General features: G+C 67.5%; 47 protein-coding genes and 2 pseudogenes. 18 read left to right on the top strand and 31 right to left on the bottom strand.

The features are described from left to right. Positions 1 to 72 precede the first annotated feature (72 nt). Together ACWCPF_RS34975 and ACWCPF_RS34970 are read left to right on the top strand one after the other, a co-directional pair. Positions 73 to 210 carry a hypothetical protein gene (locus ACWCPF_RS34975; RefSeq protein ID WP_451049129.1) on the top strand — a complete coding sequence of 46 codons (138 nt, stop codon included), beginning with the start codon at positions 73 to 75 and terminating at the stop codon, positions 208 to 210. 135 nt (positions 211 to 345) lie between these two features. Then, positions 346 to 471, top strand: coding sequence for a hypothetical protein (locus tag ACWCPF_RS34970; RefSeq protein ID WP_451049128.1), 126 nt, complete (start codon positions 346 to 348; stop codon positions 469 to 471). 8 nt (positions 472 to 479) lie between these two features. Here the strand turns inward: ACWCPF_RS34970 and ACWCPF_RS34965 are convergent, their stop codons facing one another. Beyond that, positions 480 to 1,046, bottom strand: coding sequence for a hypothetical protein (locus ACWCPF_RS34965; protein WP_451049127.1), 567 nt, complete (start codon positions 1,044 to 1,046; stop codon positions 480 to 482). A 207-nt stretch (positions 1,047 to 1,253) separates the two neighbouring features. Between ACWCPF_RS34965 and ACWCPF_RS34960 the strand changes: the two genes are divergently transcribed. Further along, positions 1,254 to 1,967 carry a hypothetical protein gene (locus ACWCPF_RS34960; protein WP_451049126.1) on the top strand — a complete coding sequence of 238 codons (714 nt, stop codon included), beginning with the start codon at positions 1,254 to 1,256 and terminating at the stop codon, positions 1,965 to 1,967. 26 nt (positions 1,968 to 1,993) lie between these two features. Here the strand turns inward: ACWCPF_RS34960 and ACWCPF_RS34955 are convergent, their stop codons facing one another. Both ACWCPF_RS34955 and ACWCPF_RS34950 read right to left on the bottom strand, forming a co-directional pair. Then, entirely contained in the window at positions 1,994 to 2,134 is a 141-nt protein-coding gene (locus tag ACWCPF_RS34955) for a hypothetical protein (RefSeq protein ID WP_451049125.1), read from the bottom strand. 239 nt (positions 2,135 to 2,373) lie between these two features. After that, positions 2,374 to 2,583, bottom strand: a complete 210-nt coding sequence (locus ACWCPF_RS34950; protein ID WP_451049124.1) for a hypothetical protein — start codon at positions 2,581 to 2,583, stop codon at positions 2,374 to 2,376. Between the two features lie 218 nt (positions 2,584 to 2,801). Here ACWCPF_RS34950 and ACWCPF_RS34945 point away from each other — a divergent pair, with 218 nt between their 5' ends. Beyond that, on the top strand, positions 2,802 to 3,611 hold the full coding sequence (locus ACWCPF_RS34945) for a hypothetical protein (protein ID WP_451049123.1): 810 nt from the start codon (positions 2,802 to 2,804) through the stop codon (positions 3,609 to 3,611). A gap of 241 nt (positions 3,612 to 3,852) precedes the next feature. On the opposite strand, the gene ACWCPF_RS34940 is transcribed toward ACWCPF_RS34945, so the two are convergent. Genes ACWCPF_RS34940 through ACWCPF_RS34930 form a run of 3 tightly spaced genes read right to left on the bottom strand, consistent with a single transcriptional unit; the run spans position 3,853 to position 6,526 of the window. Further along, the gene (locus ACWCPF_RS34940) at positions 3,853 to 4,587 is read right to left on the bottom strand and encodes a maleylpyruvate isomerase family mycothiol-dependent enzyme (protein ID WP_451049122.1); all 735 of its coding nucleotides are present in this window, start codon (positions 4,585 to 4,587) and stop codon (positions 3,853 to 3,855) included. Further along, entirely contained in the window at positions 4,584 to 5,414 is an 831-nt protein-coding gene (locus tag ACWCPF_RS34935; RefSeq protein ID WP_451049121.1) for a fumarylacetoacetate hydrolase family protein, read from the bottom strand. The genes ACWCPF_RS34940 and ACWCPF_RS34935 overlap by 4 nt, the downstream gene beginning before the upstream one ends. After that, the gene (locus tag ACWCPF_RS34930; protein WP_451049120.1) at positions 5,411 to 6,526 is read right to left on the bottom strand and encodes a cupin domain-containing protein; all 1,116 of its coding nucleotides are present in this window, start codon (positions 6,524 to 6,526) and stop codon (positions 5,411 to 5,413) included. Before ACWCPF_RS34930 ends, ACWCPF_RS34935 begins: the two co-directional genes overlap by 4 nt. A 210-nt stretch (positions 6,527 to 6,736) precedes the next feature. On the opposite strand from ACWCPF_RS34930, the gene ACWCPF_RS34925 reads away from it, so the two are divergent. Continuing rightward, positions 6,737 to 7,468, top strand: coding sequence for an IclR family transcriptional regulator (locus ACWCPF_RS34925; protein WP_451049119.1), 732 nt, complete (start codon positions 6,737 to 6,739; stop codon positions 7,466 to 7,468). Between the two features lie 206 nt (positions 7,469 to 7,674). On the opposite strand, the gene ACWCPF_RS34920 is transcribed toward ACWCPF_RS34925, so the two are convergent. Together ACWCPF_RS34920 and ACWCPF_RS34915 are read right to left on the bottom strand one after the other, a co-directional pair. After that, positions 7,675 to 8,298 (bottom strand): histidine phosphatase family protein, encoded by a 624-nt coding sequence (locus ACWCPF_RS34920; protein ID WP_451049118.1) that lies wholly within the window; start codon positions 8,296 to 8,298, stop codon positions 7,675 to 7,677. A gap of 614 nt (positions 8,299 to 8,912) precedes the next feature. Then, complete coding sequence (locus ACWCPF_RS34915) at positions 8,913 to 9,677, bottom strand: alpha/beta fold hydrolase (protein WP_451049131.1); 765 nt, start codon at positions 9,675 to 9,677, stop codon at positions 8,913 to 8,915. Positions 9,678 to 9,894: 217 nt separating this feature from the next. On the opposite strand from ACWCPF_RS34915, the pseudogene ACWCPF_RS34910 reads away from it, so the two are divergent. Next, positions 9,895 to 11,014, top strand: a pseudogene (locus ACWCPF_RS34910) (IS630 family transposase). Positions 11,015 to 11,032: 18 nt separating this feature from the next. Here the strand turns inward: ACWCPF_RS34910 and ACWCPF_RS34905 are convergent. Next, positions 11,033 to 11,431, bottom strand: a complete 399-nt coding sequence (locus ACWCPF_RS34905; protein WP_451049117.1) for a hypothetical protein — start codon at positions 11,429 to 11,431, stop codon at positions 11,033 to 11,035. A gap of 203 nt (positions 11,432 to 11,634) precedes the next feature. On the opposite strand from ACWCPF_RS34905, the gene ACWCPF_RS34900 reads away from it, so the two are divergent. Beyond that, positions 11,635 to 12,009: a hypothetical protein gene (locus ACWCPF_RS34900; RefSeq protein WP_451049116.1), complete on the top strand. Its 375-nt coding sequence runs from the start codon at positions 11,635 to 11,637 to the stop codon at positions 12,007 to 12,009. A 719-nt stretch (positions 12,010 to 12,728) separates the two neighbouring features. Beyond that, positions 12,729 to 13,214, top strand: a complete 486-nt coding sequence (locus tag ACWCPF_RS34895; RefSeq protein WP_451049115.1) for a hypothetical protein — start codon at positions 12,729 to 12,731, stop codon at positions 13,212 to 13,214. A gap of 217 nt (positions 13,215 to 13,431) precedes the next feature. Here ACWCPF_RS34895 and ACWCPF_RS34890 read toward each other — a convergent pair. Then, a pseudogene (locus ACWCPF_RS34890) lies at positions 13,432 to 13,804 on the bottom strand (transposase); the annotation flags it as partial. A 73-nt stretch (positions 13,805 to 13,877) separates the two neighbouring features. Further along, complete coding sequence (locus ACWCPF_RS34885) at positions 13,878 to 14,300, bottom strand: hypothetical protein (protein WP_451049114.1); 423 nt, start codon at positions 14,298 to 14,300, stop codon at positions 13,878 to 13,880. Positions 14,301 to 14,561: 261 nt separating this feature from the next. Between ACWCPF_RS34885 and ACWCPF_RS34880 the strand changes: the two genes are divergently transcribed. Then, a complete protein-coding gene (locus ACWCPF_RS34880) occupies positions 14,562 to 15,605 on the top strand; it encodes a tyrosine-type recombinase/integrase (protein ID WP_451049113.1) in 1,044 nt (347 codons plus the stop codon). Further along, the gene (locus ACWCPF_RS34875) at positions 15,602 to 17,776 is read left to right on the top strand and encodes a tyrosine-type recombinase/integrase (RefSeq protein ID WP_451049112.1); all 2,175 of its coding nucleotides are present in this window, start codon (positions 15,602 to 15,604) and stop codon (positions 17,774 to 17,776) included. Before ACWCPF_RS34880 ends, ACWCPF_RS34875 begins: the two co-directional genes overlap by 4 nt. 76 nt (positions 17,777 to 17,852) lie before the next feature. Here ACWCPF_RS34875 and ACWCPF_RS34870 read toward each other — a convergent pair whose 3' ends face one another. From ACWCPF_RS34870 to ACWCPF_RS34860, 3 genes are all read right to left on the bottom strand, one after another. Then, the gene (locus ACWCPF_RS34870; RefSeq protein WP_451049111.1) at positions 17,853 to 18,338 is read right to left on the bottom strand and encodes an NUDIX hydrolase; all 486 of its coding nucleotides are present in this window, start codon (positions 18,336 to 18,338) and stop codon (positions 17,853 to 17,855) included. A gap of 107 nt (positions 18,339 to 18,445) precedes the next feature. Next, positions 18,446 to 18,793 carry a DUF6262 family protein gene (locus tag ACWCPF_RS34865; RefSeq protein WP_451049110.1) on the bottom strand — a complete coding sequence of 116 codons (348 nt, stop codon included), beginning with the start codon at positions 18,791 to 18,793 and terminating at the stop codon, positions 18,446 to 18,448. Between the two features lie 257 nt (positions 18,794 to 19,050). Beyond that, a complete protein-coding gene (locus ACWCPF_RS34860; protein WP_451049109.1) occupies positions 19,051 to 19,527 on the bottom strand; it encodes a hypothetical protein in 477 nt (158 codons plus the stop codon). Positions 19,528 to 19,741: 214 nt separating this feature from the next. Between ACWCPF_RS34860 and ACWCPF_RS34855 the strand changes: the two genes are divergently transcribed. Continuing rightward, positions 19,742 to 20,638, top strand: coding sequence for an aminoglycoside phosphotransferase family protein (locus tag ACWCPF_RS34855; RefSeq protein ID WP_451049108.1), 897 nt, complete (start codon positions 19,742 to 19,744; stop codon positions 20,636 to 20,638). An 11-nt stretch (positions 20,639 to 20,649) separates the two neighbouring features. Here ACWCPF_RS34855 and ACWCPF_RS34850 read toward each other — a convergent pair whose 3' ends face one another. Further along, positions 20,650 to 20,883 carry a hypothetical protein gene (locus tag ACWCPF_RS34850; RefSeq protein ID WP_451049107.1) on the bottom strand — a complete coding sequence of 78 codons (234 nt, stop codon included), beginning with the start codon at positions 20,881 to 20,883 and terminating at the stop codon, positions 20,650 to 20,652. Positions 20,884 to 21,122: 239 nt separating this feature from the next. On the opposite strand from ACWCPF_RS34850, the gene ACWCPF_RS34845 reads away from it, so the two are divergent. Next, positions 21,123 to 21,707 (top strand): hypothetical protein, encoded by a 585-nt coding sequence (locus tag ACWCPF_RS34845; RefSeq protein WP_451049106.1) that lies wholly within the window; start codon positions 21,123 to 21,125, stop codon positions 21,705 to 21,707. Positions 21,708 to 21,869: 162 nt separating this feature from the next. Here the strand turns inward: ACWCPF_RS34845 and ACWCPF_RS34840 are convergent, their stop codons facing one another. Continuing rightward, positions 21,870 to 22,214 (bottom strand): hypothetical protein, encoded by a 345-nt coding sequence (locus tag ACWCPF_RS34840; protein WP_451049105.1) that lies wholly within the window; start codon positions 22,212 to 22,214, stop codon positions 21,870 to 21,872. 149 nt (positions 22,215 to 22,363) lie between these two features. On the opposite strand from ACWCPF_RS34840, the gene ACWCPF_RS34835 reads away from it, so the two are divergent. After that, a complete protein-coding gene (locus ACWCPF_RS34835; protein WP_451049104.1) occupies positions 22,364 to 22,774 on the top strand; it encodes a hypothetical protein in 411 nt (136 codons plus the stop codon). Positions 22,775 to 23,176: 402 nt separating this feature from the next. Here the strand turns inward: ACWCPF_RS34835 and ACWCPF_RS34830 are convergent, their stop codons facing one another. The 4 genes from ACWCPF_RS34830 to ACWCPF_RS34815 all read right to left on the bottom strand — a co-directional run bounded on the left by ACWCPF_RS34830 (position 23,177) and on the right by ACWCPF_RS34815 (position 25,269). Next, positions 23,177 to 23,434, bottom strand: a complete 258-nt coding sequence (locus tag ACWCPF_RS34830) for a hypothetical protein (RefSeq protein WP_451049103.1) — start codon at positions 23,432 to 23,434, stop codon at positions 23,177 to 23,179. Between the two features lie 36 nt (positions 23,435 to 23,470). Continuing rightward, entirely contained in the window at positions 23,471 to 23,602 is a 132-nt protein-coding gene (locus tag ACWCPF_RS34825; protein WP_451049102.1) for a hypothetical protein, read from the bottom strand. A 459-nt stretch (positions 23,603 to 24,061) separates the two neighbouring features. Beyond that, positions 24,062 to 24,547: a hypothetical protein gene (locus ACWCPF_RS34820; RefSeq protein WP_451049101.1), complete on the bottom strand. Its 486-nt coding sequence runs from the start codon at positions 24,545 to 24,547 to the stop codon at positions 24,062 to 24,064. A gap of 176 nt (positions 24,548 to 24,723) precedes the next feature. Further along, a complete protein-coding gene (locus tag ACWCPF_RS34815; RefSeq protein ID WP_451049100.1) occupies positions 24,724 to 25,269 on the bottom strand; it encodes a hypothetical protein in 546 nt (181 codons plus the stop codon). A gap of 120 nt (positions 25,270 to 25,389) precedes the next feature. Here ACWCPF_RS34815 and ACWCPF_RS34810 point away from each other — a divergent pair, with 120 nt between their 5' ends. After that, on the top strand, positions 25,390 to 25,557 hold the full coding sequence (locus ACWCPF_RS34810; RefSeq protein ID WP_451049099.1) for a hypothetical protein: 168 nt from the start codon (positions 25,390 to 25,392) through the stop codon (positions 25,555 to 25,557). A 925-nt stretch (positions 25,558 to 26,482) separates the two neighbouring features. On the opposite strand, the gene ACWCPF_RS34805 is transcribed toward ACWCPF_RS34810, so the two are convergent. The 3 genes from ACWCPF_RS34805 to ACWCPF_RS34795 all read right to left on the bottom strand — a co-directional run bounded on the left by ACWCPF_RS34805 (position 26,483) and on the right by ACWCPF_RS34795 (position 27,923). Beyond that, positions 26,483 to 26,905: a DUF6924 domain-containing protein gene (locus ACWCPF_RS34805; protein WP_451049098.1), complete on the bottom strand. Its 423-nt coding sequence runs from the start codon at positions 26,903 to 26,905 to the stop codon at positions 26,483 to 26,485. Between the two features lie 34 nt (positions 26,906 to 26,939). Then, positions 26,940 to 27,323: a DUF6193 family natural product biosynthesis protein gene (locus ACWCPF_RS34800; RefSeq protein WP_451049097.1), complete on the bottom strand. Its 384-nt coding sequence runs from the start codon at positions 27,321 to 27,323 to the stop codon at positions 26,940 to 26,942. Between the two features lie 342 nt (positions 27,324 to 27,665). Next, positions 27,666 to 27,923, bottom strand: coding sequence for a DUF6192 family protein (locus ACWCPF_RS34795; RefSeq protein WP_451049096.1), 258 nt, complete (start codon positions 27,921 to 27,923; stop codon positions 27,666 to 27,668). Positions 27,924 to 28,772: 849 nt separating this feature from the next. On the opposite strand from ACWCPF_RS34795, the gene ACWCPF_RS34790 reads away from it, so the two are divergent. Then, positions 28,773 to 30,134 carry a hypothetical protein gene (locus ACWCPF_RS34790; protein WP_451049095.1) on the top strand — a complete coding sequence of 454 codons (1,362 nt, stop codon included), beginning with the start codon at positions 28,773 to 28,775 and terminating at the stop codon, positions 30,132 to 30,134. A 638-nt stretch (positions 30,135 to 30,772) separates the two neighbouring features. On the opposite strand, the gene ACWCPF_RS34785 is transcribed toward ACWCPF_RS34790, so the two are convergent. Further along, a complete protein-coding gene (locus ACWCPF_RS34785; protein WP_451049094.1) occupies positions 30,773 to 31,513 on the bottom strand; it encodes a vWA domain-containing protein in 741 nt (246 codons plus the stop codon). Positions 31,514 to 31,745: 232 nt separating this feature from the next. Between ACWCPF_RS34785 and ACWCPF_RS34780 the strand changes: the two genes are divergently transcribed. Further along, a complete protein-coding gene (locus ACWCPF_RS34780; protein WP_451049093.1) occupies positions 31,746 to 31,910 on the top strand; it encodes a hypothetical protein in 165 nt (54 codons plus the stop codon). 591 nt (positions 31,911 to 32,501) lie between these two features. After that, positions 32,502 to 33,146 carry a GAP family protein gene (locus ACWCPF_RS34775; protein WP_451049092.1) on the top strand — a complete coding sequence of 215 codons (645 nt, stop codon included), beginning with the start codon at positions 32,502 to 32,504 and terminating at the stop codon, positions 33,144 to 33,146. A 255-nt stretch (positions 33,147 to 33,401) separates the two neighbouring features. On the opposite strand, the gene ACWCPF_RS34770 is transcribed toward ACWCPF_RS34775, so the two are convergent. The 7 genes from ACWCPF_RS34770 to ACWCPF_RS34740 form a co-directional block, all read right to left on the bottom strand. Next, positions 33,402 to 34,766 carry a glutamate decarboxylase gene (locus tag ACWCPF_RS34770; RefSeq protein WP_451049091.1) on the bottom strand — a complete coding sequence of 455 codons (1,365 nt, stop codon included), beginning with the start codon at positions 34,764 to 34,766 and terminating at the stop codon, positions 33,402 to 33,404. A gap of 154 nt (positions 34,767 to 34,920) precedes the next feature. Continuing rightward, positions 34,921 to 35,181 (bottom strand): hypothetical protein, encoded by a 261-nt coding sequence (locus ACWCPF_RS34765; RefSeq protein WP_451049090.1) that lies wholly within the window; start codon positions 35,179 to 35,181, stop codon positions 34,921 to 34,923. 68 nt (positions 35,182 to 35,249) lie between these two features. Further along, positions 35,250 to 37,226 carry a M28 family metallopeptidase gene (locus ACWCPF_RS34760; protein WP_451049089.1) on the bottom strand — a complete coding sequence of 659 codons (1,977 nt, stop codon included), beginning with the start codon at positions 37,224 to 37,226 and terminating at the stop codon, positions 35,250 to 35,252. Positions 37,227 to 37,599: 373 nt separating this feature from the next. Next, positions 37,600 to 38,244, bottom strand: coding sequence for a peptidoglycan-binding protein (locus ACWCPF_RS34755; RefSeq protein ID WP_451049088.1), 645 nt, complete (start codon positions 38,242 to 38,244; stop codon positions 37,600 to 37,602). A gap of 12 nt (positions 38,245 to 38,256) precedes the next feature. After that, positions 38,257 to 38,949 (bottom strand): transglycosylase SLT domain-containing protein, encoded by a 693-nt coding sequence (locus ACWCPF_RS34750; RefSeq protein ID WP_451049087.1) that lies wholly within the window; start codon positions 38,947 to 38,949, stop codon positions 38,257 to 38,259. A 624-nt stretch (positions 38,950 to 39,573) separates the two neighbouring features. Continuing rightward, positions 39,574 to 41,352 (bottom strand): matrixin family metalloprotease, encoded by a 1,779-nt coding sequence (locus ACWCPF_RS34745; RefSeq protein ID WP_451049086.1) that lies wholly within the window; start codon positions 41,350 to 41,352, stop codon positions 39,574 to 39,576. A gap of 1 nt (position 41,353) precedes the next feature. Next, positions 41,354 to 41,776 carry a hypothetical protein gene (locus ACWCPF_RS34740; protein WP_451049085.1) on the bottom strand — a complete coding sequence of 141 codons (423 nt, stop codon included), beginning with the start codon at positions 41,774 to 41,776 and terminating at the stop codon, positions 41,354 to 41,356. A gap of 561 nt (positions 41,777 to 42,337) precedes the next feature. Here ACWCPF_RS34740 and ACWCPF_RS34735 point away from each other — a divergent pair. Beyond that, positions 42,338 to 43,333 carry a LacI family DNA-binding transcriptional regulator gene (locus ACWCPF_RS34735; RefSeq protein WP_451049084.1) on the top strand — a complete coding sequence of 332 codons (996 nt, stop codon included), beginning with the start codon at positions 42,338 to 42,340 and terminating at the stop codon, positions 43,331 to 43,333. The last annotated feature ends 74 nt before the right edge of the window (positions 43,334 to 43,407 follow it).

Raw genomic sequence — 43,407 nt, 5'->3', positions numbered from 1 at the left:
CCGTTCCCACTCGGCATCCGTCAGATCACCCCGCCCCATGCCACAGGAACGACTCGGGCAAGAAGCAGTCACATGATCGGCCGGACAAGTCCTAGCCGCCGCCCGCAGCCGCTGTGGCGCGAAGCCTGCCGCCGCGTCGTCCTCGGCCTCGCCAGCTCCACGGGAGCCGTCCTCCTCGCCATCCTCGAATGGTGGCTGCGCACCCGCTGACCCGCCGTGTCTCCGCACCAGTGTGTCAGTGCGGAGACACCTGGCCGTCTTCTACGGCCGCCTGCCGGCGTTCTGCGCCGGCGAACTCTCGTTGCCGAACTGCGCCTGCAAGAAACGCTGGCGGGTGATTCGCCGATGGCACGTCGAAGCGACTTCCAGGCCGTCACGAACCGCGTCGACACCGCGGAGAGCGGCAAATTCACCACGCGGGTCGACGAGGTCAAGTACCTCGACAGCTGCCTGCCGGCGGGCACGGGCTAGAGCCGGTGTCAGGACATATACGCGAGGAGCCCGATCTCCGGTGCCAGCGCGCCAGGTTGGGCCAGCGACCGGAAGTCGGCTTCGACCGCCGCCAGGTCGAGGGCGCCGGCGCGTACAGCGCGGTACCGGACGATCGACCAGACGAAGACGTCGAGGTTGTCGTACTGCGTGTCGGCTTCGATGACCTGCTCTTCGTGAAACCAGACCGCGATCCGACCGCTGGTGAGGACGACGTAGTAGTTGCCGCCGCCGTCGGCGCCGAGCGACCACACATCGTCGCTGGAGAGTTTCGTCGCATAGTCGGAATCAAGGATGTCGCAGTCGTTGGCCTCGAAGTCAAAGCCGTAGGACCAGTCATCTATGTCCGTGAAGTCCGCCATGGTTCCCGATCGGACCCTTCGGTCGAAAGCGGCCAACGCGGTCGCGGCGTGCTGCGGGAGCTTCGCGAGGAACGGTTCGACCGGGCGTACGGACGCCGAGATCTCAGCCCGCGGCTCGTCGGGGAACCAGCGCGCCAGATCGGCGTCCAGATCACGATCCACGTACCCGGCCAGTTGATCAACAGTGAGTGACATGCGGTGAGACTAGCCGGGGGGAGAAGGCGACCGAAGACTCCCGCCTCACCAGTTCGGTACGCCGCTACTTGGTTTCGCCTGCGACACGCAATCGGCTATCTAGAGGGCCTGGTGAGGGTGTCGGGGCGGGGCGGTGTGTCAGTGGGGGCTGGTTGGATGCGGGCATGCGCTGTTGACCGGCCCGTCGTTCGAAGCAAGGAGAATCCGATGTCCGAGCATGAGATCGAGGACCTGGTCGCGGACTCGGTCATCGTCCTGGACCGCCACGCCCAGTCGCACGACTCGCGCGTCCGCGACTGGTTCGCGGCCCTGTACGACTTCCAGAGCGGCTACGACTGCTCGTTCACTCACTTCCGCGTGATGGACGTCCTTCTGCGTCGCGGCTACACATACCGGTTTCCGGTCGAGCGTCACCCCGACCACGCCGAAAGGTCCGCGTACTTCGACGCGCTGACAGAGTTCACCGGGCTGCGCACGTTCGACGAGGACTCCCCCGATTTCGACGGCTACGAGTCCTGGCTCGAGGACGGCTATGTCGACCCCCCGTTCCTCTACTGCGACGCGGGCACCGAGCTGTGGCGGCGCATGGCCGCCGCCGGTGAGCTCCACGGTCCCGACGCCGCCCCACCCCTCCGGACCCCGCTGATCGAAGTGGTCCGCGAGGTCGCCGTCGCCGCGGAGAAGGAACAGGACCACGAACTCATCGGCATGTGGTACGCATTGGGCTGCGACACTCTCCTCCGCGGCCCTGCCGGCTGCCCCTTCGACGTCACCGAGCTCGCCGAAATGCCTGCCGTGCAGGAGCTGCGCGCCGTGGTCCGCCGCACCGATGCCCTGCCCCTCGCGCAACGGTCGCCCTACGCCGTCCCCGTGGAGTTCGCCGATCAGCACGATCTCGAAGCCTGGTGGTGGCGGCTGTAGGCCACGGGCCGCGGGCCGCGGGCCGCTCAGTTCACCCCGCCGATCACGGCCCGTCCCTCAGCGGTGGCGGCCGCGAAGAACGGGCCCAGGTCCTCGAGCCCGTGGTCCTCGCTCTCCTCGACCCAGTCGGCCGCCGTGGCGCCGATGGCCCAGCCCTCGGCGACCAACCCCTCGGCGATCTGACGGACTTCGTCCTGGGCGAGGACGAAAGCGGGCCCGTAGCCGAACTCGTACTCCTCGACGACATCGCAGCCGCGCCCGGTCGCTCCGGCCAGCGCCGGGTAGACCTCCGTCCAGTCTTCCGCGCCTTCCTCACCTCCGCACGGCCTTCGGCGACGACGGTTCGATCTTCGCGAGGGTCGGCCTCATGGACATGGGTCTCTCGTTTCCTTTCGGCGTGACCGAATCAATTGAACCGGCGGTGCCACCGGCCGCCGGCGAGCTCGAATTCCTCGTCGAAGACGATGCCCGACTGTAGGTCGACCATGTCGGGACCCTCGGGGCCGTCGGGGTCGGCGATCCGGGTCCAGCTGTCGCCGTCGACCTCCTGGACGACGACGATGTCCCCGACGAAACCGTTCAGACAATCGGCAGTGGCATCGCTCGTATCGCACATCGGAGTCGCTTCCTTGGTCGCCCAGAACTGCTCGCGCCTGGGGGGTGGACCGGTGAGCGGGGACAGGTGAAAGGGGGAGGTGACCGGCAACGGGTCTCGGGAGTGCGCGGAGGCATCCGGCGTACGGTGAGTCAGGCCCCGTGAAAGCACCGGCGCATCGGGGGAACCACATAATCGCGGTACGTACTGCCGGCCGGTCGTGAGGGTGGGGAACCGACATGAGTGTGCGCCTCTATCTGAACAGTGCCCGGCAGCCCCGTACGCCGGACGGGTCGGCGGGTGAACGGGGCGATTTCTTCGACGGGTCGATGGAACTGGAGGCCAAGAACTGGCCGCCGCTGCTGTGGTGGGCGATGTTCGGCCCCAAAGACCTCGTGGAGGCGAGGATCGCCGACACCGAGGACGCCGGCACCGATGAGCACGCGGAGTTGCTGAGCCAGTGGGGCGAGGCCACCTACCCGTACCTGGTGGTCGACCGGCCGACGGCGCTGTCGCGACTGCGCGCCCGGCGGCAGGGACTGACCAGTCGGCTCGGCGCGCGGTTCTCGCCTCTCTACGATGAGTTCGCCGCGCTCATCGACACCCAGTTCGGGCCCTACGTGCTACTGCGGACCGAGGCGCTGGCCGATGGCGGTGAAGGCTGCGTCCGCCTACGGTTCGAGGAGACCCTCGCCGACTTTGAGCGCCTCGACGTCGGTCACGCCACAGCGGTCGACGGGCCGGTGGACAGGTTGATCACGGATTTTCAGCGGTGGCAGCACACGGATCCGGTCTGGCTACTGTCAGGTGTTGGCGACGGATGGCCGAGCGTCGCGCTGCGGGAGCGCTTCGCGGCCACAGGCGTCAGGCGGTCGTCCGGCCGGAGCGGCGGGCGGTCCGCCGCGGTGGGCCGGGTGTGGGGTGTCCTCGTCGTGGTCTGCGGCTTCGGTGCGTACTGGCTCACCGGGAGTGTCCGGCCGATCGTCGTCGTCGCGGTCGGCGTGGTCCTGGCCCTGGTGGTGGCGGGGTTCCTCCGGCAGCGGAAATAGGCCGCCCGCAACCGCGCTCTCGTCGAGAGCCACGCGGCCGAAGTGTTCATTCTCCTCACTTCCCTGAGCCAGACCGTCCGGACGACCGGCGACAGCCACTCCGGCCTGTGGTACCGCTGCCTGCGGCTCTCCTTGGACGGCCTCAGCAGCCGCACCACCGAACCACTGCCCGAGCCCGCGCGCCCACCCGGCGCTACGCCCCTTCGAGCACTCCCGGTCGGTCCCCGAGTGGCCAGTCGGCCTACAGCCAGCGAGGCAGCTCCGGCAGGGGCACGGCCTTGAACGCTCGGAGCCGCGGCGCCGCCTTTCCCCTGGTGAGCCACTGTGCGAGGTCTGCGGCAGGGCCTTCCACTCGGTCGCCTTCACCTTCGCCCTCACCTGTGAGTAACGGCCGATCCGTGGCCAGGACTTCGAGGTCGATCGACTGCGCGGTGCGGCGGCGCTCCAGCGCGTCCTCGATCAGGGCGTCGGTGAAGGAGTCCGGGAAGTCTGCGAAGTCACCGCCCGAGGGGAGGTCGCAGGCGTGGATCCACACTTCGCGGCTGCGCAGCCAGGGGATCGTGCTCGCCGGTACCGTACGGCCCTGCGCGGTGACGACGGGTGCCTGCCATCGGTCGTCGGCGATCCGGTCGAGCGCGTCGGTGAGCCGGTCCTGCTCCTGAACGACGAAGTCACGCAGCCGTGCTGTGGGCCACGCGGCGCCGGTCTCGATCTCCTCGGCGCGGGCGGAGGGGCTGGGGTACATGGGGGTCGGCTGGCCGGTCGCCGCCCAGTGCGCCAGGCGCGCGAGCGCACGTGCGTTGTGGCCGACGTGGGACAGCAGATGCCGTCCGGTCCAGTCCGGCAGCCGGCTGGGCCCCTCGAGTTCCAGGTCGGGGACCGTCTTGAGGCAGGACAGGAAGTACTGGTGTCCCTCGGTCATCCACCGCAGGTACTTCGAGGTCGTGCCACCCGTCATGACGTCGTCATCTGTCATGACGTCGCCATCCGCCTTACGGGGGTGACCAGTTCGCCGATGCCTTCGACGCGGGTCACGACGGTCTCGCCGTCCTTGAGGTAGCGCGCGGGCTTGCGCGCGTGGCCCACTCCCCCGGTGGTGCCGGTGGCGATCAGGTCGCCGGGGTTGAGGGTGATCATGGTCGACACGTAGCTGACCAGGTCGGCCGCGTCGAACAGCAGGTCGGAGATCGTGGACTTCTGAACGATCTCGTCGTCGATCGTGCAGCTGATCTCGGCGTCGGCCGGCAGCTCGTCCGGGGTCACCAGGCATGGGCCGAGGGGCGTGGTGGCCTCCCAGGTCTTGCCCTGGAGCCACTCGCGGGTACGGAACTGCCAGTCGCGCAGGCTGACGTCGTTGAGGATGGTGTATCCGGCGATCGCCGCCTCGGCGGTGGCCCGGTCGGCGCGCCGGACGCTGCGGCCGACGACCACGACGAGTTCGGCTTCCCAGTCCACCGAGTCCGACTCGGGCGGCAGCGTCAGCGGGTCGTTGGGGCCGATCAGCGCTTCGGGGTACTTGGCGAACAGGGTGGGGTAATCCGGCAGGTCGCGGCCCATCTCCGTGATGTGGGTGCGGTAGTTCAGCCCCACACAGACGATCTTTCCGGGGTGCGGCACGACCGGGGCGAGCCGGGACGGTTCAAGCTGGAAGACCGGGCCGTCCGCCGCCGCGGCCACCTCCCGCCAGTCTTCCTGTGCGAGCAGTCGGCCGACGTCCCCTGGGCCGATGTCGACGTACCCGCCGTCTTCGACGCGGACCGCGCGGAGTCCGTCGTCCTCGGTGCGTACGGTCGCAAGCTTCATGCCTGGTTGCCTTCCTGGTGGGAGCGGTGGAGTCCGAGTCGTTCGAAGATCGGTGCGTCGGAGAAGCGGAACAGGTCCATGCCGGCCTCGGTCGCGAAGGAGAGCGGCTGCCAGGAGGGAACGACGAAGAGGTCTCCTCGTTCGACGGTCCAGCTCGATGCGCCGACGGTCACCTGGCCGGAGCCGTCGAAGACCTGGAAGACCGAGGATCCGACCTCCTGGCCGACGGCCGTCTCGGTGTCCGGGGCGAGCCGGTGGAACTCGGTGCGCAGCGTCGGCATGACGTCGCCGCCCGTGGTCGGGTTGGTGTACCGGACGGCGGCGTGGCCCGGCTCCACCGTCACGGCGTGGCCCTCGGCTTCGAGCGCCAGCTGTTCGGACAGCGCGTGGTCGGTGTACTCCCAGCGGTAGGCCAGCAGCGGGGTCGCCGGGGTCGGCTGGAGATGGGTCAGCGGGCGTAGGCCCGGATGGGCCCACAGCCGCTCCGAGCGCGAGCGTTGCGGCGCGTCACGGGTCTCCACCTCGTCCGGCCCGAACTCGAAGAACGTCGCGTCCGTGTAGTGCTGGAAGGGGATGTCGAGTCCGTCGAGCCACGCCATCGGGCGGTCGCTGCGGTTGTGGTGCCCGTGCCAGTTCCAGCCGGCCTGCGGCAGGAAGTCACCGCGCCGCATGGCCACCGGGTCGCCGCCGACGACCGTCCACACGCCTTCGCCCTCGACCACGAAGCGGAAGGCGTTCTGGGTGTGCCGGTGGACCGGGGCGTCCTCGTTGGGGTTGAGGTACTGGATCGCCGCCCAGAGCGTCGGGGTGGCGAAGGGCCGGCCGCCCAGTCCGGGGTTGGCCAGGGCGATGGCCCGGCGTTCGCCGCCGCGGCCCACCGGGACCAGTTCCCCCGCCCGCGCCGCCGTGGGCAGCAGTTCCTTCCAGCGCCACAGATGCGGCAGCGCGCTGGAGGTCGGTTGAGCCGGCATCAGGGAACCTATCTCGGTCCACAGCGGGATGAGCCGTTGCTCCTCGAAGCTGCGGTAGAGGGCCTCCAGTTCCGGGGTGCGCTCGGGCTGGTCGGCGGCGTCGGTGACCTGGATGCGCACCGGCGGGGTGACCTGGGTCATGCGTGTTCTCCCGAATCCTGCTCGCGTCCTGCCTCGCGTCCTGCTGACGTCCTGCCGACGTCCTGCTCGCGTCCTGCCGACGTCCTGCTGGCGCGAATTCCTGATCGCGGCCTCGCCGTCGGGTGCGAGTACCGGCAGGCAGGGACATGCGGCCGAGCCGGCACAGCCAAGCCTGGTGGAATTCTTCTCTCCGGGATAAGTTTTTCTGCTGTGAAGAATGAGCCGCCCTACCCGATCGCATCGGTTGACCACGCGCTCCACCTGGCACTCGTGCTCCAGCAGGAGGGACCCCTGCGGGTCAGCGATGCCGCCGAGCGGCTGGGAGTCTCGCCGTCGACCGCACACCGGCTGCTCGCGATGCTGGTCTACCGGGGGTTCGCCGAGCAGGGACCGGACCGGCGCTACGAGGCCGGCGACGTTCTACGTCCGGCCGCCGCTACCAAGGCGCCGGTGGCGCTCCTGCGGCAGACTGCCCTTCCCCACATGCAGGAGCTCGTGCAGCGGACGCAGGAGTCGGTCAACCTCATGGTTCTGGCGGGCACCGACACCCGCTTCATCGCCACCGCAGAATGCGCACAGGTGCTGCGCGTCGGCAGCAGGGCAGGTCGCACGCTTCCCGCTCATCTCACTTCAGGTGGCAGGGCCCTCCTCGCAGCCCTGCCACGGGGCGAGGTCACCGCCCTCTACGAGGGACACGACATCGACCTGCCAAGGCTGCGACGGGATCTCGCGCTCGTACGCAAGCGCGGCTTCGCGATCAACGACCAACGCACCGAAACGGGACTCAGCGCGCTAGCCGTCCCCATTCGGGATGGACAGGACGCGCCGATGGCCTCCATCGCGCTCGCGATGCCCAGCGCGCGGTTCCACCGGGATCGGGTCGCGGAGTGGGTGAGCGCTCTGTCGGCCACGGCGGGCGCCATCACACGGGCCCTTTCCTGAGAGCCTTTTCAGCTCATCGCCCTCTGCGGTGGCTCACCCCCGTGGCCACGGCACCCAGGCAGTGGCGTGCCCGCAAGTGTCAATCCCCTGGTCTCATGAAGACTCACGAAGACCTTCCACTGCCGCCGACTCCCTGTGAAGCCAGCCCAGTAGTCACGTCGGCCACCGACGAAATTTGCAGCCGGAGGAAGCGGTCCGGGCCTGCCTCAGACGTGGAGCTCCTGCGGGAAGCCGGTCCAACGGAGCTCGGCAGGGAGGTGGCCGGTGTCGTTGAAGACGAGGACCGACGGCGGGCTACCGGGCGCGTAGGGAATGACAGTCAGCGCCGCGTTGGCGTGGTTGATGCCCAGCCAACGCCACTTCGGGGCGTCGAGGGCAGCTCGGACGAGCCAGCCGACAAGAAAGTTGTGGGTGATGACGAGTTCGTGACACGGCTCGTCGCCGACGACGGGTCCGGTGAACTCCGCGAGCGCCACCGCCGCAAGCCCGGGCCCCTGCTCGCGCTCCCCGGCCGGAAACCGGCCCAGGAACCCGAGCATGGCGTCGGCTGTCTCCGGCGGCAGCTCCTCGCGCGGCGGCAGGTACGGAATGTAGTCGCCGACAGCATCGGAGCGCCGCAGGGGAACACCGTCGAGCCGTTCGCCGACCAGCCGGGCGGTCTCTTCGGCACGGGCGAGCGGTCCGTGATGGATCGCCGTCAGCGGAACCCCACGGAGCCGCTCCCCGAGCAGCCCGGCCTGGCGGCGGCCCGCGTCCGTCAGCCGGCTCTCGTCCGACGAGGCCTCGCCGTGCCGGGTGAGATAGAGGTAGCGGGCGGCCGTTCCGGTCATGGGCAGGTCCTCCATCGGAGTCGATCTTGCCGGCCTCTGGAGGGACGCCGACCGATGCAGGCCGGTTCCACGAAGGGCTGGAGACTCAGAGAAACACTGACCTGGGGGTGTCGGCCACGAGAAAGTGGCGGAATGACGCAGACACGCGAGGCCGACGGAACAGGCGGCCCGGTCAGCCCGACTTGCCCCTACTGCGGTCCTCAGCCGGACGAACTGTTGTGCCCGGGCTGCAGGGTCGTCGCCGTACTCAGCCCGGATGGCTCCGGGTATCAGTGCCCCGAATGCGCTCGTCGCATCAAGGTCGAAAGACTTTGCAACAGCTGCGGGATGGCTCTGGATCCGTACGGCAATGTCACGACGATCAACGGCCGAGTGGAAGATGTCCTGCAGGTCTATGCGATGGTGACCGCTGCGGCAGTTCACCCTGGCCAACTCCCACCATCCGAACCACACCGTTCAGACCCGGGACCTGCACGCCTCCCTGCGCAACGCCGGCCACCCCCATGCCCTGGTCGCCCAACGCAAGGAGCCCGTATCCGCAGCGAGAAGAGCATCCGCTGCGGTGGACGCCGCCTCGCGCAGGCGACCTGCCCGGGAGATCCGACAAATCACGCTCAGCCAGCGGGAACCGTCTCGCGCAGGAAGCCGGTCAGGAGGTCCGTGACCGCGGCAGGCCGCTCCAGACTGGGGAGATGACCGGCCCAGGACAGTTCAAGGTGCCGGGCGTCGGCCAGCAGACCCGGCAGTCGGGCCGCGATCTGCCGAAAATCCGCCAGGTCGTGGCCGCCCGATAGAGCCAGACAGGGCGCCTTGATCATTGACAGGTCGATCTCTGCCTCGTTCCGCCCGGCCCCCTCGGGGGCGGCCAGTTGCACCTCGAAGGCATGCCGCTGCATCCTTCGCACCTCCTCCCGGACCGCCTCCTTGGCGTCCGGCCCCAGCCAGGTGTCCACGTTCAGTTCCACGGCCCCCGCGATATCGCCCGCCTCGAGCAGCGCGTCCTCACGCTCGCCGAACGCGCCCAGTTCATCGGTGGGTTCATGCCCTGGCAGCCCGGCGCACATCAGCGCCATGGCGGATACCCGGTCCGGACGGCGTGCGGCGATCTCCAGCGCAACACGTCCGCCGTACGAGGAGGCGATCAGCGCCGCTTGCTCGATTCCGAGGGCGTCCAGCAGGTCCAGTACATCCTCTGCGTCATTGTGCCGCCCGGCCGACAACGGAGTCCGGCCGAAGCCCCGGAAGTCGCAGCGCACCACCCGGTATCCGGCATCGGCGAAGGCCGACCACTGCGGATCCCACATCCTTCGGTCGCATATCGCGGAGTGCAGCAGTACCAGCGCGGGACCGTCTCCGGTTTCATCGTGAGCAAGAGTCATGCGGCAGAGCCTAGGCAGCGAGTAATCGAAGCACCCACGAATTCCACCGCCACCCGCCCCGCTCACGGGGCGGGCCCCTGGACCCGGCGAACCTTCGCGGTCAGCGCACTGGCTCCCTGCCGGGGGCGGGCTAGTGCTGTGACCGCGTTGGTTCGCCGGGTTGGTGGTCGTGGCGGTTGGATGTGCGATGACATCCGATGCGACTGCTGGAGGCGTGGTGGCCGAGCCTGTCCGTGTGCGCAGACTGACCGATCAGGAGGGGCAGCGGCTGCAGCAGATCGTGCGCCGGGGCAGCACGAGTTCGGTGCGCTACCGGCGGGCGATGATGCTGCTGGCTTCGGCCGGCGGGAACCGGGTACCGGTGATCGCCCAACTGGTGCAGGCCGATGAGGACACCGTGCGCGATGTGATCCACCGGTTCAACGAGATCGGCCTGGCCTGCCTGGACCCTCGGTGGGCGGGAGGCCGTCCCCGCCTGCTCAGTCGTTACGACGAGGACTCCGTCATCCAGACGGCCACCACCCGACCGGTCAAGCTCGGCCAACCCTTCACCCGCTGGTCACTGCGCAAGCTCGCCGCCTACCTGCGGAAAGTCCACGGCCGCGTGATCCGTACCGGCCGCGAGGCATTACGCTGCCTGCTCGCCCGCCGCGGGGTGGCCTTCCAGCGCACCAAGACCTGGAAGGAATCGCCCGACCCCGAGCGCGATGCCAAGCTCGACCGCATCGAGCACGTCCTGGAACGCTTCCCGGACCGAGTCTTCGCCTTCGACGAGTTCGGACCGCTGGGAATCCGGCCCACCGGCGGCAACTGCTGGGCCGAGCAGAGCAAGCCCGACCGAGTGCCGGCCACCTACCACCGCACCCACGGGGTGCGGTATTTCCACGGCTGTTACTCGGTGGGCGACGACACCTTGTGGCTGTCAACCGCCGCAGGAAGGTGCCGCGAACACTCTGGCCGCGCTGAAATCAATCCGCGCCGCCCGACCCGACGGCGCACCGATCTACGTCATCATGGACAACTTGTCCGCCCACAAGGGCACCGGCATCCGGCGCTGGGCGAAGAAGCATAAGGTCGCGCTGTGCTTCACCCCGACCTACGCCTCGTGGGCGAACCCGATAGAGGCGCACTTCGGACCGCTGAGGCAGTTCACCATCACCAACTCCCATCACCCCAATCACATCGTGCAGACCCGGGCCCTGCACGCCTACCTCCGGTGGCGCAACGACAACGCCCGCCACCGCGACGTCCTGGCTGCCGGGCGCAAGGAACGTGCCCGCATCCGCAGCGAGAAAGGCATCCGCTGGAGCGGACGCCCATTCACCACCGCGGCCTGACCAAATCGCTCCGCGCGGTCAGACCACCAGGGCCGCCTGCAGCGCATCGAACATCTCACGAAGTTCCCACGTGGCGATCGGATCGATCTCCATCTGCAAATGACACACGCTGTCGTCGCCGTTTGGGGTCAGGCGCACGAAGAAGGCGAAACCGTCCCCGACGGGCTCCGCGTTCAACGTCAGCGGATTGTTGCGGCCGGGAGTCACCGCCGCCGAAAAGCGTCCACCCGACGGAGCGCGCAGGTGAGAGAGCATCCGCTCTGCGAAGTCCACAGCCTCCGCAGCGCTGAGATCCGCGGCGAAGTCAGCTGTCAGCCAGGAGCACCAGTCTGCGGTGACCTGCCAGCTGTCCCCACCGGTCCGAGTCAGTTCCAGCCACACATGATCGCTGCCGAGGCGTATCCGCGGCTGTTCCATCGTCGCCCTCCGACATCCGTGCCTGGACTCAAGATCCTATGGGGCGGATCTCCACCATCGGAAGTCGTCGCACGTCATCCACCCTCCCAGCAACCCGGCGAACCTTCATGGTCAGTGCACTAGAGCGACGTCCATCGCCGCCGCAGCGCTCGTCATGAACGCTTTTAGAATCGGACGCCAGGAACACCCCCCATGGCCTCGCAGTGCCGTCCCAGGACGTTGAGGTCACGCTCCGCCTCAATCTCGATGAGCACCCCGGCGGCTTCGACGCATCCGGGGGCATCGCCCGTCGGCACCGCCAAGAGACCGTGGTAGAGGGCGAAGACGTCCTCGGCACGTCCCGTGTCCCTGAGATTGGTGTCGTGCAGCGGCCGAGCCACGGATGCCCCGGCTTCCTCGACCTACCCGATGAAAAGACGGGCCGCCCGCTCGCTGTGGTGCACCACCTCGGCGAACCGGTCGTCGCGGCGCTACTGGGCGGTGAGGCAGAGGTAGACGTGGACCCAGCCTTCCTCGATGTTGTCCCCACCGCCACGGCGAGTTCGAGAGTGTGTCAGGGGTGCTCGGCGCTTACATAGTCGCCCGTTTTGCCATGTGCTGAGGCGAGGCAGTTGTGCTGGTGAGCCTGTTCGCCCACGTCGGCGACGGCGGTGGCGGACGCCACTCCGGCCACAGGGGCGTGCGGTCGAAGAACCAGTACAGAACATGCGTGAGGTGGACGAGGTTCTCGCGAGCGCAGCAGCCGGTCGGCCACGTCCTGGGAAGCGCCGCCCGTCGGAGAAGCCCTCTGCCACGCCGGCCCTATACCGATCTCGGCCGGACCTCGACCAGACGAACCACAGCCGGCAATCGCCTGCCGGCTCGGCCGGGAGGTCGGACGGACAGCCAATAGTCGGTGGGTGCCTCGGGGCTGGCGGGCCATTCGATCAGCAGCCGGCATGCGGGCAGGATCCCGTCCCACCATCCTGGTTCGGACGCACGCGGACGGCGGCGAAGTGGGAGCGCAACTCCCCCTCGCACGCCCTTGCGCCAGGTCAGGAGAGTGAATGCCGCCGGTCCGAGACTGGCGGCCAGGGCAGCCACCGACGGCGCGGCATGCCCATAGCGGGGCCGGGGCCAGCTGCCGACGGCCCCGTTGCGGGCCGGTGTCCTAATTAGTGCCTGTTCCTCAACCCGCTGACTGGATTTTGAAGGGGTTTGGTCGGACACGACCGACACGGCCCGTCCGCACGGCTGTACGTTTCACCTTCGGCGTGTGTTGATCGCGTCGAACCACGTCCAGTGAAGGGTGATTCAGATGAACGGCCCTGCCGGCCCCCTTGCCTCAAGCAGCGCCGGTGGCGCCGCGCCGATCTTCCGGCTGGGGGTGGTGCAGATCGCTGCGCCCGTGCTGGGCGGCGGTCTGGGGGGCACCGTGCTGGCGTACGTGCTCGTGGCGGCCACTGGTGGGCGCATGACGGCGGGGGAGCTGTGGACGTGGGTCTCGAACGCCATGCTCGCGAGCGTGGTCGTTCCAGCCCTGGTTCCTCAGTACCGTGTCGAGCTCAGCGACAGCCTCCTCGTCCTCCGCGGAGACGGGCAGCGCAATATCGCGTGGCGGGACATCATCGGCATCGAGATCCGGAAGACCGCTGGGGTCCGGACGCTGGTTGTGCACGTATCGGATGGACGTCGGATACCGCTGCGCGCGCCCATGTCCTTTCTGGACCGCCGCTTCGACGACAAGGCCCAGGTCCTCATGGGCTGGTGGACTGCTCACCGGGGTGGCGCCGACCGCGTGTAGCGGCCGAATGGGGCCGGAATACCCCTGCGCCCCGATCGAAGCGATCCAGCGTGACCGGGCCGCCGCGAGACTGACGGGTGTCGACGGTGGGTGGGAGAGTGTGCTCAGGACCGCGTTTTCGGGCCGGTGCGGGCCAAGGTGATGCGCCTGACCTTGAGAACGATCAGTCCCGGTCGGCTTCGCGGGATGTCAGCTGGCCGCTTCTGCGGGAACTTCGGCGGGTGATTCGCCTGGTCATGAGCATGATAGCAGCCCAGGTGATCAGCGACTCGGAGTGCTGAATGAGCCGTTCGTAGTCCCGCGCATGCCGACGGGCGTGCATGATCCAGGCCAGGGACCGCTCGACCACCCAGCGACGGGGAAGGATGACGAACCCGACGGCGTCCTTCGGCCGGCTGACGGGCTTGAGGGTCGGTACGAGGTTTGGTCTTTGCCCAGGTCACGAGCTTTCCGGCATATCCGGAGTCTGCCCAGACGATGGTGATCTCGGGGTGCATCAGCCGCAGCCGGAACAGTACTTCCTTGGCCGCCTCGCGGTCGGTCATGTCGGCGGGGGTGACCATGACGAAGAGTGGCAGCCCTTTGGTGTCCTCGCCGCCGCGAAACGAGAGGCTGTTCCAGGGACGGAGATTGCCTCATTCGGTATCTCGTCCGTCGTGTCGGTCAGCTGGGTGACGTCTCGACGGTCACTGCTACTGAGCGTTGCCGAAGTTGGGCTGCTATGAGCTCCATCTCGACGAGAGTGCCCACCAACCCGGTCGTTCTCAGCTCCTCCGCCATCGCTCGTGCTTGTGCCAGAGACAGTTCGTGCACTTCTCGCAGAACGCGGAGGACGGTCACTCGGCTCGCTTCGGGTTCTACCAGCCGGAGCCGGGCGGGCCCGTGTTCCTTCAAGAGGGCCTGGCGGATCTCCTCAGGAGTCGCGCCGCCGCTGTCCTGCTCGCACCAGGCGGCGGGGCAGGTCTGGCAGGTCCCCTCCGTTCCCCACCACAGCCTTCCTCGGTCGATGAACTGGCCGGTGTCGCATGTCAGCATGCCGCCGCAGGCTTCGCATGGTGTCGTGATCTTCACGCCCTGGGTGATCACCGTGCTCCTCGTCATCGGACCTGCCCGGATGCTGCCGTAGCGGCTCACCGTCGTCGAAACACATTTTCTCGCCGGCGTCTCGGCAGCGGAAGCAGGCACTGTCACGGCCGCAAGTCATCGGGCTCTCAGCACGGTCCGATCGCTCTGGGCACTGGTGGCCCGGTCGTGACATGCACGCTTCGGACGTCGGCAGTACGGCGTTCTCCAAGTGCGAGTGCCAGGGCTTCCTTATGTGGAATCGGACGGGTCTAGCCTGCAGACATGGCCCCCATCCCGTGGGGCAAGTTCCCCACTGTCGCACAGCATCAACTGGCCAGCCGGTGGCTGCAGTTCATGGCGAACATCGGTCGAGCCCCCAACACGATCGACGCGTACGGGCGGGCGGTCGAGGACCACCTGCGGTTCTGTGCAGAGAACGGCACGGACCCGTTGCTGGCCCGCGCGGACACCGTCGCCGCCTGGATCAGGAACATGCTGGACCGGCCATCGTGTCGGCCGTCGAAGGCTCCGCCTCGGACTGAGACGGGTTTGGCGAACGCAACCATCCAACAGCGCCTGGTCGCGGTCCGGTCGTTCTACGAGTACCTGGTGGAGGACGGCCTGCGCGAGCAGAACCCGGTGCGCCGAGGGCAGGCAGGCCGCGGTGGCCGCAGACCCCGCCAGGGCCTCGTACGGCATATCGAGCAAGCTCCCTGGATCCCCAACGAGGATGTCTGGCAGCGGATCCTGGCCGCCTGCGCCGCGGAATCGCTGCGCAACCGGCTGATGGTCACGCTCGCCTACGACGGTGCTCTGCGCCGCGAAGAGCTCGTCCAACTCGACATCGAGGACTTCGAGCCCGCGCACCGTCTGATCCACCTGCGGGCAGAGACCACCAAGTCCCAGAGGGCCCGGGAGGTGGCGTTCGGCAGCACCTCGTCGCAGCTGTTCGTGGCCTATCTCCGCGAACGCCGCACGCTGTTCGGCCGCATCGACGGGCCGCTGTTCCGGTCGGTGTCGAACCGCAACTACGGTGCCCCGCTGGGCCCGTCCAGTCGGTCGAAGACCGTCGAAGGCATCGCCCGGAGCGCCGGGGCCACCCGGCTGTCCACGCACACCTTCCGACATCTGCGGCTGACCGACCTGGCCCGCGCCGACTGGACCATCGACCAGATCGCCCAGTACGCCGGCCACCGCGATCTGGCGACCACCATGCGCTACATCCACCTGTCCGGCCGTGAACTGGCCGCCCGTTTCCACCGCGCGAACACCACCATCCACGCCGACCGCGAGCGACTGCTCGCCTCACTGCTGGAGGAGCCATGAACCCAGCCGACACCGGCCAAGCCCCCACCGGCACGATGGCACGTGAGGCCCTATTCGAGCTGATGCGCCCGGTCGACGAGGCCGTACGCAAATGGCCCCGAAAGACCGGCCGCGCCGCACGCAACCGGGTCCTCGACTCAGTACACGTCCGCGGCACCTACCAGTTGTGGGACGAGGCCACCTGGGCGGAGGTGTCCCGCACGGCCGGCCCGGCCCGTCCGCACATCGCAGCCCTCGGACACCTCCTCGGCGGGCAACACCGCCTGCACCACACTGCCGGGGTCAAGCAGTTGCACAGGTTCGCGGACCTGGTCTTCGGCGCCGGTGCCACCAAGCCCGCACTGCGTGAGGTCGAACAGACGCTGAGTTCCTGGCAGACCTCCCCCCACCTGCTGGAATGGCAGGTCGGCAACGCGGTCCTCGACGCCCTCCTCAGTGCCGGAAGCCCCCACCTGGAAGACCTCACCGACACCCTGGTGCGCCAACTGGTGACCGAATACGACAAGGTCGCCGGCCTGCACAGCCGACGCCGCGGTCTGATCAAGCTCTCCCGGGTACTCGCGGGCAAGGGCATCATCCCGGCCCCGCTGCACAGCAACGAGGGCAAGGCCGGTCCCCGTTCCGACATGCTCTCCACCGTCCCGCCGGAATGGGCCGACTGGGCTCTTCGGTGGCGGAAGTTCTCCACGCATGAGCCCGGCACGATCCGCTCGATGTTCTCCGTCATCCTCATCGCCGGACGCTGGGCCGCGGAAAAGCACCCCCATGTCATCGCGCCGGATCAGTGGACCAGGGACATGGCGGCCGAGTACGTCGCCGACACCATGCAGGCCACCGTCGGTCAGTGGGCCGGCCACAACCGCAACCGCAGCCGCTTCGGCCAGCCCATCTCCCCCGGCGGCCGGGCGGCGCGGATCGACAGCATCCGCGGGTTCTTCTGCGACCTCATCGAATGGGAATGGATCAAACCGCGCTTCGATCCGCGCCGTGTGATGAGCATGCCGCTGTCCCTGCGCGCCCAGATGGGACCGAACCCCAGGATCATCGACGATGCGTCATGGGCCAAGCTCATGGCCGCCGGGCTGACCCTGAACGCCGAGGACCTCAAGCCCTACGGCTCCGGCCGGGCCCGCGAAGCCGGCTGGAAGGCCACCTACTACCCCGTCGAGATGGTCCGGGCGATGGTCGGCGTCTGGCTGTTCGGCGGCTGCCGCGTCGACGAGATCCGCCGCCTCGAACTGGACTGCGTCACCTGGGACCAAAGCACCGACGACACCACCGGCGAGCCATTCACCATCTGCCTGCTGCATATCCCACAGAACAAGACCTCCCGGCCGTTCAACAAGCCGGTCGACCCGATAGTCGGCCAGTTCATCGACGCCTGGAAACTCATCCGGCCGCCCCAGCCCGACCTGATCGACCGCAAGACCGGGCAGAAGCGACCACACCTGTTCTGCCACCGCGGCCAGCTCGTCGGCAAGGACTACCTCCACCACAACATCATCCCCATCCTCTGCCAAAAGTCCGGCGTCCCGCAGACCGACTCCCACGGCGCGCTGACCAGTCACCGAGCCCGTGCCACCATCGCCACCCAACTCCTCAACGCCCGCGAACCGTTGACCCTCAACGACCTGCAGCAATGGCTCGGCCACAAACACCCCGCCAGCACCCGCTACTACGCGGCAATCCTGCAGCGCACCCTCACCGCCGCCTACAAAAAGGCCGACTACTTCGCCCGCAACGTCCGCACCATCCAGGTCCTCATCGACCGCGAGTCCATCCTCACCGGAGCCGCCGCGGGCGGCGAACAGCCATGGAAGTACTACGACCTGGGCGGGGGCTACTGCAGCTACGACTTCTTCGCCAAATGCCCCCACCGGATGGCCTGCGCGCGCTGTCCGTTCTACGTCCCCAAGCAGTCCGCGCAGGGCCAGCTCCTGGCCGTCAAGGACGGCATCAACCAGATGCTCGAACGGCTCGACCTGACCGACGACGAACGCGAAGCCCTTGAAGGAGACCGCGAAGCGGTCACTGCCCTGGCCGAGCGTCTTGCCGACACCCCCACGCCAGCTGGCCCCACACCCAGGGAACTCGGCACCACGGGCAGCTTCATTCCTCTGACCCAGCTGATGGACACCGTGTCCCGCCCAGCGCAAGAAGACGCCGAATGACGCCCCCGAAATTCAACAAGCCGCGCCGAACGGCCTCACCGCTGACACCAGCGCAGTCGCCAACGGCCGACCAGACTTACAGACCAAGCTCCAGTGGCTGATCGGGGGCTCCGTCCTTGATCAAACCGGCTAGTGGACCTGCAAGATCACGCGGCCCAAAGAGGTCCGGCCCTTGGTAATCGGCGATCTCTGACAGCTGCCACCAGCGGAAACCCGTGATGTTTTCAGCGGCCAACTCGTCACTCGACAGCGCGCCGTCCGGCTGGAAGGCAGCAGTGCGGATGAGGAAGTAGTCCTCAATCGCGCCGTCATACCCGCTCACATAGCCGGGCCCGACGACCCTCCGATGCCACACGTGCGGCGGTGAACCGTCGATCACGAGCCCAATCTCCTCATGCAGTTCGCGGCGCAGCGCTTCCTGAGGTGACTCTCCAGCCTCGATCCCTCCTCCGGGAGCTGCCCAAACCACCCTCTCCGGAAGCCCGAACCGGCACAGGAGGATGCGGTCCTCCCCATCCAGAACGACCGCACGGACCGCGTGACGCAGGTTCAGTAAAGACATCGGAGCACCCTACGGGCCAGGCCAAGACCGCCGCAATGCCCCTCGATGGGCCGCCTCCAGGCGTCCCCGCCCTCACTCACCGAAAGGTCACGCTCCTGTCTCGATTCTCAATAACTTGTCCGAAGCTGCCGGCTTTCTGCTTCCAGCTGCCGGTTACGCGTGGTGGCGGCCTCCAGCCGCCGAAGCACGGAGAGGTCGGATGCCCGTTGGCCGTCGGGAACTGGCCGGGTCGCGGGGGCACGGTGCCGGGCTCGCAGACGTTCGATCTCGGCCCTGAGGTCCGGCTGGTTGTAGAGCCAGGACCGGGAGACGCCCGCTTCGCGGGCGACGGTCTCGAAGGTGATAGCGGTGCCGGTGGCGTCGATTCGCCGCAGGGCGGTGACCCCACGTCGTCGGGTTGCCGCGGCACGACGGTGGGCCGCGGCGACGATGAGGTGGGCGTTGTCAGCCGACAACGGTGGTCTCCTCGCGCTCGTTCTGGCCGTCCCCCAGCTCACCTATCATGCGGCCGAGGCTGGCCGCGACCTGCTGGTTCATCTCGACGATGCGCGTGTGGCCGCAGCTGTTCGCGTTGTCGATCGGGGTTAGGGTGCGGGTGCGTTGTTCGTGCAGATCGGGCAGGAATTCGGGACCGGTGAGGAAGACCGGGCAGGTCAGACAGGCTTCTCTGAACTAATCAAGTTGGTGGGGTTCTGGACAGGCTGGATCAATCTCAAGAGATGACCTCCACGGAATCCGGCCTGGGGAACGGCATCATTTCCCAACCCAGCGGCCAGCCTTCTCCACGTTGCTCCGACGCCTCGACTTCCAGAAGCCGGGGAACCCGCCAGATCCACCATTCGGCGTCGTCCTCAGCATGCCCGGGCCAAGGAATCGTGGCGCGGCGATACCGCTTGTCGATGCTGTCAAGCTCCAGCCGTCTGATCTCCTGGACGCGTGCTGGGAGCATCGGCCAGATCTTCTCCAGGACGCCGCGGCACCAGATGTCGTTGCTGAGCTCGGGAGCGCACCACGAGTAGCCCTCCTCCACCTCGTCGGTCATGTCCTTCCAACGATCGAACAGCGCATTGAGGGTGACCCGTTGTCCGCCTGCCCAAGTGGGTGCAACCGCGGCAACGACAGCCTGCACTGCGTCGTACTCCTCTGCGCTTGGCGCGAGGCTGTCCATGGGCTCGTCCGCTCGATCCATGCAGCGACTATCGCCTGGTGGTACCGCTGTCTGCCACTGGCTTTCCCCTATGCCGCCCGACGGCGAGGGGTCAGGCCAGTCGGGCCTCCGATCGATCACCCCGTCGCTTGGTCGATGCCGGTGTCCCGATTGGTGATGCTGCCAGAGGGATCACAGCGAGACGTTCCGGAGAGCGAGAGCCGCTCCGCCTGCCGCCTCAGTACTGTGGCTTCGCATGACCGACGCCGACATCGAGATCACCGCAGACCTGGTCCGCGACCTGCTGCAGGAGCAACATCCAGACCTTGCAGGGCTGGCCATCCGGGAGGTGGCGGGCGGCTGGGGCAACCAAATGTGGTGCCTCGGGGACGAGTTGGCTGTGCGCATGCAGCGCATGGACCCCACTCCGGAGCTTCAGCTGAAGGAGCGGCGGTGGCTACCCGTGCTGGCCCCGCGCCTGCCGCTCCCGGTGCCGACCCCGGTGCGGTTCGGCGAACCGTCCGGGCGCTTCCCCAAGCACTGGACCGTGATGACGTGGGTTCCCGGCGAGCCGCTGGACCACGGCTCGATCAGCCGCGGCGCCCACGCGGCCGACACGCTGGCGGGCTTCCTCCGGGCGCTCCATGTGGAGGCGCCCGCCGAGGCGCCGATCTCTACGGACTTCGGTGCCCATCCCAGGAACTGCACGGACGGCTTCGAGAACTTCTTCCAGGCCGTTGGCCCCAACGGCATCGCTGCCGAGGTCCGGGCCGTCTGGGAAGACGCCGTTGCGGCCGATGCGTGGGAGGGCCCGCCGGTGTGGGTGCACGGCGACCTCCATCCCGCGAACGTCGTCGTCTCGGACGGAACGCTCTCGGGCATCGTCGACTTCGGTGCCATGTTCGCCGGCGATCCGGCGTGGGACCTCGCCGCCGCATGGGTGCTGCTGCCCGCGGGCATGGCCTCACGGTTCTTCGACATGTACGCGCATGCAGACGAGGCGGCGATCCGGCGCGCCCGCGGGCTGGCCGCGATGAAGAGCCTGTTCCTGATGCTCATGGGGCAGAACGGAGATCGGGGCCTTCCCGGCGGCAAGCCGCACTGGGGACCTGCAGGCCGGGCGGCACTTGATCGTGTTCTGAAGGGCGTTTGAGGCACGCTTCTTCAAACCTGTTCTCGATCTTGGCTGAGGTCCATGCGGCAGCCCGCCTTCGTGGGTGCATCGATCACTACGCATCGATCACTACGCATGGTGGGGATGCCAAGGTCCACGGCCGTGTGCTGCCCGTGGCCCCGATCGAGCTGGCTGAGCTTCTCGGCGCCAGCCAGGCTGACCTGGAAACCCTCGACCTCGCCGAGCCAGCCTTCCGTCTCGGCTTCGGCGATTCGGGCGACCAAGTTGTCGCGGATCTCGGCAAGCCGTCCCCGTTGGGCCGGGTCAGGTCGGAGGAGCGAGCACCTGACACAGGCTTATCCGAACTAGCCCAGCTGGCCGCCCGGTGGCACGGATCGCCGTCGAGGTGCTGAAAGCAGTGGGCAGAAATCTCGCCTGCTGGGACCAGCCGGGCGTGTCGTGCGGCTGACTCCTGCCTTGTCGCTGATGAACGGACGTCCGGGGACAGGGGACAATCCAGGACATGGATGACGCGTTTGCACTCCTTCGGCGGGCCGTCGACCTGCTGTCTGAGGACGCCGTAGCAGAGAACGGGCAGACGGTTGGGGATGTTCTCGAGGACATCGGGCGCCAGGAGTGGGAGATGGTGCTCGGCGTTCTCATCGAGATCGGGGACGTCCACCCCGTGTCGGTGGACTTCTGGGAACTCCTCGCCGAGGCCGCTCGCCAGATGATGCTCGACCGCAGCCGCAGTTGGTGCGAGTGGCGAGCCTGGGAGGTTCAGCACGGCACTGTCCGGGTGACCTTGAGCCTGGCGGGTGGGGAGGAGGGCCGACGCCGGACTGCCTTTTCCGGAGACGGTCGGCTCCGACCGATGTGGGACATCGGCAACCGCACCGTCGGCGGAGAACGAGAGCTGAGCATCGCGAGGTTGTGGGTGGAGTATGCGGAGAAGCTCGGCCCGGGAGAGGCGGCCGATGCTCGGCTGGCTCCTCTGAGACCAGAGCAGTGGAGGCATCTGAAGTGCGGTGATGTGATCACCATGCACGAAGCTCGAACTATTGCCGGCACGGCCACGGTGATCGAGGTCTTGCCGCCGCGCGCCTGAGCCCATCGCGTCGCCCCAGACTCGCCGCGAGCGACGGACGGTTGTCAGCCGCAGGCAGGGCTCGGGGCAGCCGGCCCGCGCTGGTGCGGAAACGTCTTCCACGTCGCCGTCATCGTGACGTTGATCCGCATCTGGCCCGCGTCATGGACCTCGCGTCCCAACTCAGCCGGCCTCCAGGGCGTCTGCCCGCCTTGTCAGGTCCGCCGCGACGCGATCCCAGTCCGGTCCGTGCAGCCACAAGTTCTCGGCAGCCTCGCGCATCAGCGCTGGCTCACCAGGTCGCTGCAGGAGCACCAACCGGTAGGACAGGTTGCGGACCCAGACCGGCAAACGACCATCGACCACGTGCGGGCAGAGCTCACGGAGCATGGCGAGGATCGAATCGGCGTCAGCAAAAGTCAGTTCCTCGACGAAGTAGTGCTCCCGGTGGTCGAGGTCACACTCAGGCGTCGGTCCGAACTCGTCTCCGTAGAGACACCGGGCGTGCTCCGTCAAGGTGCTGTGCACGTCCTGGAGCCTATGACGCCTTGTTCCGCGAGAACGAGCTTGGGCCTGTCGCGACGATCATCTGGAGGGTGCCCCAGTGGTATTTTGACCCGCAATCGCGGGAGGGGTGAGTAGGCGGGGTGGACAGAGACCGGCGGCATGCAGCTGTCGTGGTACTCCGCGAGCTCGGGCGAAGCCCCGATTACCGTGACCGGGCGGATGCCGGTCACGGCCTGGCGGGCTTCGCCGAGATGCAGGAGGCCCTCGGGCCACTGCTGGAGCTCGTGCTCGACGCAGGTGACACCTTCGTCACCCGGGTGACCGCAGAAGCCGTGCTGCGGCGAAAGGACAGAATCGGGTTGGCGGTAGTCGCCTCCGCACTGGCAGTCGCCGACTCGAATCACAGCGATTGGATCCACACCGCACTTCACGATGTGTTCAGCATCTTCTCCGAGGACCGGGACAACGCGATGCAGTTGTGCGAGGAGATGTTGCGGGACACTGACGACCGCGTCGCCCTGGGGGCTCGTCAGATGCACGAAGCCCTGGCCGAGATCGTCCCCGTTCTTCGCCCCAAGTAGCCCGGGGTGGACACTGCCGTGAGAGCGCAGGTGCTCGAATCTCCATCCTGGCATCCTGCCGGGCCCAGCTCCATGAGCGATTCCGTCGGCTGTCGCGTCGGCGCTCAGCGTTCTGGTTCGGCGCTGGTTCGTCCGGCGTCGCGACGGAAGTCGGGCATGCCGAGGTGGACGGTGGACGGCTGGGCTGCACGGTCGCGCATGGTCTCCAGCTTCTGAGCGGCGGCGGCCAGGGTGGTCTCGATGGCGGCGACTTCGCCGAGCCAGCCCTGGTCCCGGGCCCCTGGAGGCGGTCGATGAGGTTGGCGTGGATCTCCTCGAGGCGTGGCATCTGGGCCGGGTCCACGAGAAGTAGGGTGCATCTGACACAGGCTTCTCTGAACTTGCGCTGGCGAGGTGATCGAGTCAGGAGTGCCCGTGTTCGCGGTTGAGTTCGTGGTAGCCGCGAGAGTCGAAGAAGCGCAGGCCGTCGATCACTGCTCCAGACAGGATTTCCGGCAGGGTCCATGGGTGGGTGGTGTAGTCGTCCGTTGCCACGCCTCCATGCTCAAGCAGCAGAGCGATCATTTGGTGAACCTCTGCGGTGCCGTCGATCCGCCCGGAGATGTCGATCTGCACCGACCAAGTGGGGTGATGTCCGATGGCCGCTTCGAGGATCGCCACATCCTCGGGATCCCAGTCGGAAAAGAGGTAGCCGGTCTACTCATCGTCGATGTCGATGTAGAGGTCGCCGTCCAGAGTCCACGGATCGCGCTGCCCGGGCAGATGCCGATCGAGCGAGGCGACGGTCTCAGCTCGCTCACCCGTGGGAAACACGAAGACAGTTCGCATGGGTTGGAGCGTAAGCAGTTCAGCTTCGTGGCGACCATGGATTTCAGGGACGGTACTGGTCCGTCGATGTAGTGGTGGTGCGGTTGGCGATGTCGGCGAAGGCCGGCATGCCGAGGTCGACTGCGGAGGATCGTCGGGCTGCTTCGGCATCGAGCTGGTCCAGCTTGTCCTGCGCGCCGACGAGGCTGACCTGGAGGCCCTCGACTTCGCCCAGCCATCCTTCCCGCTCCGCCTCGGCGATCCGGGCGATCAGGTGGTCGCGGATGTCGGTCAGCCGTGGCCGTTGGGCTGGATCAGGCCGGAGGAGCGAGCATCTGACACAAGCTTGCTTATCCGAACCAGCCCAGCTCGACGCTCAGCTCGTCATCGATGTGCCTTCGCAACGGAAAATAGTCGTGAAGTCGCCGGACAAGAGGCCGTCCTGGGCGGGTCGCGCTCCGGGGCGGCCGTTCAGCGTGCCTACTGGGAGAACGCGTAGGTTCGGACGGGATCGAGGTGCAGTTCGTAGGGCCCGAAGCAGTCTGCCGCTAGCATCGCGACCGGGGAGCCGCAGGGACAGGCTCGGTTGAGTCCTTCGTCACCCGTCGGCCCGCAGCAGCCGGTGCTGTTCTCCCAGTTAGGCAGCGGTTGAAGGTCGGGGGCGTCCTCAGGGTGCATCAGCACCGTGCCCGGGACGCCCGCAGAGATGACGAAGCCCTCCTTCCGGCAGACCAGCGGCCCTCGCGACTGAGCCGGCTTCGGGTCCTCCTGATCGTCCTGCGCGACGCAGGGAGGTCCCCAGGGCTCGGGACCGATCGCGTAGCGGCCCCGCGGAACGGTGGAGGGTACCCGGCGTGTCTCCTTGTCCCGGTCGTGTTCGTCGTCGGAGGGGTCGGGGACGGCGGCCAGCTCGGCCAGCTCCGGCGTGATCGCGGTGCCGCACTTGGAACAGAGGAAGACGGTCATCCCCTCGTTGCAGTCCTCAGAACTACTGCTTCGCACCTTCGTTTGGCTGCTCGGCGTCGATGCGCGCGACGACCCTGCGCACCGTCACGGCCATCGAGGTCGCGCCACCTTGCACCTGAGCCCACTTCACGGGTATCCAGGTGCGAGCGCACCGAGCACCCCATAGCCGTCATTGCTTACCGGAGCTCAGGCAGTGGTCCGGAGTTCTTCGGGTAGCAGCCCTCTTCAAGCCGGAAGAGGTACTTCCGGAGGTCCGCGCCGAGCCCTTCAGTGATGTAGGCGGCAAAGTCCCTCAGCCCCTCCGTCGCTTCCCGCTCGTCAGACCTGTCGCTGGACGACCATGCGGGCAGTAGGGACTCCAGGTACTCGGTGACCCGCCCACGGTCGCGCCACCAGTCCCGAACAGCCTCGGGTGTCCATCGGCTGTCGCCGTCGTAGGCATAGCCGCGGTACGGATCTTCCTGGGCTGCTGTCACCAGGTTCAGGACCTCGGCCGTGGTCGCCAGCTGGCGATACACATATTCACCGAAGTACTCGCCACCGTAGAGCACATGACGCGGTGCGTGCAGCCGGCCCGTCCAACAGTTGTCGGCGATGCCGGTATAGAAGGGGCCAGGAACGTTCAACCAGAGCCGGTCCTCCCAACGCCCGCCGAAGGACGTCTCGGGCTCGCCTTCTGGAGGCGCCGCTATCGGTTCCCAGCACAGCTCTTCGTAGGTCATCCGCGAAGCTTGTGATCCGATGGGAAGGATCTCTCAGCATCGGCGCTGCTTCGTTCGGTGTTGCGGCGGATGTCGGGCATGCCGAGGTGGACCGTGGACGGCTGAGTTGCACGCTCGCGCATGGCCTCCAGCTTCTGCGCGGCGGCGGCCATGGTGGCCTCGATGGCGGCGACCTCACCGAGCCAGCCCTGGTTCGCGGGCCTCCTGGAGGCGGTCGACGAGGTTGGCGTGGATCTCCTGGAGACGTGGCATCTGGGCCGGTTCCACAAGAAAGTAGGGGGCATCTGACACAGGCGTTTTCATGCCGGCACAGGGTCGCGTTGTCGCGGCCACAGGTTCCCAGGGCTACCTTGCGGAGTTCGAAGTGGGCCAGGAACTCGTTCCACTCGGTGGTGGTGAGCTCGCGATACTCCTCGCTGGGCCGTTCGGTTCTGCGACGGGCGATGAAGGCCCGTTGAGGGGAGATCACGTCCTCTGGGTAGATCGCGGCATAACCCATGGTCGTGCCCAGAGCGGCGTGTCCGCAGATTTTCGCGGGTTCGCGGCACCGGCTCCCCGTACCGCTCGCGGGGCCTTGGCCTTGATCTTCCTGGGTTTGGCGGTCTCTTGGATCCAGCAGCTGAAGTCCCCGGCCTCCCGACGGGTCGCCGGTCCCACGAAACGTCCACGGCCTGCAGGAACCGCCACCACCGCAACAGATCCATCCCGTAGGAGCGAACCGTTGATGGCACCTTCCCCGCGGCCGGCAACTCCTGAAAGTAGGCGGCGACCGCCTCGACGGCGGGTCCGTCGGGATCGATCAGCCGGTAGGGCTCGTACCGGTCGCCGGTCTCCACCAGCCGACCCCACCGGGGCACCACCAGGGCCGCCAAATCTCGTCGGGGAGCATCGTTCATCACGACCGGTGACCGTAGTGCTCAATGACTCCATCCGCCCACTGAACTGGTCAAGCTCTAGGGTTCGTTCAGTCAACGGGGCCTGCGCTGCCCGATGCTGCGGGTTTCCCCCAGGCAGCGGCCTCGGCTGGTCGAAATCATCCGCAACCTCTCCGAGCGCATTGCACAAGCGCGGACGAACGGCTGGCTCGGCGAAGTCCAAGGACTCCAAGTCAGCCTCACCAAGGCCAAGGAGAAGCTCGTCGCCCTCGACCGCACTCTGGAACGCAGCCGCAGCGCCAGCCGGGGTAGGCGCACCGACCTCGGCATGAACGTCATCACCCGTCCTCGAAGCCGTAGTACGTGTCCGATTCGTCGGTGGCGTCGGCGAACTCCGAGAAGTCCATGTTGGCGATGGTCAGGTTGTTGGAGACATCGGCGTACCAACGGGGCGGAACCCGGAACGTCCGACCGGGTTCGTCATACAGGTCGACGGCCAGGAGTGGATGCTCCTCGCCGGTCATGGTGGTCGCGTCAGCGAGGAACACGTAACACAGCTTGTCGTCGTCATCAGCGACAGCATCCGCGTCCACCAGCGCCTTAACACTGACATCGGTGAAGGAGCGGTCACTGACGAAGGTCGCGTTGCGGTAGTCGCCCAAGCCGTCGATCGCTGCTTGCACCGTCTCCCATGCCGCCTCGCTGCTGAAGTCGGTACGCAGGACCAGCGAGGTCAGATCATCAGGTTGAGGCAAGCGCATGCACGTCATCCTTCCACCCGAGACCAGGCGCTTCTCAGGCGGCTCCAGAAGTGACAGGTCCAAGGCCGGAGGGCTGATGGCGCACGGCTGTCGACACGGCGTCCGCCACCGTGATCGTGTCGACAAGCACGTCACCCATGAAGCTGGCACTGAGGGTGTAGCGGCTGTCCCGATGCGCGTTCAAGCAAAGCGGATTGACCGTGAGGCGAGGGCGGGTACTGGAGGAGAATCGCAGCGTCCAGTGGCTCGTGAACGGGTAGAGCCCCCGCAGCGCCGGTTCGGCGTATGCCGAATTCACGAGCGCGCGATACTCGGGCCAGTCCACCTCGTCTGCCTCCGTGAGCAGGTGCTGCCACTCGGACTCGGCCAGTCGCACCGGATCGTGGTCGGCCACGTCGAAGCGGCCGGTGAGGTGCACGAACGACGCGGCTCGGGAGACGTCGGTCAGCGCTGCCCCGTCGTACCAGGCTTGCGCCGACCTGGCGACCTGGCGACCTGGCGACCTGGCGACCTGGCGACCTGGACCAGATCGTGCGTGGTTCCGTCGATCAGCGCCATGCCTTGGAACGACTCGCAGCCGCGGATTGACCAGCGCCGCTCGGCTACCCACGCGGTGATCTCCAAGATCATCCGATCGGTCTCGCGAACCAGGTATCACCACTCTTGGCCCGGGGAACGACCCGGACGACGGTCATGACGAGTAGCCCGTGTGCAGAACGGCCTATCCAGGTGTACCGCTGCGGACCTGGCCTTATTGAGATCAGGCGGCAGCCAACCCGTAGTCCGGATAATCGTCCGACATGGCGCGGAAGGAGACGTCCGGGCGCCGGAGCAGGCCAGTGGTCACTTCGGCGGCGACGTGATCGTCGCAGGTCAGTTCCTGCACCACCCGGACCTTGTCCTCGTCCGGAGTCCACCGGAACTTGCCCCCGGGCGGGGTCAGGATCGTGGTCCACCGTTCCTCGTCGTCGGTGATGCCCGCGAGGATGTTGTGGACGGTGAAGGACAGTCCCGACACCCGGCGGTCCTTGGGCCACTTCGCGGCGGTCCACCGGGCCCTGCTTCACCGCCGAGTACGACAGTCCGATGTCCTCGGACAGGCGGAACAGCGAGTCCTTGACCGTGAACAGCTCGTCGGCCGGCGAGACACCTCCGTGCTCGCGCATCGGCTCGACCTCGAGTGCGTAGTCGCCGATCGTGAACTGGGCGCGTCTGGCCGTCTCGACCAGTTTCCGCAGCTCAGCCACGATCTCCGCATATCGGTTTCTCGGTGACGCTGCCGCTCTTGCCGATCTGACTGGTCGCCTGGATCTTTTCGGGCATGGCATTCACCACCCACGGCGAGGCCGGGGCACGGCCCCGCGGCCGTGACAAAACCCGGCCCGCCTTCTGGGCTGAGAGTCAGACCGGGAATGCGATGATCATAACAAGCGACCATAAGTGACCAGTATCTGACGGAAATTGCGATTCGGATGCGTTCGCGATGCGGTCACAGTGACCGTTCGCCGAACGTTTCCGTTCGGGCCCTCCGGGCCCTCGTGACACACCGCCGCGAGCAGTAGACGGCGTACGAACGACGGTCCACCCCGGCTACCCAAGTGGCCCCGCGCTCGGGCACTCGGCCCGACCGGCCCCGCTTAACTCAGCAGCAACCCGCTTACGCAACCGGCGGGCCCGGCGCCACTGCCTGGAACGACAGGCCGCGGAGCAGTACATCGCATTCGGCCGTGCTTCCGGCCTCAGCCGTTCACCGCAGCCTTCGCACACCCGTTCCCGGGCCTGCCCGGCGTCCTCGGACACCACGCCAGCCTAGGGCCCCAAAGCTACTCAAGACCGGGGATCGAAGACAGGCGCTTAATGTGGGCGCATGGTGCATCTCAAGCAGCCTCAGTTGTCCGGGCTCGGGCGGAACCCGGATGCCCCAACGGGGGTCCTGGTGCGCCTGGCCGCGCACGATGCGGGCCGTCACGGGCTGTTGATGCGCGAGGGGCAGTTGCCGGGCGCGGTCGCCGAGGCCCTGCTGACCCACGGCGGCAGCGATTTAGCGGCGCAGTTGCACGGGCGCCGGGTCTCCCCGGCGATGCGCAGCCGGATCGCCGGACATCCCGACCCCGCGATCCGCAACGCGCGTGCTGACCTCGTTCGCACCATGGTGGAGTGTGGGTCGGGGCTGGGCATCGAGTCCATGGTCGAGGCATACGGCCGGCCGCTGGAGGAACTCGCAGCCAGCCCCGACTCCAGGATTCGCGCGGCGATCGCGCAGGGCTGGCACGATCGGCCCGCCGCCGTGCAGTCAGCGCTTCTCACCGATCCGGATCCCGGGGTGCGGGCCGCAGCAACGCGAGCCGAGCACCCGGGCGTCCCGCCGGAACTCCGGGATCGCTGCCTCGCCGATCCGGCCGTCCGCTCCAATCTCGCGCGACGTCTCCCACTCACGCCCGCGCAGTTCGAGCGGCTGCTGGCGGCCGGGGAAAGGTCGGTGCTGCGCTCTGTGGCCGGCAACCCGTGCCTGACTGCCGACATGGTGGCCCGTTTGCAGGACAGCGATGACCCATCCGTACGCGTCGCGGTGGCCTACAGCCGCCACGTCCGACCCGAGACCCGGGACCGCCTGCTCTCGCTGGTGAAGGCCGAGGAGGCGACCGGCAGCATCGACGCCAAGGTGGCCCTCCACTGGTCGTCCTACCGGCCCGCCTGGCTGCGGGAAGCGCCGCTCGCCGAGCGGCTGACCTACCTGGACTGCCCGCACGCGGTGTTCCGGCGAACCCTGGCAGAGAGCACGGACCTTCCCGGCGAGGCATGGCAGCGACTGGACAAAGACCCCGACGTATCCGTCCGCTACGTCGCCGCCCTCCGATCTGACGTTCCGCCTGAGACGCTGCTGCGACTGGTCCGGGCCCACGGTGATCCCTCCGCCTTCCGGCCCCGGCTGGTGGAGCACCCCAACTTCCCGCGCCGGGAACTGCGCGGCTTGGTGGACGAGCCGGACCCGAGGGTGCGCCTCCTCGCCCTTGAGGACCCCGAGCTGCCCGCCGCGGAGCTGCGCCGGTTGGGGCACGGCGAGGATTCGGTCCTGCGCGCGGGAGTGGCCAGGCATCCCAACGTCAGTGCGGACCTGCTCGAACGACTGCTGGCCGACCCGGAGCCCAAAGTCGCCGACCACGCTGCGGCCAACCCCGTGCTGCCACCTGCGTGGATGGACCGCATCATCGCCCAGGCCGACCTCTGAAGGCCGCACGTGCATGCTTCAGCGTGGCCCCGAAGCAAACGCCCAAGCGCGGTGTGGGGGATGTGTCCACGACGCCGTCGACACAGAGATCACGGTGACCGGCGGGCACCGGGCGCGCGGCGGCCGCGGCCGGGTGCACGGCGTGGACCGGTTGCCGAGGCCCGAACTGCTCCAGGTCGCCTTGGCCGAACTCCAGGCAGGGTCACGTGTTTGGAGGCTACGAGTAGCGGCGAAGAACACAAATTCGCGAACTCTCATAGCTCGTCGCGCACGGTGACCAAAGCATGATCGGCGCATGAGACATAAAGGCGTCGGATTGGCCAGTCGGCGGCGATCGCGATCGGCCCCTTGCTGTACTCGGCATCGTCCAGCTGCGTCTCAGACAGCCGCGAGCCGCTGCGCGCGTCCCGGCCTCCCAGAACGCGAGGAGCAGCCGCCTGCCGTCGCTGCTGAGCCCGCGGCCGGGGGCTGCGGCAACACCTGTGATGCCCGCCCACTCTCATCGTCGCGCCACACCCTCCGGGATGGTCTCGGACCGTACGCATGTGGGGCCGCTGACCTTCCCTCCGTCTCACGCGCATCCGGCCAACGCTCGCCCAAAGTACCCCTCGGCTTCGCCTCATCGGCGGTTCAGACGTTCACTGCAGGACCCGAGCCGTGCGAGCCGACGAAAGCCAGCTGGGGAACTCTTGCAGCAGCCGGTCGTAGAGGAGATCGTCACGTACGGTGCGCGGATCACGGCCGGCGTGGAAGAAGCCTGCGTTGTCGACGATGCGATGCCTGGGCACGGCCAAGTCGTCGAGGCGGCGGAGAAAGGCGAACTCGTTGTCGTCTGGGTCGCCGAAGCCGACGAACTGCCAGAACAGCGGCAAGCGGGCAGCTTTGCACAGGTATCGTTCGGCGGCGAACTTGCTGGTGGGCCCGCCATCGGTCTGGAAGATCACCAGGGCTGGGTCGTCGCTGTTGGAAGCCAGGTAGTGGTCGATGACACCGTCCATGGCCCAGTGGTAGTTCGTCCGCCCCATGTGACCGAGGTTCTCGTGCAGTTTGTCGATGCGGCCACGATGGCCTCCGAGCCTGAGGTCAGTGGATCCGTCGACGTCGGTGGAGAAGAACACCACCGGCACCGTGCCGTCGTCATCGAGGTGGGCGGACAAGGAGAGGACCTGCTCACCAAGATGTTGCATGGTGCCGTCCTTGTAGTAAGGCCGCATCGACCCAGAGCGGTCCAGCACGAGATACACAGCAGCGCGCACTCCCTCAAGACCATGCGCGCGCACGCTGGAGCCAGCGGACTTGTAGAGGCTGACCAAGTCCGGTGCTTGCGCCTGCATCTTGGACAGACTGATTGCCGGCGCCTCGTTCTGAGCCCTGCCCATGGTCACCACTCCTGTGTCGCGTACCACACTCATTCTCGCGGTCGAGGCGGCGCTACAAGGCAGAGTTCTCCAACGAGGTCCAGCGAGGTCCAACGAGATCCAACGCTTGTCCGATCCAGTCTCAAGCGCCACCTCAGGGGCTTGCCCAGGCCAGTGTCCTGCGCCAGTAGTTGCTCGCTGTAGTGGCGTGTGAATTGTGCTGCTGGTGTGTGCGGGGCCGGAGGCGCAATCGATGGTCTCTGTCGCGCGGGATCTGCGGGTGACCGCAGCCACCGTCCGCAACCCCGATACCGCGGCCCAGCTGCAGGCGATTCCCGCCGGGCATCCGCCCCTGATCCCGGATGCGCCACACTGCGGAGTGCCATGGGCGCTCGCCGAAGCAGCCGTCGTCGTCTAAGCCGCGGATTCGCGATGAGCGATCGCTGCCACGGATCGGCTGACTCCCGAAGGAATGGCGGCGATGGCCGAGGTTCGGGACGGGCCGTGGTCGACCCCGAGGTCCGCGAGAGTCCTTCTGCGGCTGACTGCAATGTGGACCCTAGCGAGCAGGGCTGACAGACACGCAGCCCCATCGGCGACGACACGCTCCTCAGCGGTCGGCGGGAGCGTACCGGCTCCAGGTTCCGTCGGTCGCCGTGACCTGGAGGGTGGTGTTCTTGGCGCGGTAGCCGAGTGCCTGCGCGATTCGGTGTCCCCTCCGGCCGGCAACCGGTCGGTGTGGGAACAGGGGCAGCGGCCGTGGACCCGTGTCGCGTGTTCGTGGCGGGTCCAGCAGTCCGTCAACCTCGACGCTGAAGCCCAGGCCAGGCTCGCCCGGGAGACTGCCGGACAGTCGGTGCCGCCGTGCGGGCGTGGCCTGCTTGACCAGCCGGGCCGTCGCTTGCAGAGTCGGGATGCGGCACCGCAGCAACGCCGCCTCACTCTGCCGATCGGTCCACCCGTCCACAAGGCGGCCCGACGGTCCTGACACCCAGGAGCGGCTGATCCGATGGTCCTCGACCTGGTTGTGATCGGTACGGCCATCAGTCTGGGGCCCTTGCACAACAGCGCCTTCATCCTGCTGCTCTCGTCGCGGCGCGGCGTTCGCCAGGGTATGGCGTTCCTGCTGTCGTGGCTGGCCAACCTGCTTGTCGTGATCGCCTGTGTGGTGCTGCTGACCGGCGGACAGCCCCCGGCTCGTCACAGCGTGCCTTCGACCGCCGTGATCGATGCGAAACTCGCCATCGGCCTGGCACTGGTGCTGTACAGCGCACACCGGTACCGCCGGCCGCCCCGTCCGCACGGCCCGCCACGCTGGGCCGCCCGGATCGACAACGCTTCTCCGGCCGCGGCAGCCGGTCTGGCATGGCTGTTGCAGCCCTGGGCTCTGGTCGGCGCCGGTGCCGCGACCGCTGTCGAGGCGAGCCTCTCCACCCTTGCCGGCTGGCTCGCGCTGACCGGCTACTGTCTGCTGGCCACGCTCAGCCTTATCGTCATGGAGATGTACATGGTGCGGGCGCCCGCGGTCGCGAACGCCCGGCTGAACGCCCTGCGGAGCTGGCTGGAGCAGCATCAGGAGCAGCTGATCGTCACGCTCTCCCTGCTGCTCGGCCTGTGGCTGGCGGCCCGGAGCATCGCCGAGCTGGTCGGCTGACCGTTTTGACCGTGCGGGGGACGGTAGCGGCGGCGCGCCACTCCGCAGGTTGGTCTTGTGCATGAGCAGGCACGGGCTCCCGGTGTGCATCACGTTCGACCACCGGGGACCCTGCCCGAGCGCTCTGCGTCGAGGCCGGAGTCATGAGGACGGCGGTGCGGGCGGCGCCGATCCACAGGTGCGCCGCGAGGCGCTGTGGCCTGCTGGGGGTGCCGGTGCCCGGTTCGGCCGAAACTGCTGCTGTGTCAGAGTGTGTCAGTAGCCGGTGCCGCGCTTGACCTGGGTCCGCTCGGTCCCGTGGGTGGCGCCCTTGTCGTCCAAGGTGCGACATGCGTCGGAGATGTCTCGGCTCAGGCGATCGATCTGTTCGCGGCTCAGGGTCTCCTTGACCAGGGCGCGCAGGATCTTCACCCGCTCCGCGTTGGGCGGGAGCGTGTAGGCCGGCACCATCCAGCCCCGCTCGGCCGAGAGCTGCCAGGCGATGTCGGACTCGTCGTAGGCGTGCTCGCCCGCAAGACGGAAGGCGACCAGCGGCAGCTGTTCGAGGTCGCTCCCGATCACTTCGAAGCGGCCGCTGCTGCGCAGGTTGTCGGCCAATGTGCGGGCGTTTTCCTGCATCATTTTCATGACGTAGGTGTAGCCCTGGCGGCCGAGCCTGACGAAGTTGTAGTACTGCGCGAGCACCATTGACGCACCGGTGGAGAAGTTCAGCGTGAACGTCGCATCGGTCTTGCCCAGGTAGTTCTCGTAGAACACGAGGTCCTTGGCCAGGTCGGACTCCTCGCGGAAGACCAGCCATCCGATGCCGGGGTAGACCAGGCCGTACTTGTGTCCCGAGACGTTGATCGAACGGACCTGCTCGAGCCGGAAGTCCCATTTCGAGTCCGGGTACAGAAAGGGCCACACGAATGCGCCGCTGGCGCCGTCGACGTGGATCGGGATGTCGAGGTCCCGCTCTTTGCGGACGTCCCGCAGGAGCTTGTCGATCCCGCCGACATCGTCCTTGTGGCCGGTGAACGTGGTGCCGAGGACGGCGACGACGCCGATCGTGTTCTCGTCGAGGCGGTTCTCCACGTCCTCCGGGCCGATCGTGTACTTGCCTTCGGCAAGCGGCACGATCCGCGGCTCGACGTCGAAGTAGCGGCAGAACTTCTCCCACACGACGTGGACGTCTCCGCCGAAAATCAAGTTGGGCCGGTCGATCGACAGGCCGGCTGCCTGGCGGCGCTCGCGCCATTTCCACTTCAGCGACAGCCCGCCGAGCATGATCGCCTCGGACGAGCCCTGGGTCCGGCATCCCGTCGTCCTGCCCGGGGCGTGGAAGAGGTCTGCGAGCATGCGCACGCAACGCTGCTCGATCTCGGCGGAAATGGGGTACTCCGCATGGTCGATGAAATTGCGGTGGAGATTCTCGGCGATCAGCCGTTGCGCCTCCGGCTCCATCCAAGTCGTGACAAACGTCGCGAGATTGCGCTGCGGGTCGCCCTCCATGGCGAGATCCACGTCCACGAGCCTCATTGCGTCCGTCGCGGCCATTCCTTCCTCGGGAAAGGCCTCCGAAGGAGCGGGCACAGTCAGGAAACGGTTACCGAAAAGAGCCGCATCATCATGCTTGGTCATACGGCGATTCAAACAGCACCAGAGCCTGCCGCGGGCGAGGGACACACCACGATGAAACTGCGCGCCGGTCAAGAACAGACCCGCCGCACGCCGTCATGTCTGGCGCTCAATGGCGTTCTCGGTCTCTCCCGCCGTGGCACGTTGCTCGGCACGCTCACCGTGTCACCGACGGCCCTGTCGACCGTGCCGTCCTCGTGCAGCCACACCTTCCGTTGAGCGTCTGCCGGAGGCTGACCACCTGCATGCCCCCGCTGGTGCTCGTCAGCTTCGGATCGGACTCGAACTCGACGGGCTCTCCGGCGGCGAAGCCGATCGCCCCCGAGACCGACGAGGGGTATTCCTCGGCGCGGGCGATGTGGTCGCCGTCGGCGAGGCCGACCGGTGCGTCGTCCACCCGCAGCTCGGTCTCCGCCACGCTATCGGTCTCGGCGAGGAACGCCCCGGCGTCCGTCCTGGACCGCCCGGCTTCGGCTGGCTTGTCGGTTACACGCCCGCGAGGGTGAATGCGGCCGCCGTGACCGAGCGGGCGATCGTGGCCGCGAACTCGGGACTGTGATCCTGGTCGGTGAGGGTGTCGCCAGGGGTGTGGTACTGCCTGGTGCCCGTGCCGGGCCCGCCGTCCGGAGCGAAAAGGTCCTCGGAGACGGCGATGGCCGCCCACCCCCGCTCGTGGAAGCTGGCGTGGTCGCTCCGGCCGATCGCCGGATCGGAAGGGCCCGTGAGCTGTTGGACCATCACCGCGGGGTCGAGAGCGGGGACGGTGTCCGCGACGAGAGCGCCCAGCGTGTCGGATGCGTCGACGACCGGACCCGGCACCGCGGAGCCGGCGTGGATCTCGACGGTGGGTGGGCTGCCCTGTTGGCGACCCGCAATCATGTCCATCTGGAAGACGGCGGCGATGCGGTCTTCCGCCGCCGCGGCTGCCCGCGCATAGAACTTGCTGCCGACCAGGCCCTGTTCCTCGGCGTTGAAGAGCACGAAGCGCACGTTCCGGGTCGGTGTCCTGCCCTCGTCGAGCAAGTCGTGCAGGCACTCCGCTGCGGCCATGACGGCGGCGGTCCCGCTGCCGTCGTCGTCGGCGCCCGGTGCGGGGTCGACGGCAGGATCGTAGAAACGGGGGTCACCGTTCTCGTCGACGAATTCACCGTTGGAGGCAGTGGAGTCCAGATGCGCGGTGATGAGGACCGTGGAGTCCGCCCCGGCCACCCGGTGTTCGGCCTCGACGTTGAACAACCGGCGTCCGTGCCACCGGAATCGGTGCAGTCGCACCGTCAGGCCGAGGTTCTGGAAGCGGTCCGCGAGCGCTTCGACGACTCGGGGGTTGTCCGCGGCGGCCGCGTCACGGCTGCTCACCAGCAGCGCCTCGCCGTCTCTGAGCGGTGCGACGCCGGAGATGCGCGCGACATGGCGGCGGAGTACCTCGGGGGTCACGGCCGCGCGTACCGCGGCGATCGTCTCCGCGGAGGGACGGCCATTGCCGGCTGCCGACGCGGGCCTGCCCGGCTCCGCCGGGCCTCCCGCAAGGCCTGCGGCGAGTCCTTGTGCCCCTGCCTCGCCGGGGCGGGAGAGGAGTGCCGGGTCCGGAAGCAGTCGCTCGGTGTGGCCGGGCTTCGCGCCGGGCAGGTGGACGTCCTCGATCGGAGCGCCGGCCGGTGCGGCGACGTAGACACCGCCTGGTGCGGGACCCAGCGGGAGGAGACGTGAGGCGGTGAGGCCGGCGAGTCCGTCTGCGACGACGCCGAACGCGGACCTGGCGTGGGCGATCGCCCTGTCCGGGCCGACCGCGACGCCGTCGGCAGGGGTGTGGTTGCGGTCGTCGCGGATCAGGAAGGCCGCCGTGTCCTCCACCGGTCCCCGCAGGTCGACCGTGAAACCGGCCTGTTCGAGTGCCGCGGCGCCGCGCATGCTGGCCATGGCGAGCACGAGCCGCGTGGAGGCGATGTGCACGGGAACGACCTCGGTCTGGTTCAGGACCGCTTCCAGTGCAGGCAGCCCTTGGTCCTCGGGCAGCTCGATCCGCGCCCAGTGGACGGGACGGTTCTCCAGGGCGGCACCGGTGAACACGGGGTGGGCCGCCGTACGCAGCCCGGCTTGTCCGGCGAATCCGCGCTCGTCGTGGTCCTCGCCCACGAAGACGCACTCGTCGGCCTCGGCGGTCGGGGTCCCCTCTCCCCCCGTGCCGGCGACCGCCTCATCGAAGATCTCCCGGCTGGTCTTGGGGCCCCAATGGATGAGCGCATCGTCCGTGAACCGGTCGGGGAACGCCGCCCGCAGAGCCGCTGCGGCCCGCTGCGCGGCGCCTTCACCCGGGCCCGGGTTGGAGATGACGCCCATGCGCACGTCGAGGAAGGCGTCAAGCACTTCAAGGACGCGCGGTCGGGGCAGCAGCGTCAGCGAGCCGTCCGCCTCCTCCCTGGCATCCGCCAGGGTCGCTCCTATGTCGAAGAAAAGCACAGGCATGTCAGTGCCTCCACGCAGCGAACCGGTCCGGAATCGGCACGTAACCGGTTGAACTTCCCGGGCGGCAATAGCCGTTCGGCAGGGGGAGGAACCGGTAGAGCTGGTAGAGCGGTGGGCACGGCGCAAGAGGAATATCCGTGGTGTCCGTCGTATCCGTGGTATCCCGTATCCGTGGTATCCGCGAGACGGCCCCGCGTCGGCCGACCGCTCCACACACTCCACTCCGGGAATGGGTTCCCCACCCATCCCATCGTCCGCCTTCGGTTGCGTGCTCGCATCCCGAGATGTACGCAAATGCCGTTCAACTTCAGGCCTGGGCCTGGGCCTGGCCCCGGATCGTCGTCAGCCGTGGACCGACCCGGGGGCACGACGGCTACCAGGTGGGCGGTACGTCGGATCCGAAGGCGCCACCGGCCGGGCGCTTCTCGAAGTGAAGGTGAGGGCCAGTGGACTTCCCGGTCGAGCCGACTTCTCCGATCTTCTGGCCGGCCTTGACCGGACCGCCTTTGACGGTCTGTTCGGAGAGATGGCAGTACCAGTAGTCGAATCGGTCGGCGCGCAGCACGAGGAAGTTGCCGTAACTGCTGTCAAACCCTTTGCGGACGATGGAACCCTTGAGCACCGCGACACAGAGTGTGCCTTTCGGAGCCGCGTAGTCCGCGCCGGTGTGATAACCCAGGCTCCACTGCGGCCCCTTCACTCGGTGGGCGGTCGTGACGGGGCGTCCTGGTACAGGAGAGGCGACGCGGCCACCGGGAGCAGGTGACATCGTCGGGACCTGGAGCCGGTCCCAGGAACTCTTTCCCGGCATGCCGTCGGCTTCGGCCCCCTTGAATCCGATCTTGCGTTGCCAGGCGGCGTACGACTGTTGGTCCACGTCCGTCCATTCGGGTCCCGGACCTGTCCGGTATTTGCCGCATCCTTCCTTCACCAGGCGTTTGCCCATCGCGGCGATCAGCGGACTGCGTTGTCCCTTGTGGAAGAAGGTCGATCCTGGGAAGGGCGCCAAAGCAGGCATTTCCTTTTCCCTTCAGTAAGGAGCCGGATCACGATGCGGATTGGCCTGTTGAACGCGCGAGATGTCGCCGTACCGCCGCCAGATGTAGTTGATCGCTGCCGCGATGTTCGCCACCGGGTCGTAGATCCGGTCGGACGTAGCCGCCTGGTGGTTCTCCGCAAACGTCCCGGGAATCACCTGCGCGTAGCCGCGCGAGCAGTTGAGCTTTGCGCCGTCCGACTGGACTGGGCCTGTTGCGTTCACATCAGCCAGGTTCACCGCGTTCGGTATGAAGGACGACTCGCGGCGGATGAGGGTCAGCAGGTTCGCTCCGTTGCCGACCCCCGTGGCCCAACTCCTCGGTGCGCCGGTCAGGTCGCATGCCTGCTCGGCGAACGCGCGGGCCGTGGGCTCGTCGACGGCCAGACCAGAGTTCTTCGAGAAACGTACGGAACTCTTGGTGATGGCACCGGGATGACGGCAGTCGACAACGAATCCGGCTCTGGCTCCGAGTTTGTCCAGTGAGTCGCATCCGGGGAATCCATCGGCAGCCGAGCCGGTAAATCCCAGCATGCGCTGCCATTCCGCGTAGGCCGTTCTCGTCTGCTCACCGAAGAACCCGGTGGCGCCGGCGGGGATGCTCATTCCCACTGCGATGAGCGCCGTCTGAGTGGCCTTGACCTCATCGTTGCGCTTGCCGAAGCGCACGTTGGAGATAGCAACCATCGCGCCTCCTCGGACGAGGATGGAGGCCGCCGGTCGAGGAGTGCACCTGCCGGTCGGTCACGGTTGCCTTGTTTCCACCATGCGACCGATGTGAGTCGCGCGCAAACCAGGACCGAGGCAGGTGTGCAAACCCGTGCAGCGGATCACGGCTCGCCCCGACGAACTGGGCACGCTGACTGATGAGTTGGCTGCGCAGCAGCCCGGAAACCCGTCGCCGATCAGGCGACGGGTCCGGGCGCGCGCCCACGACAGGTGGGCCGATGTCATCTCAACTCTTCGCTGCGCGTGGCTCCATGACCACCTCTGGCATCCCATGCCCCCCGACGACATTCGGCCCCCCGACGACATTCGCCGCACTCGCGGCCCGGGGCTCCATCGCACCTTGCGGCATGCCGTCCTGCTGCACAGTCGCCGCACTCGCGGCGCGAGGCTCCATTCCGCCCTGTGGCATCCCATGCGCCCCGACGACACTCGCCGCGCCTGCGGCCCGAGGCTCCATCGCACCCTGCGGCATGCCGTGCTGCTGCGCAGCCGCCGCACCGTTGGTCGTGGAATAGCTTCCGTTCGCTTTTGTCATATCAGACACCCGTTCTCGCCGTGTGGTCTGTCCTGGCTGCCGGTCAACTACGCCTGGGTCCGCCACTGGTGCCAGACCGCGTTGTCGGTGCCGCGGGCGAAGAACTCCATCCGCCCGTCCGAGTTCAGGTTCACCGCGATGTTGCTGGTGATGACACCGCCGAGGGACTCCCAGCCCGACCACCCATTGCTGGGAGCCGTCTGCCACTGGTGCCAGACCGCGCCATCCGTCCCGCGAGCGAAGAACTCCATCCGCCCGTCCCGGTTCCGGCTCACAGCGATGTCGCTGGTGATCACGCCGCCGAGAGACTCCCACCCCGACCACCCATTACTCGGAGCCGTCTGCCACTGATGCCACACCGCACCATCCGTCCCGCGAGCGAAGAACTCCATCCGCCCATCGGCATTCACACAGGTCGCGATGTTGCTGGTGATCACGCCGCCGAGAGACTCCCACCCCGACCAGCCATTGCTCGGAGCCGTCTGCCACTGGTGCCACACCGCGTTGTCGGTACCGCGGGCGAAGAACTCCATCCGCCCATCCGAGTTGACACACGTCGCGATGTCACTGGTGATCACACCACCCAGGGACTCCCAGCCCGACCACCCATTACTCGGAGCCGTCTGCCACTGATGCCACACCGCACCATCCGTCCCCCGAGCGAAGAACTCCATCCGCCCATCGGCATTCACACAGGTCGCGATGTTACTGGTGATCACACCACCGAGAGACTCCCACCCCGACCACCCATTGCTCGGAGCCGTCTGCCACTGGTGCCACACCGCGTTGTCGGTACCGCGGGCGAAGAACTCCATCCGCCCATCCGAATTGACACACGTCGCGATGTCACTGGTGATCACACCACCCAGGGACTCCCACCCCGACCACCCATTACTCGGAGCCGTCTGCCACTGATGCCACACCGCACCATCCGTCCCCCGAGCGAAGAACTCCATCCGCCCATCGGCATTCACAGACGTCGCGATGTTACTGGTGATCACACCACCGAGAGACTCCCACCCCGACCAAGCGCTCGGGGCATACAGGTTGCGGACACCGTCGATGTCGTCCTGAGTCAGGGTTGTCTTCGTCGAGTTCGGCCCGACCGACGGCGCCATGACCGCACCGGCCACACTCGAGTGACCCAGGCCCAGGATGTGGCCGAGTTCGTGCAGAGCGACCGTCTCCACATCGAAGGCTCCGACTGCGGCCCCAATACTCCACATGTGCTCGGTGTCGTCGAAGTGAACGGGCTTCGGCAGGCTGCCATTGGTGACGACTCCGCAGCCGGGCGGGAAGTCGGCGTGCGCGAGGATACCGCCGACCATGCTGTGATCGGGGTCGCTCGCCGGCCGCCATCCGACCAGGATGTCAGGGTTCTGATTCGGCGCGACCTCGTTGAAAGTGAACCCGGCAGGGCCCGCCCACGATCTGAAGGCGCCGCGGACAGCGTCGAACTCCTGGTTTCCTGCGACGTCGCCCGTACCGGTGTCGAAGGCGAAGGTGAGGATGCGGCGCGTCCAACCGCAGGTGGTCGCGAACTCCACGCCGTCGCGCAGGTCCGCCATGCCGCACCTGGACTGCGTCATCAACGTACGCGTGCGTTCGTCGAACGCTCCTGTGGCGGGGATCCCGTTGAATTCCTGATACTTCTTCAGTGCGCTGGACGTGGCCATGTCGACCATGCTTGTCGTGCGACTGTCGGGCAGATAGCCGAATCGGGAAAGGTATCCCTGGACTGCCTCCAACCCGTCCGCCTTTTCGCCGACGTCGACGGTGGGCAGTTTCGCAACCTCGGGAAAGGCGATGAAGGCTGCCTGTGCCATGTCATTCTCCCTTTTTTCTGATCGAGGTCGGGAATCGGATGCTCCCGATGATTTTCAAAGCCACGTCTTCCGGAGTTCCGGGGTCCAATCTGACGATCACTGTCATCGCAGCGGAGATGCCATCCGCACCGGTTTCATCAGGTCGACGCGGGAAGTGTGCACCCACGACCTTGGTACCGTCAGCGTCTGTAAATTCCACGACTCGGACATTCCCGCCGTTCACCGATTCATCGGCAGCAGCGTGCCCGGGCCGGGAGCGGTACTGGGTGAGCGGATCGGCGAACGGACCCCTGTCGATCGTTATTTGGTATCCGTTCGCAGTCCAAACCGTGACTGCAGAATCAAACCCTGCGCTCTCGGCTTCCGTATGAACAGGTGAAGGCACCTCGAACGAGATACCACTGGAGTCATGAATAGTCGCCATGATGCCTGGACCCCCTGATGATGCAACATGAGCGGGCAAGCGGCGAAGTGATCGAGCCGGAAAGCGGGCAGTCCATTCCCGCACGGAGGTTACGGTCTCCACGTGCATATGGGTAGCCTTCGGAAATTCCCACTCCTCAGTCTGCTACCAAGCGATCTGGGCTGCAACCAGAGTTCCGCGCCGAGTCCTGCGGGAAAAGAAGTTGAATTGCACACCCCGTGGAAGGCCACCCGGCCCCTCGACCTCGGCTGCCAGCAGTCCTCCCGCAACGGCGGGGGCACGCTGACGCGGCGATCAGCGACATCCGCGTCCATCCCACCGCCCCGCCGCCCCGCCGCTCCACCGCCCCGCCGCTCCACGGCCGTGCCGCTCCATCACCGTGCCGCCCTGCCACCCCACCGCCCGCTGACCCCGTGGCTAACGGCGACGCCCCGGATTTCCCTGGGCGGGGTGTCCGAAGTCTCGGGTGTCCCGGGCCTTCACTGTTACGATTCAGTGATGCTTGCCGTCCGGTCGGGCGTGCCGTATCGGCTTGTCCCACTTGTTCTCCAGGAGGCTCCCGTGGCGCGCAGGACCGGCCGTGTGACGGCGACCGACGTGGCCAAAGAGGCAGGGGTCTCGCAGACCACCGTCAGCTATGTGCTGAACGACGTGCCCAACCAGAAGATCTCCGAGCAGACCCGGCGCAGGGTCCTCGACGCGGTGGCGAAGCTGGGCTACAAGCCGTCGGCCGCCGCCCGCGCGCTGCGCCTGGGTCGCAGCGATCTGGTGCTGATGTTCCTTCCGGACGTTCCGGTCGGCGGCACCCTGACGGCCCTGGTCGAGCTCCTCGGCGACGAGCTGGAGCGGCACGGCCTGAACCTCGTCACCCGGCGCGAGCGGCACTCTCCGCTGGAGTCGCTGTGGCGGGAACTCATGCCGGCGGCCGTGATGACGGTCTTCGACGTCTCCGCCGAGGACGCGGCCAGCATGCGCGCGGCCGGCATCCATGTGGTCGGCGCGGGAATGATGCCGACGAACGACCCCGGCGTCCTGACCATCCCTCAGCATCTCATCGGCGCCATGCAGGTCGAGCGACTGGCGGCGACGAGGCACTCGCGCATCGGCTACGCCGCTCCCGGGGACACCCGGCTCCGGGAATTCCTGGCGCTGCGGCTCGACGGCGCTCGTGCCGCGTGCACAAAACTCGGCCTGGAACCTCCCGTCGTACTGGAGGTGCCCCTCGACATCTCGGCTGCCGCCGCGGCCGCCGAGCAGTGGCACGCGGCCGTCCCCGCCGTCACGGGGATCTGCGCTTACAACGACGAGACGGCTTTCGCCCTCCTCGCAGGCATGCGCAGGGTGGGTCTCGCCGCGCCCGGCGACCTGGCCGTCATCGGCGTCGACAACGACAAGTTGGCGCCGTTCGCGATGCCGCCGCTGACGACCATCGACAACAACCTCGACGTGCTCGTGGGCCGCGCGGCCCGGATGATCGTCAACGGCGTGACCGGCCGATCGCTGCCGACGCCGCCCCTGGTGACTCCGCTGAGCCTGGTCGTACGCGAGTCGGCCTGACGCCGACCGGTCCGCCAACCGGACGGGCTCCCCACCGCGCCACCACCCGCACCACCCCCACCACCCATCCGGCT

It is taken from the genome of Streptomyces sp. NPDC001858, from assembly GCF_053594615.1.
This window is presented reverse-complemented; position numbering and strand designations above follow the sequence as displayed.

Excerpts from the sequence above, each read along its gene's own strand:
- ACWCPF_RS34945 (WP_451049123.1), top strand. The coding sequence starts at position 2,802 with ATGAGTGTGCGCCTCTATCTGAACAGTGCCCGGCAGCCCCGTACGCCG.
- ACWCPF_RS34905 (WP_451049117.1), bottom strand. The coding sequence starts at position 11,431 with ATGGAACAGCCGCGGATACGCCTCGGCAGCGATCATGTGTGGCTGGAA.
- ACWCPF_RS34920 (WP_451049118.1), bottom strand. The coding sequence starts at position 8,298 with ATGACCGGAACGGCCGCCCGCTACCTCTATCTCACCCGGCACGGCGAG.
- ACWCPF_RS34820 (WP_451049101.1), bottom strand. The coding sequence starts at position 24,547 with ATGACCGTCTTCCTCTGTTCCAAGTGCGGCACCGCGATCACGCCGGAG.
- ACWCPF_RS34770 (WP_451049091.1), bottom strand. The coding sequence starts at position 34,766 with ATGACCAAGCATGATGATGCGGCTCTTTTCGGTAACCGTTTCCTGACT.
- ACWCPF_RS34860 (WP_451049109.1), bottom strand. The coding sequence starts at position 19,527 with ATGGATCGAGCGGACGAGCCCATGGACAGCCTCGCGCCAAGCGCAGAG.
- ACWCPF_RS34970 (WP_451049128.1), top strand. The coding sequence starts at position 346 with ATGGCACGTCGAAGCGACTTCCAGGCCGTCACGAACCGCGTCGACACC.
- ACWCPF_RS34775 (WP_451049092.1), top strand. The coding sequence starts at position 32,502 with ATGGTCCTCGACCTGGTTGTGATCGGTACGGCCATCAGTCTGGGGCCC.
- ACWCPF_RS34740 (WP_451049085.1), bottom strand. The coding sequence starts at position 41,776 with ATGGCGACTATTCATGACTCCAGTGGTATCTCGTTCGAGGTGCCTTCA.
- ACWCPF_RS34950 (WP_451049124.1), bottom strand. The coding sequence starts at position 2,583 with ATGTGCGATACGAGCGATGCCACTGCCGATTGTCTGAACGGTTTCGTC.
- ACWCPF_RS34975 (WP_451049129.1), top strand. The coding sequence starts at position 73 with ATGATCGGCCGGACAAGTCCTAGCCGCCGCCCGCAGCCGCTGTGGCGC.
- ACWCPF_RS34930 (WP_451049120.1), bottom strand. The coding sequence starts at position 6,526 with ATGACCCAGGTCACCCCGCCGGTGCGCATCCAGGTCACCGACGCCGCC.
- ACWCPF_RS34870 (WP_451049111.1), bottom strand. The coding sequence starts at position 18,338 with ATGTCTTTACTGAACCTGCGTCACGCGGTCCGTGCGGTCGTTCTGGAT.
- ACWCPF_RS34935 (WP_451049121.1), bottom strand. The coding sequence starts at position 5,414 with ATGAAGCTTGCGACCGTACGCACCGAGGACGACGGACTCCGCGCGGTC.
- ACWCPF_RS34755 (WP_451049088.1), bottom strand. The coding sequence starts at position 38,244 with ATGCCTGCTTTGGCGCCCTTCCCAGGATCGACCTTCTTCCACAAGGGA.
- ACWCPF_RS34810 (WP_451049099.1), top strand. The coding sequence starts at position 25,390 with ATGGCCTCCAGCTTCTGCGCGGCGGCGGCCATGGTGGCCTCGATGGCG.
- ACWCPF_RS34815 (WP_451049100.1), bottom strand. The coding sequence starts at position 25,269 with ATGACCTACGAAGAGCTGTGCTGGGAACCGATAGCGGCGCCTCCAGAA.
- ACWCPF_RS34745 (WP_451049086.1), bottom strand. The coding sequence starts at position 41,352 with ATGGCACAGGCAGCCTTCATCGCCTTTCCCGAGGTTGCGAAACTGCCC.
- ACWCPF_RS34880 (WP_451049113.1), top strand. The coding sequence starts at position 14,562 with ATGGCCCCCATCCCGTGGGGCAAGTTCCCCACTGTCGCACAGCATCAA.
- ACWCPF_RS34965 (WP_451049127.1), bottom strand. The coding sequence starts at position 1,046 with ATGTCACTCACTGTTGATCAACTGGCCGGGTACGTGGATCGTGATCTG.
- ACWCPF_RS34960 (WP_451049126.1), top strand. The coding sequence starts at position 1,254 with ATGTCCGAGCATGAGATCGAGGACCTGGTCGCGGACTCGGTCATCGTC.
- ACWCPF_RS34780 (WP_451049093.1), top strand. The coding sequence starts at position 31,746 with ATGGTCTCTGTCGCGCGGGATCTGCGGGTGACCGCAGCCACCGTCCGC.
- ACWCPF_RS34845 (WP_451049106.1), top strand. The coding sequence starts at position 21,123 with ATGGATGACGCGTTTGCACTCCTTCGGCGGGCCGTCGACCTGCTGTCT.
- ACWCPF_RS34760 (WP_451049089.1), bottom strand. The coding sequence starts at position 37,226 with ATGCCTGTGCTTTTCTTCGACATAGGAGCGACCCTGGCGGATGCCAGG.
- ACWCPF_RS34750 (WP_451049087.1), bottom strand. The coding sequence starts at position 38,949 with ATGGTTGCTATCTCCAACGTGCGCTTCGGCAAGCGCAACGATGAGGTC.
- ACWCPF_RS34855 (WP_451049108.1), top strand. The coding sequence starts at position 19,742 with ATGACCGACGCCGACATCGAGATCACCGCAGACCTGGTCCGCGACCTG.
- ACWCPF_RS34940 (WP_451049122.1), bottom strand. The coding sequence starts at position 4,587 with ATGACAGATGACGACGTCATGACGGGTGGCACGACCTCGAAGTACCTG.
- ACWCPF_RS34915 (WP_451049131.1), bottom strand. The coding sequence starts at position 9,677 with ATGACTCTTGCTCACGATGAAACCGGAGACGGTCCCGCGCTGGTACTG.
- ACWCPF_RS34805 (WP_451049098.1), bottom strand. The coding sequence starts at position 26,905 with ATGCGCTTGCCTCAACCTGATGATCTGACCTCGCTGGTCCTGCGTACC.
- ACWCPF_RS34825 (WP_451049102.1), bottom strand. The coding sequence starts at position 23,602 with ATGCGAACTGTCTTCGTGTTTCCCACGGGTGAGCGAGCTGAGACCGTC.
- ACWCPF_RS34785 (WP_451049094.1), bottom strand. The coding sequence starts at position 31,513 with ATGGGCAGGGCTCAGAACGAGGCGCCGGCAATCAGTCTGTCCAAGATG.
- ACWCPF_RS34790 (WP_451049095.1), top strand. The coding sequence starts at position 28,773 with ATGGTGCATCTCAAGCAGCCTCAGTTGTCCGGGCTCGGGCGGAACCCG.
- ACWCPF_RS34875 (WP_451049112.1), top strand. The coding sequence starts at position 15,602 with ATGAACCCAGCCGACACCGGCCAAGCCCCCACCGGCACGATGGCACGT.
- ACWCPF_RS34895 (WP_451049115.1), top strand. The coding sequence starts at position 12,729 with ATGAACGGCCCTGCCGGCCCCCTTGCCTCAAGCAGCGCCGGTGGCGCC.